General features: G+C 33.9%; 55 protein-coding genes and 1 pseudogene (1 of these 56 only partly in view). 43 read left to right on the top strand and 13 right to left on the bottom strand.

Translation table 11 applies throughout. The features are described 5' to 3' along the window. A pseudogene (locus JVV30_RS01380) lies at window positions 1-22 on the top strand (IS5/IS1182 family transposase); its annotated part reaches 361 nt to the left of the window's first position; the annotation flags it as partial. On the opposite strand, the gene rnjA reads toward JVV30_RS01380, so the two are convergent. The 3 genes from rnjA to def form a co-directional block, all read right to left on the bottom strand. Next, window positions 19-1,698: a ribonuclease J1 gene (rnjA, locus tag JVV30_RS01375; RefSeq protein WP_053022624.1), complete on the bottom strand. Its 1,680-nt coding sequence runs from the start codon at window positions 1,696-1,698 to the stop codon at window positions 19-21. The pseudogene JVV30_RS01380 and the gene rnjA sit on opposite strands and share 4 nt — an antisense overlap. Next, the gene (locus tag JVV30_RS01370; RefSeq protein ID WP_053022625.1) at window positions 1,698-1,916 is read right to left on the bottom strand and encodes a DNA-dependent RNA polymerase subunit epsilon; all 219 of its coding nucleotides are present in this window, start codon (window positions 1,914-1,916) and stop codon (window positions 1,698-1,700) included. The genes rnjA and JVV30_RS01370 overlap by 1 nt, the downstream gene beginning before the upstream one ends. A gap of 490 nt (window positions 1,917-2,406) precedes the next feature. After that, on the bottom strand, window positions 2,407-2,958 hold the full coding sequence (gene def / locus JVV30_RS01365; protein ID WP_053022626.1) for a peptide deformylase: 552 nt from the start codon (window positions 2,956-2,958) through the stop codon (window positions 2,407-2,409). A 130-nt stretch (window positions 2,959-3,088) separates the two neighbouring features. Between def and JVV30_RS01360 the strand changes: the two genes are divergently transcribed. The 13 genes from JVV30_RS01360 (at window position 3,089) to JVV30_RS01300 (ending at window position 15,752) form a co-directional block, all read left to right on the top strand. Further along, window positions 3,089-3,712, top strand: a complete 624-nt coding sequence (locus JVV30_RS01360; RefSeq protein ID WP_053022627.1) for a YkyA family protein — start codon at window positions 3,089-3,091, stop codon at window positions 3,710-3,712. A 171-nt stretch (window positions 3,713-3,883) separates the two neighbouring features. Then, the gene (pdhA, locus tag JVV30_RS01355) at window positions 3,884-4,996 is read left to right on the top strand and encodes a pyruvate dehydrogenase (acetyl-transferring) E1 component subunit alpha (RefSeq protein ID WP_053022628.1); all 1,113 of its coding nucleotides are present in this window, start codon (window positions 3,884-3,886) and stop codon (window positions 4,994-4,996) included. Window positions 4,997-4,999: 3 nt separating this feature from the next. After that, the gene (locus tag JVV30_RS01350) at window positions 5,000-5,977 is read left to right on the top strand and encodes an alpha-ketoacid dehydrogenase subunit beta (RefSeq protein ID WP_053022629.1); all 978 of its coding nucleotides are present in this window, start codon (window positions 5,000-5,002) and stop codon (window positions 5,975-5,977) included. 206 nt (window positions 5,978-6,183) lie between these two features. Then, window positions 6,184-7,485 (top strand): 2-oxo acid dehydrogenase subunit E2, encoded by a 1,302-nt coding sequence (locus JVV30_RS01345; protein WP_204193107.1) that lies wholly within the window; start codon window positions 6,184-6,186, stop codon window positions 7,483-7,485. A gap of 3 nt (window positions 7,486-7,488) precedes the next feature. Then, window positions 7,489-8,895, top strand: a complete 1,407-nt coding sequence (gene lpdA, locus JVV30_RS01340) for a dihydrolipoyl dehydrogenase (protein WP_016930736.1) — start codon at window positions 7,489-7,491, stop codon at window positions 8,893-8,895. A gap of 184 nt (window positions 8,896-9,079) precedes the next feature. Continuing rightward, a complete protein-coding gene (locus tag JVV30_RS01335; RefSeq protein ID WP_016930735.1) occupies window positions 9,080-9,352 on the top strand; it encodes a UPF0223 family protein in 273 nt (90 codons plus the stop codon). Window positions 9,353-9,526: 174 nt separating this feature from the next. Then, window positions 9,527-10,066: a helix-turn-helix domain-containing protein gene (locus JVV30_RS01330; protein ID WP_016930734.1), complete on the top strand. Its 540-nt coding sequence runs from the start codon at window positions 9,527-9,529 to the stop codon at window positions 10,064-10,066. Window positions 10,067-10,081: 15 nt separating this feature from the next. Next, window positions 10,082-11,176, top strand: a complete 1,095-nt coding sequence (locus JVV30_RS01325; protein WP_016930733.1) for an ABC transporter ATP-binding protein — start codon at window positions 10,082-10,084, stop codon at window positions 11,174-11,176. Continuing rightward, window positions 11,169-11,972, top strand: coding sequence for an ABC transporter permease (locus tag JVV30_RS01320; RefSeq protein WP_016930732.1), 804 nt, complete (start codon window positions 11,169-11,171; stop codon window positions 11,970-11,972). The genes JVV30_RS01325 and JVV30_RS01320 overlap by 8 nt, the downstream gene beginning before the upstream one ends. A 5-nt stretch (window positions 11,973-11,977) precedes the next feature. Then, the gene (locus JVV30_RS01315) at window positions 11,978-12,790 is read left to right on the top strand and encodes an ABC transporter permease (RefSeq protein ID WP_016930731.1); all 813 of its coding nucleotides are present in this window, start codon (window positions 11,978-11,980) and stop codon (window positions 12,788-12,790) included. Beyond that, window positions 12,787-13,860 (top strand): ABC transporter substrate-binding protein, encoded by a 1,074-nt coding sequence (locus JVV30_RS01310; RefSeq protein WP_016930730.1) that lies wholly within the window; start codon window positions 12,787-12,789, stop codon window positions 13,858-13,860. The genes JVV30_RS01315 and JVV30_RS01310 overlap by 4 nt, the downstream gene beginning before the upstream one ends. 72 nt (window positions 13,861-13,932) lie before the next feature. Then, window positions 13,933-15,141: a lipoteichoic acid stability factor AuxB gene (gene auxB, locus JVV30_RS01305; RefSeq protein ID WP_016930729.1), complete on the top strand. Its 1,209-nt coding sequence runs from the start codon at window positions 13,933-13,935 to the stop codon at window positions 15,139-15,141. A 125-nt stretch (window positions 15,142-15,266) separates the two neighbouring features. Beyond that, window positions 15,267-15,752, top strand: coding sequence for a DUF4064 domain-containing protein (locus JVV30_RS01300; RefSeq protein WP_016930728.1), 486 nt, complete (start codon window positions 15,267-15,269; stop codon window positions 15,750-15,752). A gap of 221 nt (window positions 15,753-15,973) precedes the next feature. On the opposite strand, the gene JVV30_RS01295 is transcribed toward JVV30_RS01300, so the two are convergent. Together JVV30_RS01295 and JVV30_RS01290 are read right to left on the bottom strand one after the other, a co-directional pair. After that, window positions 15,974-17,314: an Nramp family divalent metal transporter gene (locus tag JVV30_RS01295; RefSeq protein WP_016930727.1), complete on the bottom strand. Its 1,341-nt coding sequence runs from the start codon at window positions 17,312-17,314 to the stop codon at window positions 15,974-15,976. Window positions 17,315-17,635: 321 nt separating this feature from the next. Next, entirely contained in the window at window positions 17,636-18,247 is a 612-nt protein-coding gene (locus JVV30_RS01290) for a YktB family protein (RefSeq protein WP_016930726.1), read from the bottom strand. 177 nt (window positions 18,248-18,424) lie between these two features. Between JVV30_RS01290 and JVV30_RS01285 the strand changes: the two genes are divergently transcribed. After that, window positions 18,425-19,240: an inositol monophosphatase family protein gene (locus JVV30_RS01285; RefSeq protein ID WP_053029151.1), complete on the top strand. Its 816-nt coding sequence runs from the start codon at window positions 18,425-18,427 to the stop codon at window positions 19,238-19,240. Window positions 19,241-19,312: 72 nt separating this feature from the next. Here the strand turns inward: JVV30_RS01285 and JVV30_RS01280 are convergent, their stop codons facing one another. Next, on the bottom strand, window positions 19,313-19,504 hold the full coding sequence (locus JVV30_RS01280) for a DUF5325 family protein (protein ID WP_053029152.1): 192 nt from the start codon (window positions 19,502-19,504) through the stop codon (window positions 19,313-19,315). Between the two features lie 97 nt (window positions 19,505-19,601). Here JVV30_RS01280 and typA point away from each other — a divergent pair, with 97 nt between their 5' ends. Beyond that, window positions 19,602-21,446, top strand: a complete 1,845-nt coding sequence (gene typA, locus JVV30_RS01275; RefSeq protein WP_204193102.1) for a translational GTPase TypA — start codon at window positions 19,602-19,604, stop codon at window positions 21,444-21,446. A 248-nt stretch (window positions 21,447-21,694) separates the two neighbouring features. Here typA and JVV30_RS01270 read toward each other — a convergent pair whose 3' ends face one another. Both JVV30_RS01270 and JVV30_RS01265 read right to left on the bottom strand, forming a co-directional pair. After that, on the bottom strand, window positions 21,695-21,886 hold the full coding sequence (locus JVV30_RS01270) for a YlaI family protein (RefSeq protein WP_016930723.1): 192 nt from the start codon (window positions 21,884-21,886) through the stop codon (window positions 21,695-21,697). 1 nt (window position 21,887) lies between these two features. Further along, window positions 21,888-22,373: a hypothetical protein gene (locus JVV30_RS01265; RefSeq protein ID WP_016930722.1), complete on the bottom strand. Its 486-nt coding sequence runs from the start codon at window positions 22,371-22,373 to the stop codon at window positions 21,888-21,890. Between the two features lie 140 nt (window positions 22,374-22,513). Here JVV30_RS01265 and JVV30_RS01260 point away from each other — a divergent pair, with 140 nt between their 5' ends. The 3 genes from JVV30_RS01260 to JVV30_RS01250 all read left to right on the top strand — a co-directional run bounded on the left by JVV30_RS01260 (window position 22,514) and on the right by JVV30_RS01250 (window position 28,135). Beyond that, window positions 22,514-22,792: an Fpa/YlaN family protein gene (locus JVV30_RS01260; RefSeq protein WP_016930721.1), complete on the top strand. Its 279-nt coding sequence runs from the start codon at window positions 22,514-22,516 to the stop codon at window positions 22,790-22,792. Window positions 22,793-23,110: 318 nt separating this feature from the next. Continuing rightward, window positions 23,111-24,337: a cell division peptidoglycan polymerase FtsW gene (ftsW, locus tag JVV30_RS01255; protein WP_016930720.1), complete on the top strand. Its 1,227-nt coding sequence runs from the start codon at window positions 23,111-23,113 to the stop codon at window positions 24,335-24,337. A 348-nt stretch (window positions 24,338-24,685) separates the two neighbouring features. After that, a complete protein-coding gene (locus JVV30_RS01250) occupies window positions 24,686-28,135 on the top strand; it encodes a pyruvate carboxylase (RefSeq protein ID WP_070855410.1) in 3,450 nt (1,149 codons plus the stop codon). A 108-nt stretch (window positions 28,136-28,243) separates the two neighbouring features. On the opposite strand, the gene JVV30_RS01245 is transcribed toward JVV30_RS01250, so the two are convergent. Beyond that, window positions 28,244-29,158, bottom strand: coding sequence for a COX15/CtaA family protein (locus tag JVV30_RS01245; protein WP_204193098.1), 915 nt, complete (start codon window positions 29,156-29,158; stop codon window positions 28,244-28,246). Window positions 29,159-29,393: 235 nt separating this feature from the next. Between JVV30_RS01245 and cyoE the strand changes: the two genes are divergently transcribed. The 4 genes from cyoE (at window position 29,394) to JVV30_RS01225 (ending at window position 32,613) form a co-directional block, all read left to right on the top strand. Continuing rightward, window positions 29,394-30,305: a heme o synthase gene (cyoE, locus tag JVV30_RS01240; RefSeq protein WP_053029157.1), complete on the top strand. Its 912-nt coding sequence runs from the start codon at window positions 29,394-29,396 to the stop codon at window positions 30,303-30,305. 29 nt (window positions 30,306-30,334) lie between these two features. Next, a complete protein-coding gene (locus JVV30_RS01235) occupies window positions 30,335-30,796 on the top strand; it encodes a DUF420 domain-containing protein (RefSeq protein ID WP_053029158.1) in 462 nt (153 codons plus the stop codon). 295 nt (window positions 30,797-31,091) lie between these two features. Further along, on the top strand, window positions 31,092-32,150 hold the full coding sequence (locus JVV30_RS01230; RefSeq protein WP_070855412.1) for a CAP-associated domain-containing protein: 1,059 nt from the start codon (window positions 31,092-31,094) through the stop codon (window positions 32,148-32,150). A 25-nt stretch (window positions 32,151-32,175) separates the two neighbouring features. Continuing rightward, the gene (locus JVV30_RS01225; protein WP_070855414.1) at window positions 32,176-32,613 is read left to right on the top strand and encodes a YlbF/YmcA family competence regulator; all 438 of its coding nucleotides are present in this window, start codon (window positions 32,176-32,178) and stop codon (window positions 32,611-32,613) included. Window positions 32,614-32,903: 290 nt separating this feature from the next. Here JVV30_RS01225 and JVV30_RS01220 read toward each other — a convergent pair whose 3' ends face one another. Beyond that, the gene (locus tag JVV30_RS01220; protein WP_053029161.1) at window positions 32,904-33,833 is read right to left on the bottom strand and encodes a glycerophosphodiester phosphodiesterase family protein; all 930 of its coding nucleotides are present in this window, start codon (window positions 33,831-33,833) and stop codon (window positions 32,904-32,906) included. 166 nt (window positions 33,834-33,999) lie between these two features. Here JVV30_RS01220 and JVV30_RS01215 point away from each other — a divergent pair, with 166 nt between their 5' ends. Next, window positions 34,000-34,251 carry a DUF2129 domain-containing protein gene (locus JVV30_RS01215; RefSeq protein WP_070855416.1) on the top strand — a complete coding sequence of 84 codons (252 nt, stop codon included), beginning with the start codon at window positions 34,000-34,002 and terminating at the stop codon, window positions 34,249-34,251. Window positions 34,252-34,349: 98 nt separating this feature from the next. On the opposite strand, the gene JVV30_RS01210 is transcribed toward JVV30_RS01215, so the two are convergent. After that, window positions 34,350-34,739, bottom strand: coding sequence for a DUF7147 family protein (locus tag JVV30_RS01210; RefSeq protein WP_070855418.1), 390 nt, complete (start codon window positions 34,737-34,739; stop codon window positions 34,350-34,352). A 69-nt stretch (window positions 34,740-34,808) separates the two neighbouring features. Here JVV30_RS01210 and rsmD point away from each other — a divergent pair, with 69 nt between their 5' ends. Both rsmD and coaD read left to right on the top strand, forming a co-directional pair. Next, on the top strand, window positions 34,809-35,360 hold the full coding sequence (rsmD, locus tag JVV30_RS01205) for a 16S rRNA (guanine(966)-N(2))-methyltransferase RsmD (protein ID WP_070855419.1): 552 nt from the start codon (window positions 34,809-34,811) through the stop codon (window positions 35,358-35,360). Continuing rightward, the gene (gene coaD, locus JVV30_RS01200) at window positions 35,353-35,838 is read left to right on the top strand and encodes a pantetheine-phosphate adenylyltransferase (protein WP_016930718.1); all 486 of its coding nucleotides are present in this window, start codon (window positions 35,353-35,355) and stop codon (window positions 35,836-35,838) included. Before rsmD ends, coaD begins: the two co-directional genes overlap by 8 nt. A gap of 101 nt (window positions 35,839-35,939) precedes the next feature. Here the strand turns inward: coaD and JVV30_RS01195 are convergent, their stop codons facing one another. Then, window positions 35,940-37,082, bottom strand: coding sequence for a nucleotidyltransferase (locus JVV30_RS01195; protein ID WP_016930717.1), 1,143 nt, complete (start codon window positions 37,080-37,082; stop codon window positions 35,940-35,942). Between the two features lie 126 nt (window positions 37,083-37,208). Here JVV30_RS01195 and JVV30_RS01190 point away from each other — a divergent pair, with 126 nt between their 5' ends. The 5 genes from JVV30_RS01190 to pheT all read left to right on the top strand — a co-directional run bounded on the left by JVV30_RS01190 (window position 37,209) and on the right by pheT (window position 42,790). Further along, complete coding sequence (locus tag JVV30_RS01190; RefSeq protein ID WP_016930716.1) at window positions 37,209-37,763, top strand: YceD family protein; 555 nt, start codon at window positions 37,209-37,211, stop codon at window positions 37,761-37,763. A gap of 82 nt (window positions 37,764-37,845) precedes the next feature. Beyond that, the gene (gene rpmF / locus JVV30_RS01185) at window positions 37,846-38,019 is read left to right on the top strand and encodes a 50S ribosomal protein L32 (RefSeq protein WP_002435373.1); all 174 of its coding nucleotides are present in this window, start codon (window positions 37,846-37,848) and stop codon (window positions 38,017-38,019) included. A gap of 205 nt (window positions 38,020-38,224) precedes the next feature. After that, window positions 38,225-38,965 carry a TrmH family RNA methyltransferase gene (locus JVV30_RS01180; protein WP_016930715.1) on the top strand — a complete coding sequence of 247 codons (741 nt, stop codon included), beginning with the start codon at window positions 38,225-38,227 and terminating at the stop codon, window positions 38,963-38,965. Between the two features lie 364 nt (window positions 38,966-39,329). After that, window positions 39,330-40,388 (top strand): phenylalanine--tRNA ligase subunit alpha, encoded by a 1,059-nt coding sequence (pheS, locus tag JVV30_RS01175; protein ID WP_016930714.1) that lies wholly within the window; start codon window positions 39,330-39,332, stop codon window positions 40,386-40,388. Beyond that, window positions 40,388-42,790: a phenylalanine--tRNA ligase subunit beta gene (pheT, locus tag JVV30_RS01170; RefSeq protein WP_016930713.1), complete on the top strand. Its 2,403-nt coding sequence runs from the start codon at window positions 40,388-40,390 to the stop codon at window positions 42,788-42,790. The genes pheS and pheT overlap by 1 nt, the downstream gene beginning before the upstream one ends. A 220-nt stretch (window positions 42,791-43,010) precedes the next feature. Here the strand turns inward: pheT and rnhC are convergent, their stop codons facing one another. Further along, a complete protein-coding gene (rnhC, locus tag JVV30_RS01165; protein ID WP_016930712.1) occupies window positions 43,011-43,943 on the bottom strand; it encodes a ribonuclease HIII in 933 nt (310 codons plus the stop codon). A 277-nt stretch (window positions 43,944-44,220) separates the two neighbouring features. Between rnhC and zapA the strand changes: the two genes are divergently transcribed. The 12 genes from zapA to JVV30_RS01105 all read left to right on the top strand — a co-directional run bounded on the left by zapA (window position 44,221) and on the right by JVV30_RS01105 (window position 57,471). Next, entirely contained in the window at window positions 44,221-44,487 is a 267-nt protein-coding gene (zapA, locus tag JVV30_RS01160; RefSeq protein ID WP_016930711.1) for a cell division protein ZapA, read from the top strand. Then, complete coding sequence (locus tag JVV30_RS01155; RefSeq protein ID WP_016930710.1) at window positions 44,488-45,009, top strand: CvpA family protein; 522 nt, start codon at window positions 44,488-44,490, stop codon at window positions 45,007-45,009. A gap of 74 nt (window positions 45,010-45,083) precedes the next feature. After that, entirely contained in the window at window positions 45,084-46,796 is a 1,713-nt protein-coding gene (polX, locus tag JVV30_RS01150) for a DNA polymerase/3'-5' exonuclease PolX (protein ID WP_016930709.1), read from the top strand. 9 nt (window positions 46,797-46,805) lie between these two features. Beyond that, complete coding sequence (locus JVV30_RS01145) at window positions 46,806-49,157, top strand: endonuclease MutS2 (RefSeq protein ID WP_204193095.1); 2,352 nt, start codon at window positions 46,806-46,808, stop codon at window positions 49,155-49,157. A gap of 195 nt (window positions 49,158-49,352) precedes the next feature. Beyond that, window positions 49,353-49,667 (top strand): thioredoxin, encoded by a 315-nt coding sequence (trxA, locus tag JVV30_RS01140; protein WP_011276093.1) that lies wholly within the window; start codon window positions 49,353-49,355, stop codon window positions 49,665-49,667. 96 nt (window positions 49,668-49,763) lie between these two features. Beyond that, entirely contained in the window at window positions 49,764-51,551 is a 1,788-nt protein-coding gene (gene uvrC, locus JVV30_RS01135; protein WP_049395075.1) for an excinuclease ABC subunit UvrC, read from the top strand. Window positions 51,552-51,935: 384 nt separating this feature from the next. After that, a complete protein-coding gene (locus JVV30_RS01130; RefSeq protein ID WP_053029174.1) occupies window positions 51,936-52,550 on the top strand; it encodes a succinate dehydrogenase cytochrome b558 subunit in 615 nt (204 codons plus the stop codon). 124 nt (window positions 52,551-52,674) lie between these two features. Continuing rightward, window positions 52,675-54,441 (top strand): succinate dehydrogenase flavoprotein subunit, encoded by a 1,767-nt coding sequence (gene sdhA, locus JVV30_RS01125; RefSeq protein ID WP_053029175.1) that lies wholly within the window; start codon window positions 52,675-52,677, stop codon window positions 54,439-54,441. Beyond that, window positions 54,441-55,289: a succinate dehydrogenase iron-sulfur subunit gene (gene sdhB, locus JVV30_RS01120; protein ID WP_053029176.1), complete on the top strand. Its 849-nt coding sequence runs from the start codon at window positions 54,441-54,443 to the stop codon at window positions 55,287-55,289. Before sdhA ends, sdhB begins: the two co-directional genes overlap by 1 nt. A 275-nt stretch (window positions 55,290-55,564) precedes the next feature. After that, a complete protein-coding gene (racE, locus tag JVV30_RS01115; protein WP_204193091.1) occupies window positions 55,565-56,365 on the top strand; it encodes a glutamate racemase in 801 nt (266 codons plus the stop codon). A 15-nt stretch (window positions 56,366-56,380) separates the two neighbouring features. Further along, window positions 56,381-56,965: an XTP/dITP diphosphatase gene (locus JVV30_RS01110; RefSeq protein WP_070855425.1), complete on the top strand. Its 585-nt coding sequence runs from the start codon at window positions 56,381-56,383 to the stop codon at window positions 56,963-56,965. Further along, window positions 56,962-57,471, top strand: a complete 510-nt coding sequence (locus JVV30_RS01105; protein ID WP_204193088.1) for a YfcE family phosphodiesterase — start codon at window positions 56,962-56,964, stop codon at window positions 57,469-57,471. Before JVV30_RS01110 ends, JVV30_RS01105 begins: the two co-directional genes overlap by 4 nt. Window positions 57,472-57,671 lie beyond the last annotated feature (200 nt).

Genomic DNA, 57,671 nt, shown 5'->3' with positions numbered 1-57,671 from the left:
TCATGCAGAAACCATTTATTAATCTTCGTTCACTTTCATGATTACAGGTAAAATCATTGGACGACGTGCTGTTTTATCATATAAATAAGGTTGTAGTGTCTCAATGATTGACGATTTAATTTGATGCCATTGAATATTTGGATTAGCATTTAGTTTTGAAATAACATCAGTTTTAATTTTACGTTGCGCATCGTAAATTAATTGTCCAGATTCTCGCATATATACGAAACCACGAGAAATGATGTCTGGACCAGAAAGCAATTTATTAGTACTGAAATCGATACTAACGACAACTATGACTAAGCCTTCTTCAGATAATAATTTACGATCGCGGATAACGACATTACCAATATCACCAATACCACTACCATCAACTAACACATTTCCAGAAGGTATACGACCTGCTTTACGTGCTGAGTCATGTGTTAATGCAAGCACGTCACCGATATCAAAGATAAAGACGTTGTCTTCTTTAACACCACAGTCAACACCAGTCTGACCATGTGCTTTAAGCATGCGATATTCACCGTGAATAGGTAAGAAGTATTTCGGTTGAATTAAGCGAAGCATTAATTGCTGATCGCCTTGTGAACCGTGACCTGATGTATGGATATTAGATATTTTACTATGAATTACATCAGCACCAGCTTTATATAAAGCATTAATAGTGCGGTTGATACTCTTAGTATTACCTGGAATAGGTGAAGAACTGAAGACTACAGTATCATCTGGAATAATTTTAATTTGTTTATGCGTTCCATTTGCGATACGAGATAAAGCAGCCATCGGTTCACCTTGAGAGCCTGTACATAGAATAAGTAATTCATGTTTAGGAATATTGTTAATTTTATTTGGCTCCACAAAAGTTTCTGGCGGTGCTTTGATGTAACCAAGCTCCATACCAATTTTGATATTATTTTCCATAGAACGACCAAATGTTACAATTTTACGATTGTATTTAATTGCAGCTTCAACCGCTTGTTGTACACGGTAAATATTAGATGCAAAGGTAGCAAATATAATACGTCCCTTACAATTACGGAAAATCTTATCAACGTTCTGTCCGACTTCTCGCTCACTTAGTGTGAAATCAGGAACTAAGGCATTAGTTGAATCAGATAGAAGGCATAGAACACCTTCTTTACCTAATTCAGCCATTTTAGCAATATTCGCTGGTTCACCTACAGGCGTGAAATCAAATTTAAAGTCACCAGTATGAACAATTTTGCCTTCAGGTGTGTCGATAATTACACCGTAAGCTTCAGGAATACTATGAGTTGTTAGATAAAATGATATTTCAAAGTGTTTCGATTTAATAACACTATCTTCTGTAATCTCATTTAATGATGCATTACGTAACAAGTTGTGTTCATCTAGCTTATTACGTATTAGTCCTAAAGCTAATGGACCGCCATAAATAGGTACATTAATTTGCTTTAATAGGTAGGGCACACCACCTATATGGTCTTCATGTCCGTGCGTTATGAATAGACCGACAATTTTATCTTGATTTTGTTCGAGGTAAGTGTAATCAGGAATGACGTAGTCAATTCCTAGTAAATTATCATCAGGGAATTTAATTCCAGCATCTATGATGACGATTTCATTCTTATATTCGATGGCGTAAGTGTTTTTACCGACTTCACCTAAGCCACCTAAAGCATATACACCTACTTCGTTAGAATGTAATTGCTTCATTATTGAGCATTCTCCACGTTGAAATGATCAGAATGTTCTTTTTCATATTCTAAATGTGCGCCCTCTAATTTAGTAATGAATTCGATATTATAATTGCGGTCTTTTAAATAACGTCTTACTTGTTCCTCTGTTTCACCTTCAACATAAATTGTATTTGTGTTTTCACGAACGATTACTTCGTCTTTGTTATGTTGGAAAAATACTTTAAATACTGTCATATTGGATAGTTCCTCCTAAATTTAAACATCTTAATTGATTTTATTAATCTGAAACCTTAATCAACTTGATACGTCCAGTCATATTGCGTAGGTTAATAGTAGTACTTTATCAATTTACAATTATTTGCAGATATTGATTTGTCTACGTGTTGATATTAGCGTCATGTTATAAATATCGACCTAATAGTTATGTGATTAAGCACAATATGATATGTTTCTGACTTTCAAGCGTGTATTAAGGCAAATATAAATGTCGTTCATTATTTGAAAATTAGCATTACACTAAGATTTCAGTTACTATTTATTTTACATTATGTATATAAATAAATAAAGCAGTTTATATCTGTTCAACACTTCAATTACTAGATATAAAGTCTAAATATTATTAAATAAGTAAGAATTAAATTTATTGTTCACGCCGTGGATAAATAAAAAACTCAAACTACTTCCATATTTGAAAATAGCTTGAGTAAAATAAACTTGATTAAAGTTAAACCTCAACTGAGTCTGGTAATGGTGTTAATGGATTGTCTTGATCAATATAATCATAGAACATAATACCGTTTAAATGATCGATTTCATGTTGGAAAATAATCGCAGGGTAACCTTTTAATCTTAATTTAACTTCATTACCGTCAATGTCTAATGCTTTAATAGTTACTCTATAATGTCTATGAACTAATCCGGGAATATTTTCATCCACACTCAAACAACCTTCACCAGTAGGTAAATAGGCGTGTTGAACACTGTGGCTCATGATTTTAGGATTAACCAGCATATAGTCATATGATTTACCGTTTCCATCATCAGGTAAGTAAACAGCAATCATTCTTTTAGAAACATTGATTTGAGGAGCAGCTAAACCAACGCCTGAACGTAAACCATATTTTTTAGCAATGTCATCATCTTGACTGTTAATTAAAAATTGACGCATTTCTTTTAATGTATTTTTATCTTCATCAGATAACGGTAAATTTACATCTTCCGCTTTAGCGCGTAACGTAGGATGACCATCTCTGATAATATCTTTCATAGTTAACATGTCATACACCTTCCTTATAATAAAATATAACAGAAAAACGAATCATAAGTACATTATCTTATTTCATTTGATTTATAAAGCATAATTCTATATGATAACAGTCGAATGACTACGAGGAGGTTTACACTCAATGAAACTACGTAAAACAGTTGCAGTAGTAGCAGCGTCGACAGTTTTATTAGCAGGTTGTACAACAGATAAAAAAGAAGTGAAAGCATACAATGAAAATGTTCAAAAGGCGTTTGATAAAGAACAACCTATTAATAGTATTAGCAAGAAATTAAATTCTCTTGAAGAAAAGAAACAAGATTTATATAAAAAAGCGAATAGTGATAACGAGGAAACACGTAAGAAAGCAGCTGATGATATTCTTGATAATATCAAACAAAGAGAAGATACATTTGATAAAGAAATAGCAGCATTAGACGATTCTAAGAAACAATTTAATAAAGGCGAGTCACACATCAAAGAAATTAAAAGTGATGACAAGAAAAAAGAACTTAAAGAATTAGATGATGCAGTTAAAAACAAATATAAAGTTCATGACAAATATGCGGATGCCTATAAAAATGTTTTAGATAAAGAAAAAGATTTATTCGAACTTATCAAACAGGATGGTATAACGCAATCTCAAGTAGATGAAAAGAATGATGCATTAAATAAAGCACAGAAGAATTTCCAAGACAAATTTAAAGAATATTCAAAAGCTATGAACACAGTAAATAAAGAAAAACAAGATGTTGATAATCTGTAGTACTTTGGGTATTGATACAGATTGAATATCGATAATGATACAGTTGGAAAAACTGTATCTTTTTTAGTAATACAGAACTTTATTAAAATATTTAACAGTACAAATAAATTGTGGTACACTATGAGAGGATAAAATGAATTTCTATTATATGGGAAAGGTATGGTGAATTGAATGGCTCCTAAGTTACAAGCCCAATTCGATGCAGTAAAAGTATTAAATGATACTCAGTCGAAATTTGAAATGGTTCAAATTTTGGATGTTGATGGTAATGTCGTAAATGAAGACTTAGTACCTGATTTAACTGATGAACAACTAGTAGAATTAATGGAAAGAATGGTGTGGACACGTATTCTTGACCAACGTTCTATTTCATTAAATAGACAAGGTCGTTTAGGTTTCTATGCGCCAACAGCTGGACAAGAAGCTTCACAATTAGCTTCACAATACGCTTTAGAAAAAGAAGACTTCATCTTACCAGGTTACCGTGACGTGCCACAAATCATTTGGCATGGTTTACCATTAACTGAAGCTTTCTTATTCTCAAGAGGACACTTCAAAGGAAATCAATTCCCTGAAGGTGTTAATGCATTCAGTCCACAAATCATTATCGGTGCACAATACATTCAAACTGCTGGTGTAGCATTCGGTATTAAAAAACGTGGTAAAAAAGCAGTAGCGATCACTTACACTGGTGACGGTGGTTCATCACAAGGTGACTTCTATGAAGGTATCAACTTTGCTTCAGCTTACAAAGCACCAGCAATTTTTGTTATCCAAAATAACAACTATGCTATTTCTACGCCACGTAGTAAACAAACAGCAGCAACTTCATTAGCTCAAAAAGCTATTGCAGTAGGTATCCCTGGTATCCAAGTTGATGGTATGGATGCATTAGCTGTATACCAAGCTACTAAAGAAGCTCGTGATCGTGCTATTAATGGTGAAGGTCCAACATTAATTGAAACTATGACTTATCGTTATGGTCCTCATACAATGGCTGGAGATGACCCAACTCGTTACAGAACTTCAGATGAAGATGAAGATTGGAAGAAAAAAGACCCATTAGTTCGTTTCAGAAAATTCTTAGAAAACAAAGGATTATGGAACGAAGATAAAGAAAATGAAGTTATTGAACGTGCTAAAGACGACATCAAGAAAGCTATCAAAGAGGCTGACAATACTCCAAAACAAACAGTTATTGACTTAATGGATATCATGTACGAAGATATGCCTCAAAACTTAGCTGAACAATATGAAATTTACAAAGAGAAGGAGTCGAAATAAGCCATGGCACAAATGACAATGGTTCAAGCGATTAACAATGCGCTTAAAACTGAATTGCAAAATGACGAAAACGTAGTAGTTTTCGGTGAAGACGTTGGTGTTAACGGTGGTGTATTCCGTGTAACTGAAGGTTTACAAAAAGAATTCGGTGAAGATCGTGTATTCGATACGCCATTAGCTGAATCTGGTATCGGTGGTTTAGCTCTTGGTTTAACTGTAGAAGGTTTCCGTCCAGTAATGGAAATCCAATTCCTTGGTTTCGTATTTGAAGTATTTGACGAAGTTGCTGGTCAAATTGCTCGTACACGTTTCCGTTCAGGTGGTTCTAAAGTAGCACCTGTTACAATCCGTGCACCATTCGGTGGTGGTGTTCATACACCTGAATTACACGCTGATAACTTAGAAGGTATTTTAGCTCAATCACCAGGTATTAAAGTAGTTATTCCTTCAGGCCCATATGATGCTAAAGGTTTATTACTATCATCAATCAGATCAAATGATCCAGTTGTATATTTAGAGCACATGAAATTATACCGTTCATTCCGTGAAGAAGTTCCAGAAGAAGAATATACAATTGACATCGGTAAAGCTAATGTGAGAAAAGAAGGTAACGACATCACATTAATCGCTTACGGTGCAATGGTTCAAGAATCTGAAAAAGCTGCTGAAGAATTAGAAAAAGAAGGTTACTCAGTAGAAGTTATTGACTTACGTACTGTACAACCTATCGACATCGATACTTTAGTTGCTTCAGTTGAAAAAACTGGTCGTGCTGTAGTAGTTCAAGAAGCACAACGTCAAGCTGGTGTTGGTGCTACAGTAGCTGCTGAATTAGCTGAACGTGCTATCCTTTCATTAGAAGCACCAATCGCTCGTGTAGCTGCTGCTGATACAGTATATCCATTTACTCAAGCTGAAAATGTTTGGTTACCAAACAAAAACGACATCGTTGAACAAGCTAAAGCTACATTAGAATTCTAATACTTTTAGCTTAACAATTAGCTAGCAATCAGACTTATAGGAAGTAAGTAAGTAACATGTTTACTTTTTACTCTATGTGTGAATAAGTAAGTGTAAACTAGAGGCGTAGGGCAAAGTAATTTGATGTATTGGTTCAAATTATTCTGTCCTTGCTCTATGTTATAAATTTATTAAATGATGAATAAGAAATCTAGGAGGACAAGAACGTGGCATTTGAATTTAGATTACCCGACATTGGTGAAGGTATCCACGAAGGTGAAATTGTAAAATGGTTTGTTAAAGCCGGAGATACAATTGAAGAAGATGATGTATTAGCAGAGGTTCAAAATGACAAATCTGTAGTTGAAATCCCATCTCCTGTTAGCGGTACTGTTGAAGAAGTTGTAGTTGACGAAGGTACTGTAGCAGTAGTAGGTGATGTTATTGTTAAAATCGACGCACCTGATGCAGAAGATATGCAATTTAAAGGTGGTCATGATGACGATGCTTCAACAGAAGAAGCACCAGCTCAAGAAGAAGCTAAAACAGAAGAAGCACCAGCAGCATCAGCTTCACAAGATGAAGAAGTAGATGAAAATAGACAAATCAAAGCTATGCCATCTGTTCGTAAATATGCTCGTGAAAAAGGCGTTAACATCAAAGCAGTAGCTGGTTCAGGTAAAAATGGTCGTATTACTAAAGAAGATATCGACAACCACTTAAATGGTGGCGGTGCGCAAGCAGCAACAGCTTCAAACGAAAGTGCAGCTGCTTCAACATCAGAAGATACTTCTGCAGTTCAAACACAATCTGTACCTGAAGGTGACTTCCCTGAAACTACAGAAAAAATCCCAGCAATGCGTAGAGTAATTGCGAAAGCAATGGTTAACTCTAAACACACTGCTCCTCACGTAACATTAATGGATGAAATTGATGTTCAAGATTTATGGGATCACCGTAAAAAATTCAAAGAAGTTGCAGCTGAACAAGGTATTAAATTAACTTTCTTACCATATGTTGTTAAAGCATTAGTTTCTGCACTTAAAAAATACCCAGCACTTAACACTTCATTCAACGAAGAAGCTGGCGAAATCGTACACAAACACTATTGGAACATTGGTATTGCTGCTGACACTGAAAGAGGTTTATTAGTACCTGTAGTTAAAAATGCAGACCGTAAATCAATCTTCCAAATTTCAGATGAAATCAACGAATTAGCTGTTAAAGCACGTGATGGTAAATTAACATCTGACGAAATGAAAGGTGCTACATGCACAATCAGTAATATCGGTTCAGCTGGTGGACAATGGTTCACTCCAGTTATCAACCACCCAGAAGTAGCTATCTTAGGTATTGGCCGTATTGCTCAAAAACCTATCGTTAAAGACGGTGAAATCGTAGCAGCTCCAGTATTAGCTTTATCATTAAGCTTTGACCACAGACAAATTGATGGTGCAACTGGACAAAACGCTATGAATCACATTAAACGCTTATTAAATAATCCAGAATTATTATTAATGGAGGGGTAAAACATGGTAGTTGGAGATTTCCCAATTGAAACAGATACTATTGTAATCGGAGCAGGTCCTGGTGGATACGTTGCAGCAATTCGTGCAGCACAATTAGGACAAAAAGTTACTATCGTTGAGAAAGGTAACTTAGGTGGTGTATGCTTAAACGTTGGTTGTATTCCTTCTAAAGCATTATTACACGCTTCACACCGCTTTGTAGAAGCACAACACTCTGAAAACTTAGGTGTTATCGCTGAAAGCGTATCACTTAAATTTGACAAAGTTCAAGAATTCAAAAAATCAGTTGTTAACAAATTAACTGGTGGTGTTGAAGGCTTATTAAAAGGTAATAAAGTTGAAATCGTTAAAGGTGAAGCATATTTCGTTGATAATAATAGCTTACGTGTTATGGACGAAAAAAGTGCTCAAACTTATAACTTCAAACACGCTATTATCGCAACAGGTTCTAGACCAATCGAAATTCCTAACTTTGAATTCGGTAAACGTGTTATCGATTCAACAGGTGCTTTAAACTTACAAGAAGTTCCAGGTAAATTAGTCGTTGTCGGCGGTGGTTACATTGGTTCAGAACTTGGTACTGCATTTGCTAACTTCGGTTCAGACGTTACTATTTTAGAAGGCGCTAAAGAAATTCTTGGCGGATTCGAAAAACAAATGGTTCAACCAGTTAAAAAAGGCATGAAAGCTAAAGGCGTTGAAATCATTACTGAAGCAATGGCTAAAAATGCTGAAGAAACTGAAAATGGCGTTAAAGTTACTTATGAAGCTAAAGGTGAAGAAAAAACTATCGAAGCTGATTATGTATTAGTAACTGTTGGTCGTCGTCCAAACACAGACGAATTAGGTTTAGAAGAATTAGGCCTTAAATTCGCTGATCGTGGATTATTAGAAGTAGACAAACAAAGCCGTACTTCTATCGACAATATTTATGCAATTGGTGATATCGTTCCTGGTTTACCACTTGCTCATAAAGCAAGTTATGAAGCTAAAGTAGCTGCTGAAGCTATTTCTGGCCAAGCATCAGAAGTAGACTACATCGGTATGCCAGCTGTATGTTTCACTGAGCCAGAATTAGCTCAAGTTGGTTACACTGAAGCACAAGCTAAAGAAGAAGGTTTAGACTATAAAGCTTCTAAATTCCCTTATGCTGGTAATGGCCGTGCATTATCATTAGATGATACTACTGGTTTCGTTAAACTTATCACATTAAAAGAAGACGGTACTGTTATCGGTGCACAAATTGCTGGTAACGGCGCTTCAGACATTATCTCTGAATTAGGTTTAGCTATTGAAGCTGGTATGAATGCTGAAGATATCGCATTAACTGTACACGCTCACCCAACATTAGGTGAAATGTCTATGGAAGCTGCTGAAAAAGCAATTGGATTACCAATCCACACTATGTAATAATTAATGATTAGTCGAATAGACTAATTTCATAAATTGAATAACTGTTTTATAGTTATTTAACAGTCAACAGGGGTGCAACTCAAGTTCATATTTGAACTTGGTTTCACCCCTTTTTTAATATTATCTAGCTGTAATGGGTATAAGATGAATAACGGCTAAAATAATAAAAAGGAGGGTTTAGATGGAGTATCAATATCCGCTAGATTTAGATTGGACTAACGAAGAAATGGTCGATGTGATTGCCTTTTTCAATAAAATTGAAAGCTATTATGAAAAATCGGTCAATGGTCAAGACTTAATGCAGCATTATAAACGTTTTAAAGAAATCGTTCCTGGTAAAGCAGAGGAAAAGCAATTATTTAAAGAATTTGAAGAAAAGAGTAGTTATAACAGCTACAAAGTCATACAAGAAGTGAAAAATAATCCTGATCAAACGTCGTTTAGCGCTAATTAACTTAGCATTGATCTATGTGAACTATCAAAACTTATAAAGTCTATTAGATTAATTTATATTTAATTTCAAAAAACTATTGAAGTCAAAGCTATATTTTGATACTTTTATTAAGCATTAAACAAAATGTTTAATATTAGTAAACAAGGTATAGCTTTTTTTTTAAGGTGATTAACAATGCAAATTGGCAATAAATTACGTAATTTAAGACGTATAAAGAATTTAACACAAGAAGAGTTAGCAGAACGTACAGATTTGTCCAAAGGATACATCTCTCAAATTGAAAGTCAGCATGCTTCTCCTAGCATGGAAACCTTTTTAAATATTCTAGAGGTGTTAGGTACATCTCCAAGTGATTTTTTTAAAGAAAAATCAAAAGAAAAAGTGCTTTATACGAGAGATGAGCGCACAGTTTATGATGAATATGATAGAGGATATGTTCTTAATTGGTTGGTAATGAAATCAAATGAATTTGAAATGGAACCGCTCATATTATCATTGAAACCAGGTGCATCCTATAAACATTTCGATCCATCTGAATCAGACACATTTATATATTGTTTAAAAGGATGTGTAACGCTGACTTTAGGAAAGTCACGATACCAGGCTAATGAAGAGGATGTTTTATACTTTAGGGCTGATGAAATTCATCAATTACATAATGAAACATCAGAAGAAATAGAAATTTTGATTGTTGCGACAGCATCATATTTATAAGGGAGGAGAATAGTAATGGAGCCATTGTTATCATTTAAAGGTGTGACAAAAGGTTTTGACGATGTAACAATATTGAACAAAATGGATTTAGAGATAGAATCAGGTCATTTCTACACATTACTAGGTCCTTCAGGTTGCGGGAAAACAACGATATTGAAGCTCATAGCTGGATTTGAACAACCAGATGATGGAGATATTATCTATTTAAATAAATCAATAGGTGATTTGCCTGCGAATAAGAGAAAGGTAAATACCGTTTTCCAAGATTATGCTTTATTTCCACATTTAAATGTTTACGATAATATAGCTTTTGGATTAAAGTTAAAAAAACATTCTAAAAAAGATATCGATAAAAAAGTAAAAGATGCATTAAGACTTGTGAAGTTATCAGGATATGAACAACGTAACATCAATGAAATGAGTGGCGGTCAGAAACAGCGTGTGGCAATTGCAAGAGCCATTGTCAACGAACCTGAAATATTATTGTTGGATGAATCATTATCCGCTTTAGATTTAAAATTAAGAACAGAGATGCAATATGAATTACGTGAACTACAAAAACGCCTAGGAATAACATTCATATTTGTAACGCACGATCAAGAAGAGGCGTTGGCTTTAAGTGATTATATCTTTGTTATGAAAGATGGTAAAATCCAACAATTTGGTACACCAACAGATATTTATGATGAGCCGGTCAACCGTTTTGTTGCTGATTTTATAGGTGAATCTAATATCGTTGAAGGTAAAATGGTAGAGGATTTTGTAGTGAATATCTATGGTCAAGATTTTGAATGTGTAGACGCAGGCATACCCTCTGGGAAGAAAGTAGAAGTTGTCATCAGACCTGAGGATATTTCATTAATAGCATCGGACAAAGGGTTATTCAAAGCCACTGTAGACTCAATGTTATTCAGAGGCGTACATTATGAAATTTGCTGTATTGATCGAAAAGGGTATGAGTGGGTAATACAAACAACTAAAAAAGCTGAAGTCGGCAGCGAAGTTGGACTTTATTTTGACCCGGAAGCAATTCATATCATGGTTCCTGGTGAAACAGAAGAAGAGTTTGATAAACGTATTGAAAGTTACGAGGCGTTAGACAATGCGTAATATTAATAAAGTGCTCATCATTCCATATTTATTATGGATGCTATTATTCATTATCATACCAGTTATTTTACTCGTATATTTCTCATTTACCGATCTAAATGGTCATTTTAGTTTTACCAATTATGAACAAATATTATCATTGAAATATTTAAAGATGATGTGGGATTCAATTTTTTATGCAGCGCTTATTACAATAATTACTTTGTTAATTAGTTATCCGGCTGCTTACTTTATTCGTGCATCAAAAAATCAAAATATGTGGTTACTCATTTTAATTATTCCTACGTGGATAAACCTTTTACTAAAAACATATGCGTTTATTGGCATATTAAGTCATGAAGGTTTGATTAATAAATTTCTTAATTTTATTCATTTACCGGCAGCTAATCTTTTATTTACGCCAGGCGCATTTTTATTAGTAGCAAGTTATATTTATATACCATTTATGATTCTACCGATATTTAATAGTATGAAAGCAATTCCTAATAATTTGTTACAAGCTTCAAGTGATTTGGGAGCTAGTCCTTTTACAACTTTTAGAAAAGTAATCGTACCTTTGACTAAAGAAGGTGTCATGACAGGCATTCAAGTAACCTTTATTCCAGCATTATCATTATTCATGATTACACGATTGATTGCGGGTAATAAAGTAATTAATATTGGTACATCAATTGAAGAACAATTTCTAGTGATTCAAAATTATGGTATGGGTTCTACAATTGCTATTTTCTTAATTGTATTTATGGCGTTTATTTTAATTATTACTAAATCAAAATCAACGGACGAAAGAAGGTGAATTAAATGAAGTGGTATGGAAAATTATATATTGGCATTCTATTAGTTATATTATATGTTCCGATATTTTTCCTTATGTTTTATTCATTTAATTCAGCGGGAAATATGATTCATTTTGAACATTTCACTTTAGAGCATTATCAAAGTCTGTTTCAAAATGACCGTTTAATGTCTGTTATTTTTAATACAATAGCGGTTGCACTATTAGCGGCAGCAATTTCTACTATTATAGGAACATTTGGTGCTATTTCGTTATATTACTTAAGAAATAAAAAATTCAAAGTAACTTTGTTAACACTTAATAATGTACTAATGGTTTCCTCAGATGTAGTGATAGGCGCTTCATTTTTAATTATGTTTACAGCAGTTGGACATATAACTGGCTTAGGTTTAGGCTTTGGAACAGTACTTGCATCTCATATTGCATTCTGTATTCCAATTGTTGTTATCGTAGTGTTACCACAGCTTTATGAAATGAATAACAATATATTGAATGCTGCACGCGATTTAGGCGCATCAGAATCACAAATACTTGGACGTGTATTGATTCCAAACTTAATGCCTTCCATTATTGGTGGTTTTTTTATGGCTTTAACGTATTCATTAGATGATTTTACAGTAAGTTTCTTCGTGACTGGTAACGGATTTAGTGTACTGTCTGTCGAAGTCTATGCTATGGCACGTAAAGGAATTAGTATGGAAATTAATGCCATTTCAACAATTTTATTCGCTGCTATTGTATTAGGAATTGTTGGTTATTATGCAATACAACGTTCAGTGAAAAAACGACATTTAGCTAAGCGAGGTGTACAACAGTGAAGCAATTTTTACAACTTATATTGGGTGCCATTGTTGTCGGTTTAATTTGCTTAGGTATTAGTCACTGGTTTAAATCGCAGGATAATACGAGTACTGGTGAAAAGATTTATGTATATAATTGGGGCGAATATATTGACCCAGATTTAATTAAACAATTTGAGAAAGAAACGGGCATTCAAGTTGTATATGAAACGTTTGATTCGAACGAAGCGATGGAAGCTAAAATTCGAAATGGTGGAACGCATTATGATGTGGCTTTTCCAAGTGAATATACCGTTCAAAAATTGAAACGTGAAAATTTACTAGAACCACTTGACCATAGTAAGGTTCCCAATATTAAAAATTTAGATCCTAATTATATGAATATGCCATATGATAGAAATAATAAATATTCACTACCTTATTTCTTTGGAACAGTGGGTATTTTATATAATAAACAAGCCTATCCAAATGAAGACTTTAGTAGCTGGCGTACTTTATACCAACCCAAATATAAAAATGATGTCCTATTAGTGGATGGTGCACGTGAAATTATGGGATTAGCTTTAAATAAATTAGGCTATAGTTTAAATGATACTAATCCCAATCATTTAAAAGAAGCTGAGAAGGACTTACATCATCTGGCACCTCAAGTTCGTGGTGTTGTTGGAGACGAGGTTACAATGATGCTTGAACAAAATGAAGGGAATATCGCAGTCGTTTGGAGTGGTGTTGCAGCCCCACTAGTGCAAAATAGTGACAAATATAATTATGTGATTCCGAAAGAGGGGTCTAATCTATGGTTTGATAACATGGTTATTCCTAAGACAGCGCAAAACAAAGAAGGTGCTTATAAATTTATGAATTTCCTTCTTGACGCTAAAAATAACAAACAGAACACAGAGTGGGTAGGATACGCTACACCAAATAAAGCTGCACGTCAGTTATTACCTAAAGAAGTAAGAGATGATCATCGTTTCTATCCAACGCAAAAAGAGCAATCGCGATTAGAAGTTTATAAAGATTTAGGTCCTAAAACATTAGGAGAATATAACGAAAGTTTCTTAAACTTTAAAATGTCTTTAAAATAGACTATAAATAGTAGTTATTTTATAATGAATTAGATATAATTATTTGATAAGTTATATAAGGAGTTGTAATACATGTCAGGAGAACGTTACACGCAAATCAAACGGCCTGTGAGTCGTCTGACTGAAAAACTTTTAGGTTGGTTTAGTTGGATTTTCTTACTTATATTGACGGTTATTACAATGTTTATTGCACTCGTGTCATTTAGTAATGATACATCAATTCAAAATCTTGAAAACTCAATGAATAATAATGAACTAATTCAGCAGATTTTAACAAACAATAGTTTAAATACCACACAATTTGTGATTTGGTTACAAAATGGTGTATGGGCAATTATTGTTTATTTCATAGTATGTTTGCTTATTTCATTTTTAGCATTAATATCTATGAATATGAGAATACTTTCTGGATTCTTATTCTTAATTGCCTCAATTATTACATTGCCATTGGTATTATTATTCGTGACATTAATTATTCCTATTTTCTTCTTTATCATTGCAATCATGATGTTTGCACGGAAGAGTAAGGTTGAAACAGTACCTATGTACGGTCCATCACAAGGCTATGAACCGCATTACTATCCTAGAGATGAATATAATGATTATGATGATCGTTATTATGGATCAAATAGAAATATTAATGACGACTATGGTTACGATAATCATAACCAGTATGACGATTATGAACAAGACGATGTGGAACCACCACATAAAACTAAAAAATCAGACCGTCGTACACGTCGTAAAAAACCATATTACAATGATGATATCGATAATAATTATCGAGATAACAACTTTGATGACACAACACATCGTAATGATGCTGAGCAAGATTTAGCAACTGACACTGAGGAAGATAAATATAATCAATATCCAAAACGTGCAATCACTGATGAGTACCACACAGATGCTAATGAGAATGAAGCAACTGGCGTACTTTCTAGACAGGCTAAATACAATCAGAAATCGAATAAACAATCTCAGTACGATAACAACATTGATGAAGATTCAAATGATTTTGCTGAAAATGTGGTTGATTCAGAGCCGAAAATTGATAAAAAAGAAGAAAAAGCACAACGTAAAAGAGAAAAGGCTGAACTTAAAGCCAAGAAAAAAGAAAAACGTAAAGCTTATAATCAACGTATGAAAGAGCGTCGCAAAAATCAACCAAGTGCAGTTAGTCAACGACGTATGAATTATGAAGAGCGTAAACAAATATTGAATAAAGATGATATTGAATCAGATAAAGAATTAAATAACAGCGAAGATAATAAAGATTAATATCTCCTTAAAGCGGTTAAGTCATTTATGGCTTAACCGCTTTGTATAAATTATTAAGTTAGTCGCAAATAAATTATAATTTTAGTATGATTTAACTAAATACTTCAATATTGGAGGTGTAGTGTGTGAATAGAAAGGTAGAATTAATTCTTGGCTGGATTGCTTGTGGTTTAAGTATGATGTATTTGATTATGTCATTAATATCATATTTTACGGTAAGACAAAATAGTAATACGGAACAATACCAGCAAATGTTAAAACAAGTTGGTAATCAGGATGTGAAGGTTACGCCTGAAATGATAAACTTTGCAATGACTTTTTCTATGGGAACACTTATTTTCTCAACTCTTTTAGGCATTATTGGAATGTCTATCATTAAAGGACGACCTATATTAGCTGGTTCGCTACTTATTGTTGCAGCGTTAGTAGGTATATTCAATATGAGTTTAATTGCAGGCGTGCTATGGATTGTTGTAGCAATAATGCTATTTGTTAAAAAGGATCCAAATCAACCTAACAAAAAGCCAAAATCAGTCAAGCCATCAATGGATGACTGGCAATCTGAAAGGGCTTATAATGATCGTAAAAAAGATGATCCCTATATTTATTAAAATATAGAGTGAAAATAGATGTGCATAGGAAATATGCCTAGTTAAATAGAGGCTGGGACAAAAATAATATAATGAAGCTATTTAGCAAATTCGCAGTAGCTGACTGAACTGAGAAGGCGCTTAATTCAAGCTTCTCTCAGTTCTAGTCATCCTTGCGGGGGTGGGACAACGAATTTAAAAAGAATTCTGTCCCACTCCCTTATTCATTTTGCCGTTTAATTTTATAATTCTTTAAATGTTTCTATAATCAGATAAATATTAAGGAAGCTTAGTATAATGATTAAACTCCAAGCACATATATTTACCCATTTTTTATTTTGAAATGGTCCCATTAATGTTTTATTACTAGTGGCTAATTGTAACGGTATTAATGAGAAGGGTAATGCAATACTTAAGAAGACTTGAGAAAATACGAGCAATTGTTCCATTTTAGATTCGTTACCCCGAAAAATAATAAGACATACTAAAACAGGGATGACGGCTAAACTTCTTGTGATTAGTCGTCTCATCCAATTTGGAATGGATAATTTTAAGAAACCTTCCATCACTATTTGACCTGCAAGTGTACCAGTGATAGTTGAATTTTGACCAGAAGCTAACAATGCTACTGCGAATAAAGTGCTCATAATACTCCCCATCACAACACCTAAGACAGGTTGCGTTCTTAATGCGTGATATAAATCATAAAAGCCACCTAAATTATTCGAATTGACACCATAAAATAGGGCGGCGCCAAGAACGAGTAATAAACAGTTTACAATAAATGCGATACTTAATTGTATATTAGAATCAATCGTCGCGTATTTAATCGCTTGGGCTTTATCAGTAAGGCTGTGACGATTATATTTTCGTGATTGCACGATTGATGAATGCAAATATAAATTATGAGGCATAATCGTAGCGCCAATAATACCTAATGCAATATACAGAATATTATGATCAGTAATAATTTGATGATGAGGAATAAAGCCATTAAGTATTTCAATTGTATTCGGTGATGAGATGAAGACTTCAAATACAAAAATCATAAGTACAGTAAAAATTAATGTACCGACGATTGCTTCAATCTTACGAAAACCGAACTTCATTATAAAAAGTAACAAAAATACATCCAAAACTGTAATCAATGCGCCGATGATTAAAGGTATATCAAAAAGTAAATCTAAAGCGATAGCACTTCCAATTACTTCGGCAATATCAGTCGCAATGATTGCAAGCTCAGCGATAATCCAAAATATAATTGCAGTCGGTTTATTTAAATAATGACGTGTCATTTGTGCTAAATCTTTATCAGTTGCGATACCTAAGCGAACAGTCATACTTTGCAATAACATTGCTGACAAACTTGAAATCAAAATGATAAATAGTAAGGTATAACCAAATTGTGCGCCACCTTGCATTGATGTAATCCAATTTCCTGGATCCATATAGCCTACTGCTACAAGTAAGCCTGGACCTAGAAATGCTAAAAATTTTTGACTCGTACGTTGTGTACCATTAAATTCGATTGTGCTATTAATTTCATCTAAACTACGTTGTTCATTGTTGTCTTTTATACCCATGATAAAACTCCTTCAAACTATATGTTTTATAATAATCCAACTTTATTTTTAGGTCAACCTAATAAATTTAAAGTAAAAAATTAAGGGAGTGGGTTAGAACGCTTATCACATTCGTCTTCCCACTCCCTAGTTACTTCGATTATTAAATTGCTTCATATAATGTTTTTTAGTTTCCGCCAGTACGGATGATGTATGTTGAGAAGAGCAATTATTTAAGCATCTTCTCAATTCAGTCAGCTACTGCGCCTGTACTACCTAGTTCACTTATTACATACGCTGATATCATAATGACAACAATTAAAATAGCGTTAAACTTTGAGTTTATTCATAGAATTTTAAAAATTCATCAAACGTTTCTTTTACGAAAGCTAAAAATGCCTTATCCGATTTTAATTCAGCATCATTAGGAGAGAGTGTACGTGCAACAAAAAATTCTCCCTTTTTAACATGTTTCACACGATCAATCGCTTGGTGTAATTCATCATCACTTAAATCTTTAATGTATGATTTTTCAGGTTTCATATGATCTAAACTTACTTGATAATCTTCAGGTAAATGTTTAAGCGTATCAAAGTGTTTATCAAATACTTTCACACGTTCAGCTTTATCTTTACCTTCATGCATAACGCCAAACATTAAAAATAAATGGTCTTTAAATAAACCAATTTGGAAATGAGGTAGCATTTTATATCCACGTTTATTAGGAGCAAAAGCAACCCACGTATCTACAGGTGGGTTTACACTTCTACGTGCATGTTTTGCAACATGAGCATAAAAAGTTTCTCCAGTTTGAGAGGTGAAATATTCACTAAAATAATCTCCTAATTGATGAAGTTGTGGGCGTACGTACTCATTTAATGCTTCCATTCGAGCATCTAAGCCTTCAACTTCAAACGCTTTGAAATCTTTAGGTTTAAATGTATATTGCGTCATTAGCGTTGCTCCTTTTCAGAAAATAATTTACCGTTATTGTAGCACAGAATGACTGAATCTATCCAAATGCTGAATTGAGATTATTTGCGTTTAAACTCATTATAATAAGGTATACAAAGATGTATAGATTATATTGACTAAAATTCTGTATAATAGGAAACAACAGGAGATGATGATATGTCACTATACGAATTTGCTCAAGGTTTGATATTAGAAGCGGGTAATAAAGTAAGATTTATGATGAAAGAAGAATTGAGTATTGAAACGAAGTCAAACCCAAATGATCTAGTTACGAATGTGGATAAAGCAACTGAGAATTATATTTATGATGCCATACTAAGAAATTATCCTGATCATCGTGTAATTGGTGAAGAAGGACATGGTCATAATATGGAAGACGTCAAAGGTGTAGTATGGGTTGTCGATCCAATTGACGGAACGCTCAATTTTGTTCACCAGCAAGAAGGCTTTGCGATATCAATAGGTATTTATCGTGATGGTAAGCCATATGCTGGATTAGTCTATGACGTGATGAAAGATGTCCTCTATCATGCGAAAGTGGGCGAAGGCGCATTTGAGAATAAACATGAATTAAAACCATTAAATGATACGCATTTAAAGCAAAGCTTAATAGGTATTAATCCCAATTGGATTACCAAACCTAAAATGGGGCCAATCTTTTCAGAAATTGTAAATCAAGCAAGAAGTTGTAGAGCATTTGGAAGTGCAGCTTTAGAAATTATAAGTGTTGCTAAGGGACAATTGGCTGCATATATTACGCCAAGGTTGCAACCTTGGGATTTTGCAGGTGGCTTAATTATTTTAAATGAAGTTGATGGCGTTGGAAGTAATTTATTAGGTGAACCACTGACAATAGAAAGTGCTAATTCTGTTCTAGTTGGAAATAAGACGACGCATAATGAAATTTTGGTTGATTATTTAAATCCGAATAACGCCGTTTTAACAGAATTGCATCAACGTTTCAAAAAATAAAAAATGTCTCGGTCAGTCAACTTTGAAAGATGTGCATCTTCCAAATGGTACTACCGAGACATTTTTATTATATTAAAGCCAGTCATTTTCACGATACTTCTTTTTAAGCGTGAAACCAGCGCCAAAAGTTGCAATGAAAAGTATAAATGTTAAAATCATCATTGGAATACTACCAGCACCAACGCTGAAACTAAAAAGCACTAAAAATATTACTGCTATAATTGATAGCAACCAAAATATACCTTTAGACTTAGGTTTTTCCATCCCATACCCCACCTTTTTGTTATCTTTTACTAATAATATGATATAATAAAAAAGTTGTAATTAAAAGTGGGAGTTTACTCGAGAAAGGAATTATAAAATGACTAATAGAAGAGAAGATGTACGTAATATTGCAATCATTGCGCACGTTGACCATGGTAAAACTACATTAGTAGATGAATTACTTAAACAATCTGGTATTTTCAGAGAGAACGAACATGTTGACGAAAGAGCAATGGACTCTAATGATTTAGAAAGAGAACGTGGTATTACAATTCTTGCTAAAAATACTGCGATTGATTATAAAGGTACAAGAATAAACATCTTAGATACACCTGGACATGCTGACTTTGGTGGCGAAGTAGAACGTATTATGAAAATGGTAGACGGTGTTGTACTTGTTGTCGATGCTTATGAAGGTACAATGCCTCAAACACGTTTTGTGCTTAAAAAAGCACTAGAACAAGACTTAAAACCTGTTGTGGTTGTAAATAAAATTGATAAACCATCAGCAAGAGCTGAAGGCGTAGTGGATGAAGTATTAGATTTATTCATCGAGTTAGAAGCAAATGATGAACAATTAGATTTCCCAGTAGTATATGCATCTGCTGTTAATGGTACTGCTAGTCTTGATTCAGAAAAGCAAGATGAAAACATGCAGTCTTTATATGAAACAATTATTGATTATGTACCTGCACCAATCGACAATCATGATGAACCGTTACAATTCCAAGTCGCATTATTGGATTATAATGACTACGTAGGACGTATTGGTATCGGACGTGTATTCAGAGGTAAAATGCGCGTAGGTGACAACGTATCGCTTATTAAATTAGATGGTACTGTTAAGAATTTCCGTGTAACTAAAATCTTTGGTTACTTTGGCTTGAAACGTGAAGAAATCGAAGAAGCACAAGCGGGTGATTTAATTGCCGTTTCAGGAATGGAAGATATTAACGTCGGAGAAACAGTGACACCAACTGATCATCAAGAAGCATTACCTGTGTTACGTATTGATGAACCAACACTTGAAATGACATTCAAAGTAAATAATTCACCATTTGCTGGCCGTGAAGGTGACTATGTTACTGCACGTCAAATCCAAGAACGTTTAGATCAACAACTTGAAACAGACGTTTCATTAAAAGTAACACCAACTGACTCTCCAGATACATGGGTAGTTGCAGGACGTGGTGAATTACATTTATCTATCTTAATTGAGAATATGAGACGTGAAGGATTTGAACTTCAAGTATCTAAACCACAAGTTATTTTACGTGAAATTGATGGTGTTCTAAGTGAACCATTTGAACGCGTTCAATGTGAAGTACCTTCTGAAAATGCAGGATCAGTCATTGAATCTCTAGGTGCACGTAAAGGTGAAATGTTAGATATGTCAACAACTGATAATGGGTTAACACGACTTATCTTTATGGTACCAGCACGTGGTATGATTGGTTATACAACTGAATTTATGTCTATGACACGTGGATATGGTATTATTAACCATACTTTCGAAGAATTTAGACCTCGTGTTAAAGCACAAATTGGTGGTCGTCGTAATGGTGCATTAATTTCTATGGACCAAGGCCAAGCCACAGCATATGCGATCATCAACTTAGAAGATCGTGGTGTAAACTTCATGGAACCAGGTACTGAAGTATATGAAGGTATGATTGTTGGTGAACATAACCGTGAAAATGATTTAACAGTAAACATTACTAAAGCAAAACATCAAACAAACGTACGTTCAGCTACTAAAGACCAAACACAAACAATGAACCGTCCAAGAATTCTTACACTTGAAGAAGCGTTAGAATATATTAATGATGATGAATTAGTTGAAGTAACGCCTCAAAGTATTCGTCTAAGAAAGAAAATTTTAAATAAATCATTACGTGAAAAAGAAGCTAAACGTGTGAAACAAATGATGCAAGAAGAATAAGCATCGTTGAAATCTAAAGTATAATTTAGAGTACTTTATGCAAAAACCAGTAAATGTGTGTTAAGCATCATTTACTGGTTTTTTAGTTTGTGTATTTTACAGGATGACTAGAACTGAGAAAAGCTTGATTTAAGCGCCTTCTCAGTTCAGTCAGCTACTGCGAATTTGCTAAGTAGCATGATTATATTATTTATGTCCCAGACTGATTTGTTTTGAGAAATAAAAGTTTTTTAATCAATTATAGATAATTACAATCCATCATTTGGATTAAAGTTTACTGTGTGGTGTGTATTCAGACGTTGCTTTGGTCTATCTAGGCGACTTTTACAATCATCACACATAAATGTTCTGATTGGATTATTGCGAAGTCGTTTGGCTTCAACCGTATGTTCATCAATTAAAACCTTCGTATCACAAATTATACATTGTACTTCACGCAAATTAGATCACCTCTATATGCGTAACATATTTAAATTCATACGTGTAATCTTTCTCATCTGGGTTATAAACAAAGCTATCTACAGCGTTATCATCATACATTCGTTTACCGTCTTTCGCAAATTGGAAGAACAGATAAGGTAACAAGTCAATTGGCACTTCAATGGCATCATTTTCATTAAATAATTTAATTGCAGTCGCATTGTCTTGTGGTTCTGCATTTTTGAAGAAAGGTGTCATATTGATAGCGAAAGAATCTTCTAATACAGAACGTTTACGATATTTTATCTCTGAATTTAAAGTTGGCGGATTCGTTTGTCCTTCAAGAATGGCTCTGTTCCATTCACGATTATCTTCAAATTTAATAGGTTTCGTTCCTTCAAACACACCGCTTTCAATATCTTCGATCTTTACTTTTCTATCATCGAATATCCAAGTTGTACTATCTAAAGTGATAGGGAACTTGACTAAGCCTTTGATTTGAATCATTTTTTGCCCACTCCCTAATTTCGTTCTAGTCATTATTTTATCACAATTAAATTCATGTATTCACTGAATAAACTTGCTTTTTAAAAAGTAGTAAGATAAACTTTTGATATGAAGATATTTAATGATAGGGGGAGTATGTGATGCCGAAGCAAACGAAAATGAGTAACGTGGCTTATGAGCAATTAAATCAAGATGCTGATAGAATCTTACATTTAATTAAAGTTCAAATGGATAATTTAACTTTACCTTCGTGCCCGTTATATGAAGAAGTTCTCGACACACAAATGTTTGGTTTACAAAAAGAAGTTGACTTTGCGGTTAAACTTGGTTTAGTCAATAAAGAAGACGGCAAAAATTTAATGCTACGTTTAGAAAAAGAATTATCTAAACTTCATGAAGCATTTACTAATGTAAAATAACTATCGATTAAATATATAAGTGAATTTTAATGATTTGCTTTTTCATTTATAAATTGAGTTAATTGTAATATTTACTACATATAAATTATCTCACCATAGTGACTGAAATATTATGTTTATAATATTTTCAGTCATTTTATGTTTTAAGCGCTTTTTCAAATTGAAGACTGAAATTGTAAGTTAATTAGATGCATCTCTAATCAGTTTATATTTGTTAAATAATGTGCACAAAGTATATAATAGTTTAGACAGAAATTATGTTTAAACGTAATAGTATTGACCATAGTTTTAAAAATCTAGAATTGGATGATCATTTTTATGAGTAATTTAAAAAATATATTTCGATACATAGGTAGAACTGCTAAGTTCATCGATTATCCATTATTAATTACATACGTTATTTTGTGTCTCTTTGGTTTGATTATGGTATATAGTGCAAGTATGGTTGCAGCAACTAAAGGGACGCTAACAGGTGGACTTGAAGTATCTGGTACGTATTTCTACAATAGACAGCTTATATACGTTATTATGAGTTTTATTGTCGTATTCTTTATCGCTTTTATGCTGAATATTAAAATATTACAAAAAGCGAAAACACAGAAGTGGATCATGATAATCATCTTCGTGTTACTATTTTTAACACTTATCGTAGGTAAAAATATTAACGGTTCTAAGAGTTGGATAAATCTTGGATTTATGAACTTACAAGCATCAGAATTGTTGAAAATTGCATTCATATTATATATTTCTTATGTGATCAGTCGAAAATTACCACAAGTAAGAGAGAAGATTAAAGTTATCGCTGCACCACTTGTGTTGATCGTTGTATGTCTATTTTTAGTATTGTTACAAGGTGATATTGGACAGACATTGCTCATCATGATAATCATTGTATCTATGTTTATTTTTGCTGGCATAGGTGTTCAGAAAATAGTCAAAGGACCCGTCTTACTTATCGTTGGTAGTTTCGTTGGTATTGCTTTACTCTTTGTAGCAAGCGGTATGATGCCACACTATTTGAAAGCCCGTTTTAGTACCCTAATGAACCCATTCAGTTCTGAAGCTGGTACAGGTTACCATTTGACCAATTCATTAATGGCAATAGGTAATGGTGGTTTATTTGGACGCGGATTAGGTAATGGTATTATGAAACTTGGCTATTTGCCAGAGGCACATACTGACTTTATTTTCGCAGTCATTTGTGAAGAACTTGGTTTAGTAGGTGGATTATTTGTAATTTGCTTATTATTCTTTATCGTTTATCGCGCTTTCGTATTAGCTACTAAAACGCCATCTTATTTTTATAAATTAATTTGTGTAGGTGTTGCAAGTTATATCGGAAGTCAGACGTTTGTTAATTTAGGTGGTATTTCAGCAACTATCCCATTAACAGGTGTTCCATTACCATTTATAAGTTTTGGAGGTTCATCAATGTTAAGTTTAAGTATCGCAATGGGTCTATTATTGCTAGTTGCCAAACAAATTAAAATGGACGAAAAACGATCACAAAAAGCTAAAAAACAAAAAATTGGTTTAACTAGATAAAGATAATAATATAAACGATACCTTTACATGAACATATAATTAGAGTTCATGTAAAGGTTTTTTACATTTTTATGAAAATTATTATAAAACGTCGATGTCGGTGGAGTATTATCTATTAAAGTGATAATATAAAGTTATGACTAATGATAATTTTTCCTGATGATACTCTGAGCATGCGTTTTAGAAAAGGGTATATATGCAATACTTATTTTCAAGCATTATTAGTACTTTACTATTTTTTTATAACTCACATTTCATAAATAAAGATAGCTTTATTATTTGAGTTAGTATAAAATTTTATTATCTAATTAGTTAGAATATTCGAACTTTAAAAGGGGAGTGCCTTTTTTGAAAAATATAAAAAAATTATTAGTAGCAAACCGTGGCGAAATTGCAATCAGAATATTTAGGGCAGCAACAGAATTAAATATTAAAACCGTGGCAATTTATTCGAACGAAGATAAAAATGCTTTACATAGATATAAAGCTGACGAATCTTATTTAGTGGGCAAAGATTTGGGCCCAGCTGAGAGTTATTTGAACATTGAACGTATCATCGATGTGGCGAAACGAGCTGGTGTGGATGCAATTCATCCTGGTTATGGCTTCTTAAGTGAGAATGAACAATTTGCACATCGTTGTGAAGAAGAAGGTATTAAATTTATTGGTCCACACTTAGAGCATTTGGATATGTTTGGGGATAAAGTTAAAGCGAGAACGACTGCGATTAAAGCTAACTTACCAGTCATTCCTGGTACTGATGGACCAATTGAGAGTTTCGAAGCGGCCAAAGCATTTGCTAAAGATGCTGGTTTTCCTTTAATGATTAAAGCCACTAGTGGTGGCGGTGGTAAAGGGATGCGTATTGTTCGTGAAGAAAGAGAATTGGAGGATGCGTTTCACCGTGCCAAATCTGAAGCGGAAAAATCTTTTGGGAACAGTGACGTTTATATTGAAAGATACATAGACAATCCGAAACATATAGAAGTACAAATTATTGGTGATGAATATGGTAATATTGTGCATTTGTATGAACGTGATTGTTCGGTACAACGTCGTCATCAGAAAGTTGTAGAAGTAGCCCCTTCAGTAGGATTATCTCATGATTTAAGAGAACGAATTTGTGATGCGGCACTACAATTGATGAATAATATCAAATATGTGAATGCGGGTACTGTAGAATTCTTAGTATCAGGCGACGAGTTCTTCTTTATCGAAGTTAATCCTCGTGTACAAGTAGAGCACACAATAACTGAGATGATTACAGGTATAGATATTGTTAAAACTCAAATTCTAGTTGCTGATGGTGCTAGTTTGTTTGATGAACGTATTTCTATGCCTCAACAAGAAGACATTCAATCATTAGGTTATGCCATTCAATGTCGTATTACGACTGAGGACCCAACCAATGATTTTATGCCAGATTCAGGTACAATTATCGCGTACCGTTCAAGTGGCGGCTTTGGTGTACGATTAGATGCAGGTGATGGTTTCCAAGGTGCAGAGATATCTCCGTATTACGACTCATTGCTAGTTAAATTATCGACACACGCGGTTACGTTTAAACAAGCTGAAGAAAAGATGGAACGTTCACTTCGCGAGATGCGTATCCGTGGTGTGAAAACGAATATTCCGTTTCTAATTAATGTGATGCGAAATGATCAATTCCGCAGTGGAGATTATACAACTAAATTTATTGAACAAACGCCTGAATTATTTAATATTGCACCTACACTTGACCGTGGTACTAAAACGCTTGAATATATCGGTAATGTCACAATTAATGGTTTCCCAAATGTTGAAAAGAGACCTAAACCTGATTATGAATCAACAACGATACCTCAAGTGTCTCACAGAAAAATTAATTCATTGAATGGTACAAAGCAGTTACTTGATAACGAAGGACCAAGAGCAGTTGCGAATTGGGTTCGTGAACAAAAAGATGTATTGGTAACTGATACTACATTTCGTGATGCACATCAATCGCTTTTAGCAACACGTGTACGTACTAAAGATATGATGAATATTGCCTCTAAAACAGCTGAAGTATTTAAAGATAGTTTCTCTTTAGAAATGTGGGGAGGCGCAACATTTGATGTCGCATATAACTTTTTAAAGGAAAATCCATGGGAACGACTTGAAAGATTACGTAAAGCCATTCCAAATATTTTGTTCCAAATGTTATTACGCGCTTCAAATGCAGTCGGTTATAAAAACTATGCCGATAATGTAATTGAAAAGTTTGTAAAAGAAAGTGCAAATGCAGGCGTAGATGTCTTTCGAATTTTCGATTCATTAAACTGGGTAGACCAAATGAAAGTAGCAAATGAAGCGGTTCAAAAGGCAGGTAAAATTTCTGAAGGCGCAATTTGCTATACGGGAGATATCTTAAATCCTGAACGTTCAAATGTATTTACACTTGAATATTATGTTAATTTAGCTAAAGAATTAGAACGTGAAGGATTCCATATCTTAGCAATTAAAGATATGGCTGGATTATTAAAACCTAAAGCAGCTTATGAACTTATCGGCGAATTAAAATCAGCGATAAACTTACCAATACATTTACACACTCATGATACGAGTGGAAATGGCCTGCTTATCTATAAAGAAGCGATAGATGCAGGTGTTGATATCATAGATACTGCTGTTGCATCTATGAGTGGTTTGACAAGTCAACCTAGTGCTAATTCACTTTATTATGGACTGAATGGCTTTAATCGTCATTTAAGCGCAGATATTGAAGGCTTAGAAGAACTCAGTCATTATTGGAGTACTGTGCGCCCTTACTATAGTGACTTTGAAAGTGACATTAAATCTCCTAATACTGAAATTTATCAACATGAAATGCCTGGGGGACAATATTCAAATTTAAGTCAACAAGCTAAAAGTTTAGGCTTAGGTGAACGTTTCCACGAGGTCAAAGATATGTATCGTCGTGTGAATTTCTTATTTGGAGATATTGTGAAAGTGACACCATCATCTAAAGTTGTAGGTGATATGGCACTTTATATGGTTCAAAATGATTTGGATGAAGAAACAGTAATCAATGAAGGACATAAGTTAGATTTCCCTGAATCTGTTGTATCTTATTTCAAAGGTGACATCGGTCAACCGGTCAATGGTTTTAATAAAGAGCTCCAAGCGGTCATCCTTAAAGGCCAACAACCATTAACAGAACGTCCAGGTGAATATTTAGCCCCTGTAAATTTTGATGATATAAGACAAGAACTTGAAGCAAAAGCTTATGGTGAAGTGACTGAACAAGATGTTATCAGTTATGTATTGTATCCAAAAGTATTTGATCAATATATTCAAACGAAACAACAATATGGTGATTTATCGTTATTAGATACACCAACGTTCTTCTTCGGTATGCGTAATGGTGAAACAGTTGAAATCGAAATAGATACGGGTAAACGCTTGATCATTAAACTTGAAACGATTAGTGAGCCAGATGAAAATGGTTATAGAACGATTTATTATGTGATGAATGGACAAGCGCGTCGTATTTCGATTAAAGATGAAAATATTAAAACAAATACGAACTTAAAACCTAAAGCAGATAAATCAAACCCTAGTCATATCGGTGCTCAAATGCCAGGTTCGGTTACTGAGGTAAAAGTTGCAGTTGGCGATGAAGTAAAAGTTAATCAACCACTACTAATTACAGAAGCGATGAAGATGGAAACGACAATTCAGGCACCGTTCAATGGTACAATCAAACAAGTAACCGTTGTTAGTGGTGATGCAATTGCCACAGGGGATCTACTGATCGAGATTGAAAAAGCAGATTAAATTAAATAGTTGTTTGAAAATAAGACATTTTGACGTTAGAAAACAATTCAATAAATATAAAAAGGAGATGTGATAACACGGTTCACATCTCCTTTTTAATTTGATAGGTTATTTGTTATTTTCACTTCTAATGGTACGTAGCATTAACATAATGAAGTAGGCAATCATACCAAATAATAGTGTGATAAATAATGCATGTAAAAGTGCAATGAATAAATTGACGTTCGTCATTACAGATAAAGCACCAGTAATGACTTGCAATATGATAAGAATAAACGCAGTCGTATATCCATATCGTATCGTTCTATTCTCAGAATAATTCTTAACTGCGTGAATAAATGTGATCATAATCCATATAAATGTAATAAATGCCATGCCACGATGCGCAAATTGAACCCAATCTTGTTCAGTATGTGGAATAATATCATGGAAAGGTAATGGCCAACCACCATAAGCTAAACTTGCCTTTGCATGTCTAACTAACGCACCAGTATAAATGGTTACATACACAATTCCTGTCATGATCCATGTTAATCTTCTTAAAGGCTTTCTGATATATAATTCATCGGCTTCATATTTCTTATCAACTTCAAATATGATCAGCATTAGAACGAATACTGAAGAGAAACTAATCAAAGATATGCCGAAATGCAGCGCTAATACATATGAATTTTGTTGCCAAATAACAGCTGCTGCACCAATTAATGCTTGAACAAGTAAAAATGCGATACTAATAATAGCTAATGGCTTTACTTCTTTAATATAGCCGATATGTTTCCATGCAGTAATAGCTAACCACAGTACAACAATTAATGAGATACCTGAGACAGCGCGATGACTTAATTCAATAGTAGTGTCTATTGGTAAATTGTCAGGGAGTAATGCACCGTGACATAAAGGCCAAGATGATCCACATCCATCTTCTGAGCCAGTCTTAGTAACTAATGCACCACCAAGTTGTACAAATGCCATTATGATAGTTGCTAATACAGATAACCATTTAAGGTTTCGTTTATTAAACAATGTTATACACCCCATCATTAATTAAGTGCATCTTCTAAATACAATTGATTACGCTTAATTAATGTCTATTTTATTGAAATTATATTATTAAAATAATTATACAACAATAAGAACTAACAAAAAATTAGTGTAGTAGAATGTCGCTAAAGTGTCACAATTAAATTTGATATAAACTAGTCAATTTTTAGTAATTACTATATCATAGTATTATATGGAAAATTTAAGGAGGGGGATCATGAGCAAAGAGCAAACTTTGTCACAACCATCGAGCCGTGTATCGTTTAAAGAGTTACAACAGATTATCAAGATGGGATTGGTCCAAGGTAACTTAATTCCTGCATTTGCAGGCGCTTGGTTAGCAGTTGTGATGACCAATCATTCCTTCCTATCGTCAATACCTCAAATTCTATTAATGTTGATTGGTTCAACATTAATTATGGGTGGTGCTTGTGCATTAAACAATTATTATGATCAGGACATTGATCGTATAATGCCAAGTAAACAAAATAGACCAACAGTTAATGATAGAATTTCAGATAAAAATTTATTATTTTTAAGTTTTGGTATGATGTTAGTAGGAGAAGCTTGTTTATTCTTATTAAATGTACCATCAGGCGTACTAGGACTTATCGGCATCGTAGGTTATGTGTCTTATTATTCAATTTGGTCTAAAAGACATACAACTTGGAATACAGTAGTAGGAAGTTTTCCAGGTGCAGTACCACCATTAATTGGATGGGTTGCAATTGATGGAAATATAAGTCTCGTTGCAATTGCATTATTTTTAGTTGTTTTTTGTTGGCAACCAATTCACTTTTATGCTTTAGCAATTAAACGCAGTGATGAATATGCATTAGCTAATATTCCTATGTTACCATCTGTTAAAGGATTTAAACGTACTAGAGTAAGTATGTTTATATGGTTAATATTTTTACTTCCATTACCATTCCTATTATCAAGTCTTGGAACAACATTTGTAGTATTAGGAACATTGCTCAATTTAGGTTGGCTTTATATAGGTTTAACGTCATTTAAGAGAAATACAGACCAAACTAAATGGGCAACAAAAATGTTTATATACTCTCTAAATTATTTAGTAGTATTTTTCGTTTTAGTTGTTGTTATCTCACTTATAAAAATGATTTAAAATATACAAATTAAATAAGGATGAAACATATGAATTTACCAATTCTACCAACGATTAGTACAAGTTGTATTGTGATAAGTGCTATTTTTGTTGCCATTGGTTGGTGGCAAATTTGGCATAAAGATATAGATAAGCACAAGAAAACAATGTTATGGGCAGCAATTTTTGCATTAACTTTCTTTATTATCTATGCATCAAGAACGATATTTATAGGTAATACAGATTTTGGGGGACCAGATTCAGTTAGAACGTATTATAAGATATTTTTAATATTCCACATTAATTTAGCTACAATTGGTGGCGTTCTTGGGTTAGTTCAAATCATTACAGCATTCAAAGATAAGTTTAATTGGCATAGAAAAGCAGGACCAATTGCATCAATTATTTGGTTCTTTACAGCGATTACTGGTGTAGCAGTTTACTTACTACTATATGTATTTTACCCAGGTGGAGAAACAACGTCATTGATTAAAGCTACATTAGGCCTATAATCAATTCATATCACTATAAGCAGACAACATAATTTGTGGTGACTACTTAGCAATGTCGTAGCAGTATACTGTAAGAGAAAGCACTTTAAAGTAGCGCTTCTTTATACTGGACATACTTGCGGGAGTGGGGCAATGAATTCAAAAAGAATTCTACCCTGCTCCCTTTTTTAATATGATAATGTTAATGACAAAAAGAAAACGGGGTATGCCACAAGTGTCATCTTAAGTAGGATATCTTGATTAATAAATTAGTTATTTTGTACAATAGATATAATTCAAAATAGGTGGGTGAAAGATGGCAAAATTAGTTATTAAAGTTTTAGGTGTAATATTTTTAGTTTTATTTCTTATTTATTTATTTTACTCACCAAGACTTAAATTTGATGTATTAGAGAACCCAAATAAAACCGTGTCAACCAATCATTCAGATCAAACACCTAAGATGCATAATACCACTGAAAATCCCGCACCTAAGGAAGGGGTAGGTACATGGATTGGAAAAGATATAGATACGCTAACTGATAAATTTGGCCAAGCAAGTCGTACATATCCGTTTAGAGGCCATTATATGAACTATGTCTTTAAAAAAGATAATCAATATTATATCGTTTCAACTAAAAAACATAAAATAAAGTCAGTTTATGCTACAGGTAATAAAGCAAATGTTGCACCTTTAAAGATTAACGAGAGTGCGTCACGTATCTTTGAAAATACAAGTATTAATCCCGATCCTTCAATTAAAGTGGATGGTCAACGATATAATTTTGAACTATCTGATGAAGATATCAAGACACAAACATTAATAAAATATGGGAATGTGTATGCACAAGTGTATGTTGATCAACAATCTAATCAAATTATGGGCATTCGCTTTCTAGATAAAGAGGCACTAGCATTTCTTAAACCGTATCCTTTAGCTAATGAGACTGAAGAAGATGATAAAGGAGACAATTTTGATAATGCTCAGAAAGATAAACTGCCTTATGAACAAAACCCGAACCAATTAATGACGCTATACGAAATTACTAATGAGATGAGAGAGCTAAAAAACATTAAACCGTTAAAAGTTAACTCGGATATTGCGCATATTGCATCAGTAAATTTATACGAAGCAACTGGTTCTAATGATGTTGAGTTTACAGAGGATGCGTTAAAAAGCCAACTAAGTAATGAGAATATTTCATTTACTACGACAAGTCAAAATGTTGGGTATGATTTTGATGATGTACCAACATTAATTCATAGTTGGATGAATTCTGATATGCACCGTTCTAGAATGTTAAATACTAAATATGAAGAAATGGGTGGAGAAGTCATGAAAGATTACTATTCACTTATTTTCTTAGAAAAATAATCTAATTTAGAAAGGAGACTATGCATTGTATACAGAAGAAACAATGTCAATTCTTGATGACATCGAAGGTCTTTCGGATATGATTGTTCAATCAGAACTGTTTCATGATTTTCGGGAAGCTCAAGAGAGATTGAATCAAGATGATGAAGCACATCTCATGTATCAAGCCTTCTTGAAATCTAAAGTTGCTTATGATGAGGTAATGCGATTTGGAAAATATCACCCCGATTATCAAAAAGTCATGTTAGAAACAAGACGACGTAAAAGAGCTTATGAAATGTTGCCTGTGGTTATGGATTATAAATCTAAAGAAGTATCACTACAGAATTTAATAGATGAAGTAGTAAGCAAGATTGCACTGTCAGTTTCGCAAAATGTAAAAATAGAAGCGGGAAATCCATTCTTTAAGACCGGTCATGATGGTTGTGCAACGGGTGGCACATGCAATTGTAGTTTGAAATAAAAGATGAGGCTGGGACATAAATAATATAAATATGCTATTGTGCAATTTCGCAGTAGCTGACTGAACTGAGAAGGCGCTTAAATCAAGCTTTTCTCAGTTCTAGTCATCCTTGCGGGCGGGGCCCCAGCAAAGAGAATTTCATCAAGAAATTCTACAAGCAAAGCAAGTTGGGAGTCGGGGCCCCAAAAAAGAGAATTTCATTAAGAAATTCTACAAGCAAAGCAAGCTGGGAGCGGACTACGAATTCAAAAGAATTCTGTCCACTCCCATTTACATTATCTTAAAGTATTTTATTTATTGTTTTGAAGGCTTGCTTTAAATTGTTGACCTAAATCAGGACGGTCAGTCACTAATGTATGAACCCCTTTACGATATAAATCAACCATCAAGTCAGTACTATTGATGCCGTAAAAACCAGGTACAATATTTAAAACATTTAACCATTGAATGAAACGTTTAGAAGTTAAGGGAATGCCTTTAAATTGCGTAGGCATTTGAAATGTATCAGCAACAGGTTGATATGTGTTACCTAATCCAGTGTTAAACTTAATAAAGCCTTCTGCTACTTCCTTTTGACTCGCACCAATCGCTACTTGGCCATTGCTTATCTTTCTAAAACGATCATTTTGTTCTTTATAAAAACTAGTTACAAGTACGCGATCTTGTGCGTCGTTATTAATGATATCTTCATACATTTTTGTAGGTGCAACGGTTCCTTCATAGCTATCAGGTGCGTCTTTCAAATCAACATTAATATACATGTTGGGATACATTTTTAACAGCTCATCAAAAGTTAAAATTTTAGCTTCATTATGACCACGATATGGGAATAAACCATTTATATCTTTGAAATGATAACCAGCATCTAAGCGTTTCAATTCTGCAACACTATGGTCGCTCACTTTGCCAGAACCATTTGTAGTACGATCTACAGTTGCATCATGGAAGACGATTAATTTTTCATCTTTAGTCAGTCGAACATCCGTTTCAAAACCATCCAAGTTGTATGCAACGGCGTTATCAAATGCTAATTGAGTTTGTTCAGGTCTTACCGCCATGCCACCTCTATGAGCAAAGATATATGGTGCTTGACCACTAAAGAACTTAGGTATTTCCTTCGTATGTTCTGTTTTATTGCTTTTATTTATAAAAAATAAGCTACCTAAAAAACTAACACTCGCTAAACTTAAATTAAGCGCCCATCTTTTTTTATTCGTCATTTATAACGCCTCCTCGTAATTATTGAACTAAGCGTACCAAACTTTGCACTAACGCAAAAGTAAATAGATATTTAATCAACAGGTATGCAAGATATCGTTTTAAGGATTTTATAAAATAAATAGACATGGTATAGTTATTATGCATAATAAATGGAGTGTGTATAGTATGGAATTAATTCCTAGAGTGAGTTTGATTATCTATTTAAAACATATTAAACATGAACGTCAAATTAGAAAGTATGGTCATATCATTTATACAAATAAACAACGTAAATATGTAGTGTTGTATGTTAATGAGAACGACGCAGACGCAATTGTTCATAAATTAATGAAACTTAAGTATGTTGTTGATATAGACGGATCACCTTATAAATATTTGAAAAAAACATACGAGAAAGAAAAGCATGAAATGTTATAAATCGTTATTTAAATTATTATTTTAAATCGCGACAATTACAATCATCGGATGTCTCATTTTAGTGGTTCTCTGACTACATAATGACAAAGCTTACGTTGTTACTGCATAGGTGGAATCCAATTTTGTAGTCGTAAGACACTAATTAAATATTTAAAATATTGGTCCAAAGTGTGGAACGCTTCTGGTGGTTGTACATCTACGCCCAATATAGGGATATTATATTGATTTGCTTGATTATTTATGAGTTCAAATTTTTTATTACTGTTAGGATATGGATATTTAAGTGCATTAAGCATGATGTACATTGCCTGGAAATGATTGCCTGAAGTAGGGTTCATAATCAACGCTACTGACGAAAGTTGTTTTGAAGATTGTGGTGTATGAAAATACACTATTTTATTGATTCGAAGATGATTGTATTCGATTAATGTATTAAATTCAAATAGGTCTGTTAATCCTTCACCTAAAACAATAAATGACTGTTTCATAATATAATCTTTCTCCTTTTTACAACAAATTATAATAAATAACCTAGAGAAATGGAAGTGTAAGTCAAGATGAGAGTTATTGCTGGTAAACATAAAAGTAAAGCACTAGAAAGTTTAGAAGGTCGTAATACACGTCCAACTATGGATAAAGTAAAGGAAGGGATTTTTAATAGTTTACAAGACGTACACGGTTTGGGATTAGACCTGTTCGCCGGAAGTGGCGCATTAGGTATCGAAGCATTATCTCGTGGTATGGAGAAGGTCATTTTTGTCGACCAAAATTTTAAAGCTGTTAAAGTAATCCAAGCAAATTTAAAGCAATTAGATTTACGTGAACAATCGGAAGTTTACAAAAACAATGCGGATCGAGCATTAAAAGCTTTGAAAAAACGAGACATTCAATTTGACTATATCTTCCTTGACCCACCATACAATAAAGGATTAATTGATAAAGCTTTGGAGCAGATTGCAGAGTTTAATTTATTAAAAGAAAATGGTATCATCATTTGTGAGTTTAGCAACCATGAACAAATCAACACAAATGGATTCAAAGTGATTAAACAATATCACTATGGTCTTACTGATACTTTGTTATTAGAAAAAGGAGAGCAAAATGGCTAAAACGAAAGCAGTCATTCCAGGTAGTTTTGATCCTATTACATATGGACACATTGATATTATCGAGCGTAGTGCAGGGCGCTTTGATGAATTGCATATTTGTGTGCTAAAGAATAGTAATAAAACTGGAACGTTTAATATTGATGAGCGAATGGCATTAATAGAAGAATCTGTTAAACACTTATCTAATGTTCAAGTACATAATTATAACGGCTTGTTAGTAGATTTTTGTGATAAAATCGGTGCTCAAACAATCATTAGAGGACTAAGAGCAGTTAGTGATTTTGAGTACGAATTACGTTTAACATCAATGAATAAGAAATTAAATAGTAATGTAGAGACGATGTATATGATGACAAGTACGAACTACTCTTTTATAAGTTCAAGCGTTGTAAAAGAAGTGGCACAATATAAAGCTGATATTTCAGATTTTGTACCACCTAATGTAGAGAAAGCTTTGAAAGAAAAGTTTAAAAAATAATAGTTGAGGGAGTGAGACAGAATTCTTTTTTAGATTCATCGTCCCACCCCCGCAAAGATGACTAGAACTGAGAAGTTATTTTGATTAAGCTTTTCTCATTTCTAGTCATCTTTGTTAATTATAACAGGTGTATTAAAATCATTAGCTTCCTTACCAGATATTAAATTATAAATATGTGTCGCTTTAATTTCATTTTCAAATAAAGTGGCCGTCTTCTTATTTACATTTGTCACATAAGAACGATTTGGGAATTTCTTTTTTAAACACTTTAAATATTGTTGGCCTTGAGGTGTCATTCCTAAAATACGTACGGCCTCAATATCCTCTTTGAACGCATCTTTCTTTATGTTCAACAATAATTGCATCAATACACGTTGAATATGCGTATATGTGAAACGCTTGGTCTTAACTAATGACATCAATGTGTCAAAATCTGGTGCACTTTGAATATTTGCTTTAAGTCGGTGTTCAAAGCCTTCGGACATTGTATAAATTTGTGACAATTCTGTAGAAGAACGACTCAAAATATTATATTTAATAAAATTAAATGTCTGTTGCTTTAAAAGGTGTGGTTTCTCATATAGGCAAGTTATATTGGATGGTACAACATCCTTCCAAATATGATTGTTATTTATTAAGGCCCGTCTTATAGCTGAGCCACTTGCAAATGTGTCATGTTTAATGTCTTGATCATGATGCGTGGCAGATTGGCGTTGAATAGCAATTTTATTAATCGTCGGATCAATGGTATTGATTGCCTTTATGTATGCGACACCTAGTATATTATTCGGTGAGCGTAAGACATCGGGGTCTTCAACCAAGTCATCAATAATTTTGGCATAATGTTTGCCTTGCTTAATTAAATCTTGAAAAAGTGATGACTGCTCAAGTGCGTTGATGTTTGTTGCTACCTTTTCAAGGCGTGCAAGATTATCAATTTCACTGCCAAATGCGATCGTATCAATATCTAAATAGTGAGCGACTTTAATTGCAAATGTTGCAAAATAATCACTAGATGATAGGCTGGCAATGGTTGGGAGTTCAACGACTAAATCAACACCTGATAAAGCCATCTTAGTACGTAAAAATTTGTTGTAGATTGCGGGTTCGCCACGCATAACGAAATTGCCACTCATGATTGCAATAGCGATTTCAGCATTAGACTGTATCTTAGATTGTTGGGCATGATATAAGTGACCGTTATGGAATGGATTATATTCTGAAATCAGTCCAACACTTTTCATTTGCAATTCATCCTCTCAGTATTCATTATTAGTATTGTAACAGAAGAAAGTATGTTAAGAAAAAATCTTGACAACTTATACTTGTAAAGTTAAAATAAATTTTGTGTTTGTTAGAGGTGAAGCCATATGAAATGGTCAATAACGCAATTAAGAAAATATCAAGATAAACCATTTGAATTTAATCAAACGGCGAATTTTGAACATTTAATAGAACCCTTAGGCTTGATTGATTTATCAGAAATCAATGTTGAAGGTGAATTAACCGTTAAATCAAATGAAGTTATTGCAGATATGCATTTAACTGGAACGTATACAATGCCTTGTGCACGTACGCTTGTACCTGTAGAAGTTCCTTTAGACGTGCGTACATCTGAAATATTTGATTTAGAAGGTTATGATAGTTATACCGATGAAGAAGTTGAAGAAGATGAACATTATCATCTAGCGACTGATGGTATGATTAACATTCGAAACATTGCTAAAGAATTGGTTATCATTGAGAAACCGATGAGAGCATATTCTGAGAATAGCGATCAAATGCTTACAGAAGGTAATGGTTGGGAAGTTATTGACGAAGATCAAATGATCGAACTTGAAAAAGAAAAAGACAATAATAATTCCCAAACGCAACAAGTTGATCCTAGGCTTCAAAAATTACAACAATTATACGATAAAGAGTAATAGCAGGTTGTTTTAAATTATTGTATAATGATTTAATGACCTAACACTTAAGATATGTGTTTAATATTAAGGAGGATATATCATGGCAGTACCAAAAAGAAGAACGTCTAAAACTAGAAAAAACAAACGTCGTACTCACTTCAAAATTTCAGTACCTGGTATGACTGAATGCCCAAGCTGTGGCGAATACAAATTATCTCACCGCGTATGTAAAAACTGTGGTTCTTACAATGGTGAAGAAGTCGTTTCTAAATAATCGACGTATGAATTTGAAGGAAGCATGAACAATTTTTATTTTGTTCATTGCTTCCTTTTTTTATCGATAATTAAAGCGTTAAATACAATGTGCTTTAAAATGTAATGAATTTACGCATTATATAAAAGGCTTCATTATAATCAATTCGATTATGTTAATATAAATGTGTAAACAAAACAATCTAGTTACAATAATGGAGATAATTATGGAACAAATTACGTCAGCTCAAAATAATAAAATAAAAAATGCGAATAAATTAAAGAAAAAACGAGATCGAGATAAAACAGGACAAGCACTTATTGAAGGCATTCATCTTATTGACGAAGCATACCATAGCGGCATCGTGATTAAACAATTATTTGTGATTGAACCAAGTAGAACAGATGAGTCACTTATAGATTACGCGGAAGAAACGTATGAAATTAATATGAAAGTGGCTGAATCACTATCCGGTACGATTACACCGCAAGGATTTTTCGCTGTAATTGAAAAGCCAGAATATGACATTAACCAAGCCAAACAAGTATTGTTAATTGATAGAATTCAAGATCCAGGGAATCTAGGGACTTTGATTCGAACATCTGATGCAGCAGGCATTGATTTAATTGTTATGGAAAAGGGCACGGCTGACCCTTATCAAGATAAAGTTTTACGCGCAAGTCAAGGCAGTGTCTTCCATATCCCAGTAATTACTACAGATTTGAAGACGTTTATAACTGACTTTAACGGGCCTGTGTATGGTACGGCACTTGAAAATGCACAACCTTATAAAGAAGTAGCTTCTCAAGAAATGTTTGCTTTATTACTAGGTAATGAAGGCGAAGGCGTTAACAAAGCATTGTTAAATGAAACTACACAAAATTTAACAATCCCGATTTATGGTAAAGCGGAAAGTTTGAATGTAGCCATCGCAGGTAGTATATTACTTTATCATTTGAAAGGTTGACCCTGAGAATTAAAATCGGCTATACTTAGAGATACACAACGAATAATGTAAATTGGTAAATCAATGCATAAAAATTAAAAATATAACCGATAAAAAGACTTTAACTAATAGAACGTGTTGTACAGGGAGAGTGAACGTGACTGGAATTCACTCCAACACGAATTAGTTTCTTTCATCTTTTTGGTTACTTAAAGAAATTTAAGTCGGAGTATGTCTTCGTTAACAACGTTTGCAAGTGTATGCGTAAGCATAAATTTGGGTGGTACCACGGAAAGACTTTCGTCCCAGTTATTGGGATGGAAGTCTTTTTTTATGAATAAAATAGTAAAACACAAAGTGAACATAAAATGAGAGGTGTAAGTCAATGACTCAAAACGATTCTATGGCTGATTTAAAACAACAAGCACTTGTTGATATTAATGAAGCTCAAAATGAACGCGAATTACAAGATGTAAAAGTTAAATATTTAGGTAAAAAAGGCTCAGTAAGTGGCTTGATGAAAAACATGAAAGATTTACCAAATGAAGAAAAGCCAGCATATGGGCAAAAAGTGAATGAATTACGTCAAACCATTCAAACTGAATTAGACGAAAAACAAACACTTCTAAAAAATGAAAAACTAAATCAACAATTAGCAGAAGAGACCATTGATGTGACCTTGCCAAGTCGTCAAATCAGTATTGGCTCTAAACATCCTTTAACACGAACAGTAGAAGAAATTGAAGATTTATTCTTAGGATTAGGTTATGAAATTGTTGATGGTTATGAAGTAGAACAAGATTATTATAACTTTGAAGCATTAAATTTACCTAAATCGCATCCAGCACGTGATATGCAAGATAGTTTCTACATCACTGATGAAATCCTGATGCGCACACATACATCTCCTGTACAAGCACGTACAATGGAAAAACGTAATGGACAAGGACCAGTTAAAATTATTTGTCCTGGTAAAGTTTACCGTCGTGATTCAGATGATGCGACACACAGTCATCAATTTACTCAAATTGAAGGATTGGTAGTTGATAAAAATATCAAAATGAGTGACTTGAAAGGAACATTAGAATTAGTAGCGAAAAAATTATTTGGTGCAGACCGTGAAATTCGATTACGTCCTAGCTACTTCCCATTCACTGAACCTTCTGTTGAAGTGGATGTATCATGTTTCAAATGTAAAGGTAAAGGCTGTAACGTATGTAAACATACAGGATGGATTGAAATTTTAGGTGCGGGTATGGTACATCCAAATGTACTTGAAATGGCCGGTTTCGATTCAAATGAATATTCTGGTTTCGCATTTGGTATGGGGCCTGATCGAATCGCTATGTTGAAATACGGCATTGAAGATATTCGTCATTTCTATACAAATGATGTTCGATTCCTTGAGCAATTTAAAGCTGTTGAAGATAGAGGTGAAGCATAATGTTGATTTCAAATGAATGGTTAAAAGATTACGTTAACGCAAATGTATCGGTTGAAGATTTAGCTGAGCGTATTACCCGTACAGGGATTGAAGTGGATGACATTATTGATTATACAAAAGATATTAAAAATTTAGTGGTTGGTTATGTTCAATCAAAAGAAAAACATCCCGATGCAGATAAATTAAATATTTGCCAAGTAGACATTGGTGAAGAAGAAGCGGTTCAAATCGTATGTGGTGCACCGAATATAGATGCCGGTCAACATGTTATTGTAGCGAAAGTGGGTGGTCGCTTACCAGGAGGCATTAAAATTAAGCGCGCTAAATTACGTGGTGAACGTTCCGAAGGTATGATTTGTTCATTACAAGAGATTGGTATTTCAAGCAATGTAGTACCTAAAGCATATGAGAATGGGATTTTTGTTTTTCCTAATGAAGTTGAACCAGGTACAGATGCTTTAACTGCATTATATTTAAATGACCAAGTAATGGAATTTGATTTAACACCAAACCGTGCTGATGCATTAAGTATGGTTGGTACAGCTTACGAAGTGGCAGCGTTATATCAAACTGAAATGACGAAACCGTCAACTGAAAGTAATGAAATTGCAACTTCTGCATTAGATGAATTATCAGTTACAATTGATAACCCTGAAAAGGTGCCGTATTATAGTGCGCGTGTTGTTAAAAATGTAACCATCGCACCATCTCCAATATGGATGCAAGCACGTTTAATTAAAGCAGGTATTCGTCCAATTAATAACGTTGTTGATATTTCAAACTATGTATTATTAGAATATGGCCAACCATTACACATGTTTGACCAAGACCATATCGGTTCTCAAGACATTGTCGTACGCCAAGCTAAAGATAAAGAAGTAATGACAACATTAGATAATACTGAACGCACATTAGTGGACACTGATATCGTTATTTCGAATGGGCAAGAACCTATCGCATTAGCTGGTGTAATGGGTGGAGACTTCTCAGAGGTAACAGACCAAACGACCAATGTAGTGATTGAAGGCGCAATATTCGATCCAGTTTCAATTCGTCATACTTCACGCCGTTTAAATTTACGTAGTGAAGCTTCTAGTCGCTTCGAGAAAGGTATTGCAACAGAATTTGTCGATGAAGCGGTCGACAGAGCATGTTACTTATTACAAGAATATGCTTCTGGTGAAGTACTACAAGATAGAGTATCAGCAGGTGACTTAGGTTCATTTGTGACACCAATTGATATTACAGCTGATAAAGTGAATCAAACGATTGGTTTTGATTTATCAAGCGATGAAATTAAAGCAATCTTTGAACAATTAGGATTTGATACGCAACAAAATGATGATACATTAACGGTTAATGTACCGTCACGTCGTAAAGATATTTCAATTAAAGAAGACTTAATTGAAGAAGTTGCACGTATTTACGGTTACGATGAAATCCCTTCATCATTACCGATTTTCGGAGAAGTTACAAGTGGAGAATTAACAGATCGTCAACATAAAACTCGTACAGTTAAAGAAACGCTTGAAGGTGCTGGATTAAACCAAGCAATCACATATTCATTAGTGTCTAAAGAACATGCGAAAGACTTTGCATTACAAGAACGTCCAACTATCAGTTTATTAATGCCGATGAGTGAAGCACACGCAACGTTACGTCAAAGTTTATTACCACATTTAATTGAGGCAACTGCATATAATGTCGCACGTAAAAATAAAGATGTGAGATTATATGAAATTGGTCGTGTTTTCTTTGGCAATGGTGAAGGAGAGCTTCCAGATGAAGTTGAATATCTAAGTGGTATTTTAACAGGAGAATATGTTGTTAATGCTTGGCAAGGTAAAAAAGAAGAAATTGATTTCTTTATCGCCAAAGGTGTTGTAGACCGAGTAGCTGAAAAATTAAACTTAGAATTGAGCTATAAAGCAGGAGAAATTAAAGGTTTACACCCAGGGCGCACAGCAATTGTGTCGTTAGAAGGCAAAGAAATTGGCTTTATTGGTGAATTGCATCCACAAGTTGCTGCTGATAATGATTTAAAACGTACGTATGTGTTCGAATTAAATTATGATGCAATGATGGACGTAGCAGTAGGATACATTAATTACGCGCCAATTCCTAGATTCCCTGGCGTAACACGTGATATTGCGTTAGAAGTCAATCATGAAGTGCCATCTTCAGAATTGAAACAAACCATTCATGATAATGGTGAGGATATCTTACAAAGTACATTAGTATTTGATGTTTATGAAGGTGAACATTTAGAAGAAGGTAAAAAATCAATAGCAATTCGTTTGAATTATTTAGATACTGAAGATACATTAACTGATGAACGCGTATCTAAAGTTCACGATAAGATTTTAGAAGCATTACAAGCACAGGGCGCTACAATTAGATAATCGTAGGAAAGGGAGCGGGACAGAAATTTAAATCAATTCATTGTCCCGCTCCCATCTTGCTTTGCGTGTATGATTTTTTAGTGAAATTCTCTTTGCTGGGGCCTCGCTAGAATGATGACTAGGTTTGAAAAATTGATTTAAGCGCATTTTCAAATCAGTCTGCTACTGTGCATTTTCAAAGTAGCTTTATCTTCTTAGTTTGTCCCAGCCTTTTTAATGTTTATTGATACTTTTTAGTCACTAAATGTTGCGCTTTATCACGATTTTTAAAATGTTTCTTAGAAATCGCATCTAATGTTTCAATCCCATGTTTATCGATGATTTGCGCGGCTATCAAATCTACTTTATTGCTGGCTCCTTTAGGAATCACTTGTTTCATTTTATGTGATATATGATCCATATGTTTAACGAAAGCATATCGAGAAATAATACTCGCAGCTGCAATTGCTAATGATTTAGATTCCCCCTTAGTTTCGAATTTTGTTTTATCAGGATAGGGGAGTGCGCTTAAAGCGTAACGTTGGTAAACACCACGCACAGCAAATTGATCAATCACGATGTAGTCTAAGTCATTGCAGTCTATTTTTTGCGTTACATTTTTAATAGCTTCGTTGTGAAGTACAGCTTTCATTTTAACTTGTGACCAACCTATCACTTGTTTATCGTTATATTTGGGATTATCTAATGTTAATAAAGAATGCGGAATAAATGTGATTAATTGTTCGGCCAGTTCAATTATTTTTTGATCACTTAATTTTTTGGAATCATCCACACCTAGCGTTTTTAAAATTTGAATATGCTCTTTTGAAACATAAGCGGCACATACAGTTAAAGGTCCAAAGTAATCGCCACTACCTGCTTCGTCACTACCAATACAATTAAAATGATTATAGGCCAATGTTTGGGCAGATGATTGTTGAGACGTTGTTGGTTTGGTAGAAGAAGTAGAATGTCCTGGAAGCAACTGTTGTGCGACAGCTTCCGCATTTTTACCTTGAAACATGACTTTACCTGAATTATATATGTTAATTACAGCTTGATTATATTTCGTCCGTGCCTTCATGCCTGGAGGTAATTGTGATGTTTCAAATGTAATGTGTTGTAATAAGTCTTGGATTTCAGATTCTGATAATTTATGAACGACGTTTGCCATACGCTAGTTGACCTCACTTTTCAAAATATAATAAAACATAGATAAGCATAACATATTATGATTACACTTCAGAATAGATAACGTGTGTTAGATGTATTATTTATAACGATTCCGTAATCGCTACTTACCAAACAACATATCCTAATGTATAATTAGTTGTGATATTCTACTTTATAAATTATGTAAGAATTGCATTCAATTGAAGTACGAGACGATGTGGTTATCTACGTGTAACCATTGATAGCTTTAAGAATAAATAATGTCAGGAGTTATTGCTATGGGAGAATTTAAAAATCGAATCAATGTCACGATTAACGATCAGAATTATACCATCATTGGTGAGGACAGCCCGGAGCATATTCGTTATGTAGCACATTTAGTAGATGAAAAATTAAGAGAAATGGGACGTAAATCAACCGGATTGGACACCACTAGAAAATCAATTCTAACTGCAGTAAACATTATGCATGAAAAGGTTAAACTAGAAGAAGAAAATCGTAAATTATTACAAGAAATACAACAATTAAAGCAAAGAGAAGAATAGATGATTATTGATTTAACGATCATTATCATTATTGTATATAGTCTTATCATGGGGTATAGAAGAGGAATATGGTTAAATAGTTTACATTTATTTTCGACGATCGTGTCATTTATCATAGCACATCAATTTTACCAACGTATAAGTCAACAACTAATTGTCTTTTTACCGTTTCCAAAGACGATTGCGTATGATATGGCGTATGCATTTCATTTTAATGATTTGCAGCAACGTTTTGATAAAGTGATGGCATTTTTACTCATTGCCTCAATATGTAAGTTGATTTTATATCTTATTATAATTACTTTTGATAATATAGTGACGTATCGAATGATAAATCAAATGAGTAGACGCTTTGGTAGTTTAATTAGTGTAGTCATGGCTGTCGTTATTCTTCAGTTATTCATTTATGTGTTAGCATTGTATCCGATTGAGTGGATACAACATAGTTTACAACATGCGTACATAGGGAAACTTATCTTATTTCATACACCATTTTTCTCGTCTTACATTTTAAATTTATAATACAAAACTGATATAAGGTCAGGACAAGGCTACTTTGTTAAATGTCCTGGTCTTCTTTTTATGGAGTGATTGGAATGACAAAAAAAGATGTAATTCAATTATTAGAAAAAATTGCTATCTATATGGAATTAAATGGAGACAATACGTTTAAAGTTTCAGCATATAGAAAAGCGGCGCAAAGTTTAGAAATTGATGAGCGTCCACTTGATGAAATAGAAGATGTCACTGAGTTAAAAGGAATTGGTAAAGGTGTAGGCGATGTGATCAATGAATATCGTAATACTGGTGAATCAAGTTATTTGAAAGAATTGCAACAACTTGTTCCAGAAGGTTTAATACCATTAATGAAGATTCAGGGATTAGGTAGCAAAAAAATAGCTAAGTTATACAAAGAACTGAATATTACTGATAAAGAAAGTCTACAATCAGCTTGTGAAAGTGGGAAAGTGAGCGAACTGAGTGGTTTCGCTAAAAAAACCGAACAAAATATACTTGAAGCAGTTAAAGCTTTAGGTGCTAAAAAAGACCGTTACCCAATAGATACAATGCGTGGTTTAAATCGTATTATTATCGATTATTTGGAAACTATAGATGATATCGAGAAATATTCCGAAGCGGGTAGTTTCCGTCGATATAAAGAAATGAGTAAGGATTTAGATTATATTATCAGTACGGAGCATCCAGACAAAGTACAACAACAACTTTTAAATATACCTAATAAAGTTAAAGATGTTGCTGTTGGACAGACCAAAGTATCATTAGAGTTGACGTACGATGATGAAACGATTGGTGTAGATTTCCGACTTATCGAACCAGTTGCGTTTTACCACACATTGCAACATTTTACAGGTTCTAAAGAGCATAATATTCGCATTAGACAGATGGCCAAAGCGCGAAATGAAAAAGTAAGTGAATATGGCATTGAACAGCAAGATGGGTCATTACTACAGCTAGAGAGCGAAGAAGCGATTTATCAACATTTCGGTAGTGAATGGATAGCACCTGCGCTAAGAGAAGATGGCAGCGAATTTGATAAAGATTTAAGTCAAATGATTACTTTAGATGATATCAATGGAGATATTCATATGCATACCACTTATAGTGATGGTGCGTATTCTATCCGAGACATGATTGAGGCAAATATCAAAAAAGGCTATCAATTTATGGTGATTACTGACCATTCACAAAGCTTAAAAGTCGCTAATGGCTTACAAGTAGAACGTTTATTACGACAAAATGAAGAAATCAAAAAACTCAATCAAGCGTATTCAGAAATAGATATATATTCAGGCACAGAAATGGATATTTTGCCTGATGGTTCGTTAGATTATGATGATGAAGTGTTAGCACAACTTGATTACGTCATTGCAGCCATTCATCAAAGTTTTAACCAATCAGAAGAAGAAATTATGAAACGTTTGGAAAATGCATGTCGAAATCCATATGTTCGACACATTGCACATCCAACAGGACGTATTATTGGTCGACGAGACGGTTACAAACCGAATATCGAAAAATTAATGCATTTAGCAGAAAAAACAAATACGATAATGGAAATTAACGCAAATCCTAAACGCTTGGATTTAAATGCTGAAACAGTAAGGAAATATCCTAACGTCACATTAACAATCAATACAGACGCACATCATGTAGACCATTTAGACTTTATGAAATATGGTGTAGCAACTGCTCAAAAAGGATTTGTAAACAAAGAACGAGTAATAAACACGATGTCTCGTCAAGCATTTAAAGATTTTGTTGAGAATAATAAAAAGTTGAAGAAATAGAGGGATTGTATGAGACAAAAAACATTAGACGTCTTAGAATTTGATAAAATTAAGTCATTTGTTGCTTCTGAGACAATCAGTGACTTAGGACGTGAAAAAGTGTCTAAGATGTCTCCAGCCACAGACTTTGAAACAGTAGAATTTCAAATGAATGAGACAGATGAAATATCACAAATTTATAATAAACATCGTTTACCAAGTTTAAGTGGTTTAGCCAAAATTTCACCATTAATTCATCGAGCAACGATTGGCGGTGTACTTAATGTAACAGAACTTAATTTGGTTAAACGTTTGATACAAGTTCAGAACCAGTTTAAAACATTTTATAATCAATTGTTAGAAGAAGATGAGAACGTTGTTAAGTATCCAATTTTGAATGACAAAATGAACCAATTACCAATTTTGTCAGATCTATTTCAAGAGATAAATGAAAAATGCGATACACATGATTTGTATGATAGCGCGAGTTATGCATTACAAGGGATACGTAGCAAGATTTCAAGTACGAATCAACGCATTCGTCAAAATTTAGATCGTATCGTTAAGAGTCAGGCTAATCAGAAGAAATTATCTGATGCGATTATTACTGTAAGAAATGATCGTAATGTTATTCCAGTCAAAGCGGAATACCGACAAGATTTTAAAGGGATTGTGCATGATCAATCTGCCTCTGGTCAAACCATTTATATTGAACCGTCATCTATTGTTGAAATGAATAATCAAATTAGCCGTTTACGAAATGACGAAGCAGTTGAACGTGAGCGTATCCTGACAGAATTAACAGGTATGGTTGCTGCTGAAGCAGATGGTTGCCTAATTGCTGAATCTGTTATGGGTCAAATTGATTTTTTAACTGCTAAAGCGCGTTATGCACGTTCAATAAAGGGAACGAAACCTACATTTTTTAAAGAAAGAACGGTTTACCTACCGAATGCTTACCATCCGCTATTAAATAAAGATACGGTTGTAGCCAATACGATTGAATTTATTGATGATATTGAAACAGTAATTATTACAGGGCCTAACACAGGTGGTAAAACAGTTACATTAAAGACACTTGGTTTAATTATCGTAATGGCGCAATCAGGGTTGCTCATTCCTACTTTAGATGGTAGCCAATTAAGTGTCTTTGAAAATGTTTATTGTGATATCGGTGATGAACAATCCATTGAGCAATCATTATCAACGTTCTCTTCACACATGAAAAATATTGTTGAAATTTTGCGAGAGACTGATAAAAATAGTTTAGTATTATTTGATGAGTTAGGTGCAGGTACTGACCCAAGTGAAGGTGCGGCGTTAGCGATGAGTATCTTAGACCACGTTCGCGATATTGGCTCATTAGTCATGGCTACGACACATTATCCAGAATTGAAAGCATATAGTTATAATCGTGAAGGTGTGATGAACGCTAGCGTAGAATTCGATGTTAATACGTTAAGTCCAACTTATAAATTATTGATGGGTGTACCTGGTCGTTCAAATGCATTTGATATTTCTCGTAAATTAGGACTTAGCTTAGGTATTATTAATAAAGCTAAGACGATGATTGGGACGGACGAACAAGAAATTAATTCAATGATTGAATCTCTTGAAAAGAATTCAAAACGTGTCGATGAACAACGAATTGAATTAGATAGACTGTTAAAAGAAGCGAGAACAACGCATGATGATTTAGAACACCAATATGAACAATATAAAAATTACGAGAAGAAATTGATGGATGAAGCGAAAGAAAAAGCAAATCAACGTGTCAAATCTGCGACTAAAGAAGCGGATTCAATCTTAAAAGAATTAAGAACATTACGTGATCAAAAAGGTGCCGACGTTAAAGAACATGAGCTTATCGATAAGAAGAAACAATTAGATGATCAATATGAAGCAAAATCGTTAAAACAAAATGTTCAAAAACAAAAATATGATGAAATCCATGCAGGTGACGAGGTTAAAGTGTTATCGTATGGTCAAAAAGGTGAAGTCTTAGAACTCGTAAGTGAAGAAGAAGCAGTGGTTCAAATGGGTATCATTAAAATGAAATTACCTATTGAAGATCTTGAAAAGACTAAAAAGAAAAAAGAAAAACCATCTAAAATGGTCACTAGACAAAATCGTCAAACGATTAAAACAGAATTAGATTTACGTGGTTATCGTTATGAAGAAGCAGTAGGCGAATTAGATCAATATATTGATCAAGCCGTTCTCAGCAATTATGAACAAGTTTATATTATTCATGGTAAAGGCACTGGGGCACTTCAAAAAGCCGTTCAAAACCACTTGAAGAAACATAAAAGTGTGAAATCGTATCGTGGTGGTATGCCAAGTGAGGGCGGCTTTGGCGTAACAGTTGCTGAACTTAAATAAGTTACATTGACGTCTAAGCAGTGTTGTTGATTTTTTTAGAAAATAACGTACAATTAAGCCAGTGAAAATAAAATAAGATGAATGAGATTTGATAATTATTGACAGATCATTAGTAAATGAGCAACGTCGATGCACGTGCCACTAAAGTCTGTTATAATTTGCTCATCATTCAAAATTTAAGGAGGATTGGCATTTATGGCAATCGTAAAAGTAACGGATTCAAACTTTGATGAAAATATTCAATCAGGCGTTAAATTAGTAGATTTCTGGGCAACTTGGTGTGGACCTTGTAAAATGATCGCACCTGTATTAGAAGAATTAGCTGGAGACTACGATGGTAAAGCTGATATTTTAAAATTAGATGTTGATGAAAACCCATCAACAGCAGCTAAATTTGAAGTAATGAGTATCCCAACTTTAATCGTATTTAAAGATGGTGAACCAGTTGATAAAGTAGTAGGTTTCCAACCTAAAGAAAACTTAGCTGAAGTATTAGATAAACACCTATAAGAACAATCTAAACATAAATGAGACTGGGGCATTACATAAATGTAATCGCTCCGTCTTTTTTATATGTAGTCAATCTCTTAGGAAGGAGGGGATACATTGTCAGACTACAAAACTAAAATAAAAGATAAATTAAGTGTAGTTCCTTTTGAACCGGGTTGTTACTTAATGAAAGATCGGAATGACCAAGTGATTTATGTTGGTAAAGCGAAACGTTTAAGAAATAGATTGCGTTCCTATTTTACCGGTGCACATGATGCGAAAACAACAAGATTAGTAGGAGAAATCCGAAATTTTGAATTTATAGTCACTTCAAGTGAAACAGAATCCCTACTTTTAGAACTAAACTTAATTAAACAGTATCAACCTCGCTATAATATTTTATTAAAAGATGACAAGAGCTATCCTTTTATAAAAATCACTAAAGAGAAACACCCTAAGTTAATTGTTACACGTACCGTAAAAAAAGGAACTGGAAAATATTTTGGACCATATCCTAATGCTTATTCAGCACAAGAGACGAAAAAATTATTAGACCGCATTTATCCATTTAGAAAATGTGACAAAATGCCAGATAAATTATGTCTTTATTACCATATCGGACAATGTATGGGACCATGTGTTTATGATGTAGATCAACAAGCCTATGCACAAATGACTCGTGAAATAAGTGACTTTTTAAATGGAGAAGATAAAACCATTCTCAAAAATTTAGAGGATCGTATGATGGATGCGAGTGAAAAATTAGACTTTGAACGTGCGAAAGAGTATCGCGATTTAATACAACATATTCATAATTTAACTAAAAAACAAAAAATTATGTCGTCAGATAACACGATTAGAGATGTGTTTGGTTATAGTGTTTCTAAAGGATGGATGTGTATTCAAGTATTCTTCATTCGACAAGGGAATTTGATACAAAGAGATGCGACAATGATTCCTTTACAACAACAAACTGAAGAAGAGGAATTCTATACATTTATAGGTCAATTCTATAGCTTAAATCAACATATTCTGCCCAAAGAAGTGCATGTTCCTAAACATTTAGATAAGACTATGATTCAATCCGTAGTTGATACTAAAATTGTTCAACCGGCGCGTGGTGCTAAAAAAGAAATGGTAGATTTGGCTAATCATAATGCCGAAGTTGCACTTGAAAATAAATTCGAGCTAATTGCAAAAGATGAATCTCGTACAATAAAAGCAATTGAAGAGCTCGGAGAACGAATGGGCATTCAAACACCAATCCGTATTGAAGCATTTGATAACTCAAATATTCAAGGTGTAGATCCCGTATCAGCCATGGTTACTTTTGTTGACGGTAAAGCAGATAAAAAAGGATATCGTAAGTATAAAATTAAAACGGTCGATGGACCAGATGATTACAAGTCAATGCGAGAAGTCGTTCGTCGTCGTTATACGCGTGTTTTGAATGAAGGATTGCCTTTGCCTGATTTAATTATCGTCGATGGTGGGAAGGGGCATATGTCAGGTGTATTAGATGTCCTTGAGAATGAACTAGGGTTAGACATTCCCGTTGCTGGATTAAGAAAAAATGATAAACACCAAACGTCAGAATTACTTTATGGACCACAAGCAGACGTTGTACCATTGAAAAAGAATAGTCAAGCATTTTATTTATTACATCGAATTCAAGATGAAGTTCACCGTTTTGCAATTACGTTCCATCGTCAAACACGCCAAAAAACAGGTTTACAATCTGTATTGGACACTGTTGACGGCATCGGAAGTAAACGTAAGACGCGTTTATTAAGAACGTTTGGATCGATTAAGAAAATGAAGGAAGCAAGTGTTGCCGACTTACAACAAGCAGGTTTACCTGAGAAGGTTGCACATAACTTACAACAAGCTTTGTTAGATAATTAATTAAAAAAAGGGCTATGAGAATTATTCTCATAGCCCAAAAACATATAAAAAATGTTACAATACAGTTAACAAAAAGTTTATTTTTTTAAGAAAGTATGGAAGCGTTTTCTAATTGAGAAACATTATCATCAAAGTGTTTTTAGAAATGATTAATGTAATAATTGCATTTATCATTAAAAAATAACGAACTCAATTTACTTTTTTAAGTCCTACTTGTTTACATAGTTTTGATTGGAACGACTCTTGATGAAGAAATGTCAGGATCCTTAAATAAGACAAGTACTAAATAAAATAGTAAATCGTTATGTGATATATGGACTTGATTAAATTGACTTTCTTAGAAATAAGCGATTTAAATTAATAGTTTTACAGGGGGGACTCCTTTTGGCAAAGTCTAAAAATGAATTCTACCTTAGACGTGTACACTCGTTACTAGGTATTATTCCAATTGGTGCATTCTTAATCGTTCATTTAATTGTGAACCATCAAGCAACACAAGGGGCAGAGGCTTTTAATAAGGCGGCTGGCTTTATGGAATCAATTCCGTTTTTACTCGCAGTTGAATTTTTATTAATTTACATTCCGATTTTATACCATGGTCTATATGGTATCCACATTGCATTCACAGCTAAAGAAAATATCGGCCATTACTCATTATTTAGAAACTGGATGTTCGCATTACAAAGATTCTCAGGTATTGTGACATTTATATTTATCTTCATGCATTTATGGCAAACGACAATTCAAAAATACTTCTTTGGTAAAGCAGTTGATTTTGAATTGATGCACAAAACACTTGAAAACCCACTTTGGGTCATTGTATATATCGTTTGTGTATTATGTGTTATTTTCCATTTCTCTAATGGTTTATGGTCATTCTTTGTAACATGGGGATTCTTACAATCTAAACAATCTCAACGTGTTTTCACTTGGATTTCTTTAGTTGTATTCTTAGTTCTTGGATACATTGGTGTATCAGCAATTTTCGCATTTGTATAAAACATAAATAGTAATCACATATAGTACGTTGAAATTTTTGATAAGTAATTGATTTAGGTGCTTATCATATGAGCTTACGTAAACACGTTAAGCTATCGATATATTTTAGGGGAGTGACTTTTCTATGGCAGAGAAAAAAATTATTGTTGTCGGTGGAGGACTTGCCGGTCTGATGTCAACAATTAAAGCTGCAGAACAAGGTGCGCATGTAGATTTATTCTCAATCGTACCTGTTAAACGTTCGCACTCTGTATGTGCCCAAGGTGGTATTAACGGTGCGGTAAATACCAAAGGTGAAGGGGATTCTCCTTGGATTCACTTTGATGATACAGTCTATGGTGGGGACTTCTTAGCGAACCAACCACCAGTAAAAGCTATGGCTGAAGCTGCACCATCAATTATCCATTTATTAGACCGTATGGGTGTAATGTTTAGTAGAACGAAAGAAGGTCTTTTAGACTTTAGACGTTTCGGTGGTACACTTTATCACAGAACCGCTTTTGCAGGTGCAACTACAGGGCAACAACTATTGTATGCACTTGATGAACAAGTACGTTCATTCGAAGTAGATGGACTCGTTACGAAATATGAAGGATGGGAATTCTTAGGTATAGTCAAAGATGATGAAAATGCTGCAAGAGGTATTGTTGCTCAAAACATGACCACTTCAGAAATTAAATCATTTGGATCAGATGCAGTTATCATGGCAACAGGTGGTCCGGGTATCATCTTTGGTAAGACAACAAACTCAATGATTAATACAGGATCAGCAGCATCAATTGCCTACCAACAAGGTGCTAAATATGCAAACGGAGAATTTATTCAAATTCATCCTACTGCCATTCCTGGTGACGATAAATTACGTTTAATGAGTGAGTCAGCACGTGGTGAAGGTGGTCGTATTTGGACGTACAAAGACGGTAAACCTTGGTACTTCTTAGAAGAGAAATACCCTGATTACGGTAACTTAGTTCCTCGTGATATTGCAACGCGTGAAATCTTTGATGTATGTATTAATCAGAAATTAGGTATTAACGGCGAAAACATGGTTTACCTTGACTTATCTCATAAAGATCCACATGAATTAGACGTTAAACTTGGTGGTATCATTGAAATTTATGAGAAATTCACAGGTGATGACCCACGTAAAGTACCGATGAAGATTTTCCCAGCGGTTCACTATTCAATGGGTGGTTTATATGTAGACTATGATCAAATGACAAATATTAAAGGCCTATTTGCTGCTGGTGAATGTGATTTCTCACAACATGGTGGTAACCGCTTAGGAGCGAACTCATTACTATCAGCAATCTATGGTGGTACTGTCGCAGGACCTAATGCAATTAAATATGTAGAAAATGTTGAAACAACATATACTGAATTAGATGATAGCATTTACCAAAAGCGTGTTGATGAAGAACAAGAACGTTTTGACAAATTATTAAATATGCGTGGTACTGAAAATGCATACAAACTTCACCGTGAACTTGGTGAAGTTATGACAGCGAACGTAACAGTTGTACGTGAAAATGATAAATTACTAGAAACAGACAAAAAAATCGTTGAATTAATGAAACGTTATGAAAATATTGATATGGAAGATACGCAAACATGGAGTAACCAAGCTGTATTCTTCACTCGTCAATTATGGAATATGTTAGTTTTAGCACGTGTTATTACAATTGGTGCATACAATCGTAATGAATCTCGTGGTGCGCATTACAAACCAGAATTCCCTGATCGTAATGATGATGAGTGGTTAAAAACAACATTAGCTGAATATCAAGGTAAAGAAGAAGCACCTAAATTTACTTATGAACCAGTCGATGTAAGTTTAATTCCACCACGTAAACGTGACTATACAAGTAAGTCTAAAGGAGGTAAAAAATAATGGCTGACAATCAATCAGTAAAAGAAACTCCCGAAGAACTTCGCCAAAACGATAGTAAAACAAATGAGACAGAACAACAAAAGCCAAAACAAAAATCAATTAAATTGATTATTAAACGACAAGATAATCAAGACTCTAAACCATATGAAGAAACATTCGACATTCCTTATAAAGAAAACATGAATGTGATTGCATGTCTCATGGAAATTAGACGTAACCCAGTAAATAGTAAAGGTGAAAAAACAACACCTGTTACTTGGGATATGAACTGTTTAGAGGAAGTTTGTGGTGCTTGTTCTATGGTTATCAATGGTCGTGCAAGACAATCATGTTCAGCAATCGTTGATCACCTAGAACAACCAATTCGTTTAGAACCAATGAGTACATTCCCTGTAATACGTGATTTACAAGTAGATCGTACAAGAATGTTCGATAACTTGAAACGTATGAGAGCATGGATTCCAATTGATGGTACGTATGATTTAGGACCAGGACCACGTATGCCTGAGAAAAAACGTCAAACCGCTTACGAATTGTCTAAATGTATGACTTGCGGTGTTTGTTTAGAAGTGTGTCCGAATGTTACACCTAAAAATAAATTCGTTGGTGCCCAAGCAATTTCTCAAGTTCGTTTATTCGACTTACATCCAACAGGTGCAATGACCAAAGACGAACGTTTAGATGCGTTAATGAGCGCCGGTGGTTTACAAGAATGTGGTAATTCTCAAAACTGTGTGAATGCTTGTCCTAAAGGTATTCCTTTGACAACGTCAATCGCTGCTATGAATAGAGAAACAACATTCCATATGTTTAAATCATTCTTCGGTTCAGACCATAAAGTTGATTAATACTTTTTAAATAGTTAAAGATAGCAAAAATCATAATTAGTGACAACTTAACGAATTTACAGTAGTTGATAGAACTGAGAAAATGTTTAAATCAAACTTTTCTCAGTTCTAGTCATATGTAAGGGTAGGGCAATGAATTCAAAAGAATTATGTCCTACCCCTTACTTTCTTGTTGTCATTTAAATGTGTAAAAACGTTTACTCAATCGGATTAGTCAAACTCTCAACATGTATATGGTAAAATAACTATACTATGTGTTATAAGGATGAATGAAAATGAATAAACCAATTGGTGTTATAGATTCAGGCGTAGGTGGTTTGACTGTAGCAAAAGAAATTATGCGTCAATTACCTAATGAGACAATATATTATTTAGGAGACATTGCAAGATGTCCATATGGTCCAAGACCTGGAGATGAAGTAAAAGCATTTACTACACAACTCGCTAACAAACTAATGCAGTTTGATATCAAAATGCTAGTTATAGCGTGTAATACTGCGACTGCTGTTGCATTAGAATATTTGCAACAAGTATTGCCTATTCCTGTTATTGGGGTTATTGAGCCAGGCTCCAGAACAGCTATTATGACAACTAAGAATCAAAAAGTTTTAATTCTTGGGACAGAAGGGACAATAAAATCTGAAGCGTACAGACATCATATTAAACGCATTAATCCTAATGTGCATGTATATGGCGTAGCTTGTCCTGGTTTCGTCCCGTTAGTTGAACAAATGCGCTACAATGATCCTACCATTACAGGTATTGTCATTCATCAAACGTTAAAACAATGGAGAAACACAGATGCAGATACAATAATTTTAGGTTGCACACACTATCCATTGTTATATAAACCAATTAATGATTACTTTGGAGGAGAGAAGAAAGTTATTTCCTCTGGACTAGAGACAGCGCGTGAAGTAAGTGCTTTATTAACGTTTAGTAATGAACACGCGAGTTATACGCGCCATCCAGAGCATCGATTCTTTGCTACTGGAGATACAGTACATATTAAAAATATAATTTTGCAATGGTTAAAATTAGATGTTGAAGTTGAGCGCATCAGTGTAGATGCTTAGTGAGGAGGAATTATAATGGCAGATATCGTAATCGCTACAAACAATAAAGGTAAAATTAATGACTTTAAATCTATCTTTCCCCACGATAATGTGATAGGTATAGCAGAGCTCATCGCAGATTTCGATGTAGAGGAAACTGGAACAACTTTTGAAGAAAATGCACGGTTAAAGTCAGAAGAAGCTGCAAAAGTGTTAAATAAACGTGTTATCGCAGATGACAGTGGATTAGAAGTATTTGCATTAAATGGGGAACCAGGTGTCTATTCAGCTCGATATGCCGGTCTAGATAAGAGCGATGATGCTAATATTGATAAATTATTAAAGAATTTAGATGGTATTGAACAGCGTGAGGCACAATTTGTTTGTGTCATTAGTATGAGTGCACCTAATGAGCCGACGCAAACTTTCAAAGGAACAGTATCTGGTGTAATTACGACTGAGAGACAAGGTGAGCATGGTTTCGGATATGATCCTGTATTTTATGTTCCTGAAAAAGGTAAAACCATGGCACAACTCACAACAACAGAAAAAAGTGAAATTAGTCATAGAGGTAATGCAATTAAGAAATTAAATGCTTATTTGGAGAGTGAATCAATATGACAAAGTGGCTTATCGTCAGTGACAATCATACAGAACCTGGTATTTTATACCATATTTATGAATCACATAAAGACGCTGAAATGTTACTACATTTAGGTGACTCTGAATTCGAATACAATGACACAGAGTTAAGTCTATTTAAAAGAGTAAAAGGAAATTGTGACTTTTATCCTGAATTTCCAAATGAGAAAGTTGTGGAAGCTAAAGGTATTAAAGCCTTTTATACACATGGCCATTTGTATTCAGTTAATCAAACGCGCATGCACTTAGCTGAGAAGGCTAAATCACTTGGATGTCAATTTGCTTTCTATGGTCATACTCACGTCGCAAAATATGAACACTTTAGTGGTGTACACGTTATTAACCCAGGCAGTATATCACAATCCCGCAGTAATATTGAAGAAACATTTGCAGAACTCCTCATCGATGAACAAAATATGAATGCGATTTTAAACTTTAGAAATCGTGACAACCGTATTATAGATACAATAGAATTCGAAATTTAGCAAAGAAACACTTAGGCAAAAGTCGTTGCCTAAGTGTTTTAATTATTAGATAGGATAGAATTCAACTTAAATAAGTCATGTAGGATGAAGGTATTAGATTGAGAAGTAAAAACGAACTACTTTGGAGGCTGGGACAAAAATAATATAATGAAGCTATTTTGCAAATTTCCAGTAGCTGACTGAACTGAGAAGGCGCTTAA

The sequence above is a fragment of the Staphylococcus sp. GDY8P47P genome, from assembly GCF_016892225.1.
Classification (GTDB): domain Bacteria; phylum Bacillota; class Bacilli; order Staphylococcales; family Staphylococcaceae; genus Staphylococcus; species Staphylococcus borealis.
Note: the sequence above shows the minus strand (reverse complement) of the source record. Positions and strands in the feature narration are given on the sequence as shown.

Coding starts and splice junctions, on each gene's coding strand:
- typA (WP_204193102.1), top strand. CDS start 19,602: ATGACTAATAGAAGAGAAGATGTACGTAATATTGCAATCATTGCGCAC.
- JVV30_RS01230 (WP_070855412.1), top strand. CDS start 31,092: ATGGCAAAATTAGTTATTAAAGTTTTAGGTGTAATATTTTTAGTTTTA.
- rpmF (WP_002435373.1), top strand. CDS start 37,846: ATGGCAGTACCAAAAAGAAGAACGTCTAAAACTAGAAAAAACAAACGT.
- trxA (WP_011276093.1), top strand. CDS start 49,353: ATGGCAATCGTAAAAGTAACGGATTCAAACTTTGATGAAAATATTCAA.
- JVV30_RS01155 (WP_016930710.1), top strand. CDS start 44,488: ATGATTATTGATTTAACGATCATTATCATTATTGTATATAGTCTTATC.
- JVV30_RS01145 (WP_204193095.1), top strand. CDS start 46,806: ATGAGACAAAAAACATTAGACGTCTTAGAATTTGATAAAATTAAGTCA.
- JVV30_RS01215 (WP_070855416.1), top strand. CDS start 34,000: ATGGAATTAATTCCTAGAGTGAGTTTGATTATCTATTTAAAACATATT.
- JVV30_RS01235 (WP_053029158.1), top strand. CDS start 30,335: ATGAATTTACCAATTCTACCAACGATTAGTACAAGTTGTATTGTGATA.
- JVV30_RS01320 (WP_016930732.1), top strand. CDS start 11,169: ATGCGTAATATTAATAAAGTGCTCATCATTCCATATTTATTATGGATG.
- JVV30_RS01325 (WP_016930733.1), top strand. CDS start 10,082: ATGGAGCCATTGTTATCATTTAAAGGTGTGACAAAAGGTTTTGACGAT.
- JVV30_RS01265 (WP_016930722.1), bottom strand. CDS start 22,373: ATGATTCAAATCAAAGGCTTAGTCAAGTTCCCTATCACTTTAGATAGT.
- JVV30_RS01295 (WP_016930727.1), bottom strand. CDS start 17,314: ATGGGTATAAAAGACAACAATGAACAACGTAGTTTAGATGAAATTAAT.
- JVV30_RS01370 (WP_053022625.1), bottom strand. CDS start 1,916: ATGACAGTATTTAAAGTATTTTTCCAACATAACAAAGACGAAGTAATC.
- lpdA (WP_016930736.1), top strand. CDS start 7,489: ATGGTAGTTGGAGATTTCCCAATTGAAACAGATACTATTGTAATCGGA.
- JVV30_RS01280 (WP_053029152.1), bottom strand. CDS start 19,504: ATGGAAAAACCTAAGTCTAAAGGTATATTTTGGTTGCTATCAATTATA.
- pheS (WP_016930714.1), top strand. CDS start 39,330: ATGACTCAAAACGATTCTATGGCTGATTTAAAACAACAAGCACTTGTT.
- JVV30_RS01330 (WP_016930734.1), top strand. CDS start 9,527: ATGCAAATTGGCAATAAATTACGTAATTTAAGACGTATAAAGAATTTA.
- JVV30_RS01220 (WP_053029161.1), bottom strand. CDS start 33,833: ATGACGAATAAAAAAAGATGGGCGCTTAATTTAAGTTTAGCGAGTGTT.
- auxB (WP_016930729.1), top strand. CDS start 13,933: ATGTCAGGAGAACGTTACACGCAAATCAAACGGCCTGTGAGTCGTCTG.
- pdhA (WP_053022628.1), top strand. CDS start 3,884: ATGGCTCCTAAGTTACAAGCCCAATTCGATGCAGTAAAAGTATTAAAT.
- JVV30_RS01260 (WP_016930721.1), top strand. CDS start 22,514: ATGCCGAAGCAAACGAAAATGAGTAACGTGGCTTATGAGCAATTAAAT.
- sdhB (WP_053029176.1), top strand. CDS start 54,441: ATGGCTGACAATCAATCAGTAAAAGAAACTCCCGAAGAACTTCGCCAA.
- JVV30_RS01285 (WP_053029151.1), top strand. CDS start 18,425: ATGTCACTATACGAATTTGCTCAAGGTTTGATATTAGAAGCGGGTAAT.
- pheT (WP_016930713.1), top strand. CDS start 40,388: ATGTTGATTTCAAATGAATGGTTAAAAGATTACGTTAACGCAAATGTA.
- polX (WP_016930709.1), top strand. CDS start 45,084: ATGACAAAAAAAGATGTAATTCAATTATTAGAAAAAATTGCTATCTAT.
- zapA (WP_016930711.1), top strand. CDS start 44,221: ATGGGAGAATTTAAAAATCGAATCAATGTCACGATTAACGATCAGAAT.
- JVV30_RS01195 (WP_016930717.1), bottom strand. CDS start 37,082: ATGAAAAGTGTTGGACTGATTTCAGAATATAATCCATTCCATAACGGT.
- JVV30_RS01190 (WP_016930716.1), top strand. CDS start 37,209: ATGAAATGGTCAATAACGCAATTAAGAAAATATCAAGATAAACCATTT.
- JVV30_RS01360 (WP_053022627.1), top strand. CDS start 3,089: ATGAAACTACGTAAAACAGTTGCAGTAGTAGCAGCGTCGACAGTTTTA.
- JVV30_RS01350 (WP_053022629.1), top strand. CDS start 5,000: ATGGCACAAATGACAATGGTTCAAGCGATTAACAATGCGCTTAAAACT.
- JVV30_RS01335 (WP_016930735.1), top strand. CDS start 9,080: ATGGAGTATCAATATCCGCTAGATTTAGATTGGACTAACGAAGAAATG.
- JVV30_RS01110 (WP_070855425.1), top strand. CDS start 56,381: ATGGCAGATATCGTAATCGCTACAAACAATAAAGGTAAAATTAATGAC.
- JVV30_RS01105 (WP_204193088.1), top strand. CDS start 56,962: ATGACAAAGTGGCTTATCGTCAGTGACAATCATACAGAACCTGGTATT.
- rnhC (WP_016930712.1), bottom strand. CDS start 43,943: ATGGCAAACGTCGTTCATAAATTATCAGAATCTGAAATCCAAGACTTA.
- ftsW (WP_016930720.1), top strand. CDS start 23,111: ATGAGTAATTTAAAAAATATATTTCGATACATAGGTAGAACTGCTAAG.
- cyoE (WP_053029157.1), top strand. CDS start 29,394: ATGAGCAAAGAGCAAACTTTGTCACAACCATCGAGCCGTGTATCGTTT.
- rsmD (WP_070855419.1), top strand. CDS start 34,809: ATGAGAGTTATTGCTGGTAAACATAAAAGTAAAGCACTAGAAAGTTTA.
- coaD (WP_016930718.1), top strand. CDS start 35,353: ATGGCTAAAACGAAAGCAGTCATTCCAGGTAGTTTTGATCCTATTACA.
- racE (WP_204193091.1), top strand. CDS start 55,565: ATGAATAAACCAATTGGTGTTATAGATTCAGGCGTAGGTGGTTTGACT.
- JVV30_RS01180 (WP_016930715.1), top strand. CDS start 38,225: ATGGAACAAATTACGTCAGCTCAAAATAATAAAATAAAAAATGCGAAT.
- JVV30_RS01290 (WP_016930726.1), bottom strand. CDS start 18,247: ATGACGCAATATACATTTAAACCTAAAGATTTCAAAGCGTTTGAAGTT.
- sdhA (WP_053029175.1), top strand. CDS start 52,675: ATGGCAGAGAAAAAAATTATTGTTGTCGGTGGAGGACTTGCCGGTCTG.
- JVV30_RS01210 (WP_070855418.1), bottom strand. CDS start 34,739: ATGAAACAGTCATTTATTGTTTTAGGTGAAGGATTAACAGACCTATTT.
- rnjA (WP_053022624.1), bottom strand. CDS start 1,698: ATGAAGCAATTACATTCTAACGAAGTAGGTGTATATGCTTTAGGTGGC.
- JVV30_RS01315 (WP_016930731.1), top strand. CDS start 11,978: ATGAAGTGGTATGGAAAATTATATATTGGCATTCTATTAGTTATATTA.
- def (WP_053022626.1), bottom strand. CDS start 2,958: ATGTTAACTATGAAAGATATTATCAGAGATGGTCATCCTACGTTACGC.